Raw genomic sequence first — 57,533 nt, forward strand, 5'->3', positions numbered from 1 at the left:
ACCGATCCCGCCGTGATTGCCCACGTGCGCGACCGGGTGGAACATTACCTGTCACCGTCGATCATTGACCATGTTCAGGACGAACTCCAGCGCCTGCGCGCCACGCTTTAATGCCGGGCGATAGATTGACGCCTGCCAGTCCCATTGCTCTATTGAGAGGTTTGCGATGTTGAATCCCTGCCGTTTCTCCCTGATAGCCCCTCTGCTGGCACTGGCGCTGCCCGCCGTGGCAGCCCCCGACCCCGGCAACTGGCAAGATGTGTTAGCCGAGGCCGAGGGTCAAACCGTTTTCTGGAACGCCTGGGGCGGGGATTCGCGTACCAATCGCTATATCGACTGGGTGGCCGAGCAAATGCAGGCGCAGCACGACGTGGCGGTCGAACACGTCAAGCTGGATGACACCAGCAGTGCGGTGTCCCGGGTGCTGGCCGAGAAGCAGGCGGGCAACGACGACGAAGGCAGCATCGACCTGATCTGGATCAACGGCGAAAACTTTGCCGCGATGCGTGACAACGACCTGCTGTTTGGCCCTTTCGCCGAATCGCTGCCCAACTTTGCGCTAACCAACGCCGCCGAAAACCCCGAAGTGGTGACCGACTTCACCCTGCCCACTGAGGGCTTTGAATCGCCCTGGGGTAAGGCGCAGATCACCTTCTATTACGACGCTGCCCAGGTCGAAACGCCGCCTCAGGACATGCAGGCGCTGCTCGACTGGGCGCGCGCCAACCCCGGTCAATTCAGCTACCCGAAAATCCCCGACTTCACCGGCAGTACGTTTTTAAAGCAGGCATTGATCGAACTGACCGATCAGGATGAGGCGCTTTATCAGCCCGTTGAGGAGAGCGATTTCGAAGAGGTCACAGCGCCGCTATGGGCCTATCTGGATGCGCTGCACCCGCACCTGTGGCGCAGCGGGCGCACCTTCCCCGACTCAGGCCCCAACCTGCGTACGCTGATGAGCGATGGCGAGCTGAGCCTGGCATTTTCGTTCTACCCCACCGATGCCGCCGTGGCGGTAAGGGAATACGAACTGCCCGAGAGCGTGCGCAGCTATGTTCTGGACGGCGGCACGCTGGGTAACGTTCACTTCGTGGCGATTCCCTACAACTCGCCCCACAAGGCCGGCGCCATAGTACTGGCCAACTTTCTGATGTCGCCGGAAGCCCAGGCCCAAAAGCAGTCGCTCGCGATGTGGGGTGACCGCAGCGTGCTGGACATCGAGCAGCTCGACACCAAGGATCAGGCGCTGTTCGAACAGGGTGATCGCCATCCTTCCGAGCTACCGGCGGACGCCCTGTCCAACACGCTCCCCGAGCCGCATCCGAGTTGGATGACGGCGCTCCAGGATGCCTGGCTCGAGCGTTACGGCGTTAACTGAGCATGCTGGGGCTCGCGCCGGCGCTGCTTGTTACCCTGCTGGTACTCCCAGTGGGGGCCGGCCTGCTGATGGTGCTGCTGCCGGCGTTCGGCTACCTGCCTGCGCTGGGCGGCGACGCGGTCAGCCTGGCGCCCTGGCGAATGCTGTTCGGCCATCCCGGACTTGGCCGCTCGGTGGCGGTGAGCTATGCCAGCGGCCTGGTGAGCACCTTGCTGGCGCTTGCGATCGTCGTGCTGTTTCTGGCCGCCAGCCGCGGCACCTGGCTGGACCGGGGCATTCGTCGCCTGGTATCACCGCTGCTGGCGATCCCCCACGCGGCGGTGGCCTTTGGCCTGGCGTTCTTGATTGCGCCCTCGGGGCTTCTGGCACGTTGGGCATCGCCCGGTCTCACCGGTTGGGATCGCCCGCCCGACTGGCTCATCGTCAACGACCCGCTGGGGCTTGCGCTGATGGCCGGGCTGGTGCTCAAGGAGGTGCCGTTTCTGCTGCTCATGTGCCTGGCCGCGTTGCCTCAGCTGCGCCCCGAGCAACGCGTGACCCTGGCGCGCTCGCTGGGATATGCGCCGAGCATCGCCTGGTTGAAAGGCGTACTACCGGCACTATATCCGCTGATTCGCCTGCCGATTTACGCGGTGATTGCCTACGCCACCTCGGTGGTCGACATGGCCATGATTCTGGGCCCGACATTGCCGCCCACGCTGAGCGTGTCGATTCTGACCTGGTTCAATGACCCCGACCTGGAACGGCGTTTCATGGCCTCCGCCGGAGCCGTGCTGCAGCTTGGCGTGACGCTGGCAGCGCTGTTGACCTGGTGGCTGGGCGAGCAGTGTATCAAGCGACTCGGCTATCACTGGGTGGTCAACGGCGTGCGGCGGCGGGGTTCACTCGCCATCACGCTGGGCGGACGCGGGCTGCTGGGCATGACCACCCTGCTGGTGCTGAGCGCGTTGGCCGGGCTGACAGTGTTTTCGGTGGCCGGTTTCTGGCGTTTCCCGGATTCTTTGCCCGGCACGTTCACCTTGGATCATTGGCAGCGCGTTTTACCCAGCGTCACCACCCCGCTCATCAATACGCTCAGCGTAGGGCTCGCCGCAACGCTGATTGCCGCGGTGCTGGTCGTGGCCACGCTTGAAAACGCGGCGCGGCACCAGCTGCCGCCGCGGGCGGGCCAGTGGCTGCTGTATCTGCCGCTGATTATCCCTCAGGTGGCATTCCTGTTTGGTCTGGTGGTCGCGGCGGAAAGCCTCAACCTTCGCCCACAGTGGTCGCTGGTGATGGCGGCGCACTTGCTGTTTGTGGTGCCCTATCTTTACCTGTCGCTTTGCGAAGCGTATCGGCGGCTGGACCCGCGCTGGCTACAGGTCGCCCATTCGCTGGGAGCCTCCCCCTGGCGTGCCTTCTGGCAGATACGGCTGCCGCTGCTGCTGGCGCCGCTGCTGACCGCCTGCGCGGTCAGTCTTGCCCTGAGTATCGGCCAGTACCTCCCCACACTGTTGCTTGGCGGTGGCCGCGTGCCCACCATCACCACTGAAGCGGTGGCCATGGCCTCGGGCGGCAGCCGCCGCCTGATGGCGGTGCTGGCGCTGCTCCAGGCGCTACTGCCGTTCATCGGTTTTAGCCTGGCGCTGCTGATACCGCGTCTTATGTGGGCCAGACGGCGCAATATGCGAGGCGTTGCATGACGACTAACCCCACACTGCACATCAAGCAGGTTCAGATCTCGCTACACAGTGAACCGATGCTTGCGATCGACCGATCGATCGCCCCCGGCGAGGTATTGACCGTCATGGGGCCTTCGGGGTCGGGCAAATCCACGCTGCTGGCCTATCTCGCCGGGTTTCTGTCGCCTACCTTTAAGGCCCAGGGGCAGGTCTTTCTGGGCAAGATGCAACTCGATACGCTACCCGCCGAACAGCGCGGACTGGGGCTTTTGTTCCAGGACCCGCTGCTGTTTCCCCATTTAAGCGTGGCGGGCAACCTGCGGTTTGCGCTCCCCCGCCATGCGCGGCATAAACAATCCCAGATCCGTGAGGCCCTTGAACAGGTCGGCATGGCGGACTTTGAAACCCGGGACCCGGCTACGCTCTCCGGTGGCCAGCAGGCCCGCGTCGCCTTGATGCGTCTGCTGCTGTCGACGCCCAGAGCGGTGCTGCTGGACGAACCGTTTGCCAAGCTGGACACCGCGCTTCGCCAGGACATGCGCACGCTGGTCTTCAGCCAGCTGCGCGACGCTGGCCTGCCGGCGCTGCTGGTCACCCACGATCAGGCGGATGCCGAGGCGGCGGGAGGGCCGATCATTGAGCTTGGCTAGTCCACGGCCCCCGGCGACACTGAGCATTGTCATGCCGGTGCTCAACGAAGCCGCGGGCCTTGAAGCGACCCTTGAGGCGCTTCAGCCGCTGCGCGCCCAGGGCGCTGACGTCATCGTGGTGGATGGCGGCAGCATCGATGAGAGCGTGGCACTGGCGACCCCGCTGGCGGATAAGGTGATCAGCGGTGGGCCGGGCCGGGCGCGGCAAATGAACCTGGGCGCACAGCAGGCAAGTGCCCCGGCGCTGGTGTTCCTGCATGCCGACACCCGGTTACCCGACAATGCCGTGAGCCAGATCACCACGGCGCTGGCCCGCCACGCCTGGGGGCGATTCTCGATTGTGCTCACAGGCCGCAGTCGCTGGCTGCCGGTCATTGGCTTGATGATGAACCAGCGCTCAAGGCTCACCGGCATTGCTACCGGCGACCAGGCGATCTTCGTGCGTACCGCCACGTTTCGTTACCTCGGCGGGTTTGCCGACCAGCCGCTGATGGAAGACATCGAACTGACTACACGCCTCAAGAGGATGTCGCGCCCCGCCTGCCTGGCGGCGAAAGTGGTAAGCTCGGGAAGGCGTTGGGATCAACACGGCGCCTGGGCCACCATCCGCCTGATGTGGCGGCTGCGCTATCGCTACTGGCGCGGCGCGAGCCCGACTCAACTCGCCAAGGAGTACCGCGATGCCCGCTGAGCAGCCTCATTTACATTTGTTAGCCAAGGCCCCGCTGCCCGGGCAGGCGAAAACACGCCTGATGCCGCTGCTCGGCGCCGAGGGCGCCGCCGTGGCTCACGCCGAGCTGGTACGCCACTGTGTGGCCAATGCCTGCCGGGCGCTGCCCGCCGAGAGCATCACGCTGTGGACCGCTCTCGACCATGCCCACCCGCTGTTTGGCGAGCTTGGCGCCCATTTCGGTATCGCCATGCGTGCCCAGCCCGAGGGCGATCTGGGCGCGCGTATTCGCCACGCCCTGACGAGCACGCCGGGCCCTGGCATGGTCATGGGCAGCGACTGCCCAAGCGTTACCAACGACTTGATCATGACCTGCGCGCAACGCCTCGACAGCCACGAGGTCGTCCTGTTGCCCGCCGAAGACGGCGGCTATGGATTGATCGGCACCCGGCACGACTACCCCGGGCTGTTTGAGCTTATTCCCTGGGGTAGCGACCAGGTCATGGCCGCCACCCGTCAGCGTATTGAGGCGCTCGGCCTGCGTGCAAGCTATCCCGCAACGGTGTGGGACGTCGACCGCCCCGCCGACTGGCAGCGCTGGAAAGGCATTCTGGCGCCGGTGTAAGGAAACACGCCACCCGCCCACTGAACCGTACCCTTTAAATGGCTTTCGCTGGAGATGACCTTGAACCGACAACGCTTACTGATTGCCGCGCTACTCATCGTTGCTATCGGTGCTTTTTTCCTGAGTGGCGCCCACCAATGGTTCACGCTCGACACTCTGAAAGCCTACCAGAATGATTTCCAGGCGGCGTTCAGCCAGTCGCCCTGGCAGGTGGCGGGTATCTTCTTTGCCGTCTATGTAGCGATGACCGCGCTGTCGCTGCCCGGGGCCACCCTGCTCACCCTGCTCGGCGGTACCCTGTTCGGGCTGGGCTGGGGGCTTTTGATCATCTCCTTTGCCAGCACGATGGGCGCGACGCTGGCGTTTCTGCTGTCGCGCTTCCTGTTCCGCCGCCCCATCGAAAAGCGCTTTCCGCGCCAGTTTGCATCGGTCAACCGCGGCGTCGAGCGCGACGGCGCGCTGTATCTATTCACCATGCGGCTGGTGCCGGTGTTCCCGTTTTTCATGATCAACCTGGTCATGGGCCTGACGCGCATCAAGACCGTCACGTTTTACTGGGTAAGCCAGGTGGCCATGCTTCCCGGCACCGCCATCTACGTCAACGCTGGTGGCCAGTTGGGCGAGCTGGAAACGCTCAGCGGTATCCTGTCGCCGACGCTGATCGGCTCCTTCCTGCTGCTGGCCATTTTCCCCTGGATAGCCCGACGCCTCGTGCTGATAGTGCAAAAGCGCAAGGCCTACCAGGGCTTTGCCCGGCCCGAGCGCTTTGACTACGACATTCTGGTCATCGGCGGTGGCTCGGCCGGGCTGGTCACCAGCTATATCGCCAGTGCCGTCAATGCCAGGGTGGCGCTGGTCGAAAAGCATAAAATGGGCGGCGACTGCCTGAATACCGGCTGTGTGCCCTCCAAAGCCCTGATCCGCGCCGCCCGAGCGGCCCACGAGATTCGCACGGCCCCCCGCTTCGGCGTCACCGCCAGCGAACCGAAGATCGACTTCCAGCGCGTCATGGGTCACGTCCATCAGGCCATCCGCGATATCGAACCCCACGACAGCGTAGAGCGCTACCGCGGGTTGGGCGTCGAGGTCTATCAGGATCACGCCACGCTGACGTCGCCGTGGCACGTCCAGGTCGGCGACCAGAACCTGAGCGCCCGACATATCGTGCTGGCCACCGGGGCGCGACCCAAAGTCCCGGCGATTCCCGGCATCGAAAGCGCTCCCGTGCTGACTTCTGAAAACCTGTGGTCGCTGACCGAGCTCCCCAAACGTCTGGTGGTACTGGGCGGGGGCGCCATCGGCTGTGAACTGAGCCAGAGCTTTGCCCGTCTGGGCAGCCAGGTCACCCTGGTGGAAGGCATGCCCCAGCTGCTGGGTCGCGAGGACCTGGACGTCGGCGAGGCCGTCGAAACCACCCTGACCCGCGAAGGGGTGACGGTGATGACCGAGGCCAAGGCGTTTGAGGTGGTCAGCGATGACGCCGGGCATCAGCTGGTGGTCGAGCAGCACGGCGAGCGCACGACGCTGGCTTTTGATTATCTGCTGGTCAGTGTCGGCCGCCAGGCCAACATCGAAGGGCTGGGGCTCGAGGCCTTGGGCGTTACCACCAGCGCCGCCGGCACGCTGGAGCTCAACGAGCGACTGCAAACGCGCCTGCCTAACCTCTGGGCCTGCGGGGATCTCGCCGGGCCCTATCAGCTGACCCACGCAGCGGCCCATCAGGCCTGGCATGCGGCGGTGAACGCGCTGTTTGGCGAATTGAAGAGCTTTGCGGTGGACTACCGCTTCATGCCCGCGGTCACCTATGTCCAGCCGGAGGTCGCCCGGGTCGGCCTCAACGAGAAAGAGGCGATCGACAAGGGCATTGACTATGAAGTGACCCGCTACGCCATGAGCGAAAGCGACCGTGCGATTGCCGAGGGCGCCACCGAGGGCTTTATCAAGGTGCTCACCGTGCCGGGCAGGGACAAGATTCTCGGCGCGACCATCGTCGCGGAGAACGCCGGCGAATGGCTGGGCGAATTCACCCTGGCCATGAAACACGGCCTGGGCCTGAACAAGCTGCTGGGCACCATTCACCCTTACCCGACCCTTGGCGAGGCCGCCAAGGCCACGGCGGGCGTATGGAAAAACGCCCACAAACCCGAACGGGTGCTGGCACTATTAAAGCGCTACTTCACCTGGCGGCGCGGCTAATCGTAGCGGCTCCCTCAGGACGCGATCTATTTATTTTGAATAGGCTTTGGCAAAAGTTTCCATCACCTCGTGCACGATCTTGCGCTGTTCTGAGGGCAAACTACGATATAACGCCAACAACCGTCGTTCCTCGCTGCTGGAGGACACCTCCCAAACCGCCGACGGTTCGTTGATGGACGCTTGTCTCTCGCCCCCATAGCGAAGTTGATGAGGATCTATTGCCAGCCAGCTTGCCAATACCTGAAGCTTTTCCTGGCTGGGAATCGAATCACCGCGCAGCCAACGCCTGACCGCCTGATACGTAATCGGCTTCCCCCAATAGCGCAGGTTGAATTCACGCTCCAAAACAGAGGAGCGCACGTCATACCCGGCGCCTTGCATGGCATTTTTTAATCGCTCGGCGAACATCTGTTTTTCATTCATGCCGCCAATGTGAAGCGATTATTCAATAAAAGTTGAATAATGGTTAACCTTTTGGTTGAATCGTTACTTCAATACCCGTCCATCATTCCACCCAGACCAAGTCACGCCTTGGCTGTTGAAGCCGTGCTTGAGGAGTCATTCAGGATGAGTGGCATACCTTCCCCACCGGTTAATTCGCTTAATGGCCTGTGTAACGCACTGGGCCTTATCAGCCGTTCGAACACACCCGAGGCGCTTTTTGCGCGCCTTTCCAAAACGTTGTACAAACTGGTCGATAAGCAGCCCATTGCGCTTTATCGACGATCGCCGTCAGGAGAACTTCGTTTAACCTATTGCTACCCTGCAGACAGTGGCATAACGTCTTGCAGGCAACTGCTTGTCTTTTGCTCGATGGATGAATTACTGGCATCCGGCTGTCAGTATTATGTGCTGGAAGGCGAACACGGCGTATGGGGCTATATAGGGCATCCGTCTGCTCCGCCCAACGAGGCCTTGCACTGGATCAACATCGTTGTCGATATCGCCGCGCAGAGGCTGCGGCTGCTAAAAGCAGAGCATATGGCCCAGCGCCAGCAAGGTCTCAAAGCCCGCCGCCGCTTACTCTCTCATGACATAAAGCGGCTCACGTCCCTTGAAGACTGCTTACAGCGTCATGGTCATAGCTGGTGTGACATCTTTCAAGCTGATGGTATCGCGCTCGCTCACAAGGATAAGCTCTATTGCTTTGGAGAGAGCCCCGAGCGACACCTTGTCTTGCAGCAAATTGGACACCTGTATACACAAACTAACCTGGACAGCACACTGGAATTGGACGGTGATTGCCAGGGCGGGCTTGCGGCCCCGCTGAGCATGGCTGGCCATCAACTGGGTTGGCTGTTGATTTTCCGTAGGCAACCGGCTGTCAGTTTTACCGCCAGTGCGGCTCCAGACGTCCCGTTCAGTTTCTGGTTACCGGTTGAAGCCTCCATGGTGCTGGAGCTCGCCGATGACCTGGCGGTTGCGATTACGGCCCTGGAAGTGGTGCATGTCAACCGCCAACTGCGGAAAACCAATCAGCGACTGGAAAGCCTTGCCCACTCCGACCTGCTCACCCGCTGCTGGAATCGTTACTACACAGAACACGTTATCGAAACACTATGTGTATCCAACACCACCTGCGCGGTGTCGATGTTTGATATTGATGACTTCAAAGGTATCAATGATACCTATGGCCATGCCGTAGGTGACAACATTCTTCGTGAAGTCGCCGATTTGGCGACGCAAACCTTGCGCAGCAACGACCACCTGGGCCGATGGGGTGGCGAAGAGTTCATCGTGATCATTGCTGACGCAACACAAAACGAAGGCGTGTGCATCGCCAAGCGGCTCTGCCGATATATCGAACAACACGCCTTTTCCATTCCAGAGCCAGTGACCATCAGTGCGGGGCTAACCACCCTCCAACCGGGCGAATCTCCCCACTCATTATTAGAACGCGTGGATAAAGGCATGTATCTTGCCAAGGCAGCGGGTAAAAACCAGGTCATGATCTGCTAGCTTGCGGACAAAACGCTTTTCCCAAGCTATGGGTAGAGAAAAAATCGCATACGGCGGTCAGCAGTAGACAACCTTTTCCCGTTGATTCTGCTTTAATTTGCGTTCCCCCGCCGTCGTTTCGTTTTGCGCGATCCAGACCTGTTCATTACACACGCTTTTCAAGAGGCATTGGGATGCAGCATCTGTTACTGGTTGGCGCGGGCCATGCTCACGCCTTCGTACTGGAAGCCTTTGCCCGGCGCCCCGATGCTAACATTGCGATCACGGTGGTCAGCGACAGTCACCTGGCCGCGTATTCAGGCAGCGTCCCGGCCTGGCTGGCGGGAGAATGTACGCTGCGTGACACCCAGATCGACGTTGCTGCATTATGCCAGCGGGCAGGCGCTGTGCTCATCCAATCCTCAGCGATTTCACTGGATACCACGGCGCGCCATGTCACCCTGGCAAACGGCGACACGCTAAGCTTTGACGTGGCATCGCTCAACGTGGGGTCTACCCTGATGCTGCCCAAACGGCATGGCGCTAACCTCCCTCACTTACTCGCGATGCGCCCGCTGAGCTCACTGCATCACCGCTGGCAGGCGCTGCTCGATGATGTCGAGCAGCTTCCCCAAGGGGGCAGCCAGCGGCTGGTGAGCGTTGGCGGCGGCGCAGCGGGCTGCGAAACCTTGCTGAGCGTACTTGCCCAGCTGCGGTATCAGCGACCGGATATCAATTGGCAGGGGCACTTACTAAGCGCATCTGCCTCATTATTACCCGAGGCGGGGTACCTGCCCCGGCGATTAATCGCGCGGGCGTTAACGCGCGCCGGTATCCGGGTGCATCTACAAACCCGCGGGGTGGCGTTGGTGAACGGCGGTGTGTCGACCCAGGGAGGTGAATGCATCAGCGCCGATACGGTCTTGTGGGCTACCGGGGCGGTTGGCCACGGCTGGCTTTCTGACAGTCAACTGCCTTTGGATGCGCAGGGGTTTGTCCAGGTGGAGAAGACATTGGAAGTCATCGGCCAGCCGGGGATATTCGCGGCGGGCGACTGTGCGGCCTTTGACCCACCACTGCCCAATGCAGGGGTGTACGCCGTGCGCATGGGGCCACACCTGGCGGATAACCTACGCCGTGCCTGCCACGGCGAGCCGCTAACCGATTGGCAGCCCCCTAAACGAGTACTCGCGCTTATCGGCACCGGAAATGGCCGCGCCGTTGCCAGCCGAGATGCTTTTGGGGTATCAGGAAAGTGGGTATGGCAATGGAAAAGGCGGATTGATGGGCGCTTTATCGCCCGCTTCAACCCGCCATTTGAGGATTAACCAACTGATTTAGTTACTTTCTCTCCAACCGCCGAGCACGCGACTATCCGGTCCGAAAAACACCAGTCGGTCATGGTCGATCAAGTAACGGTAAGCGGTCTCCAGCATGTCCGTCACTCGCTGAGCGTCTTCCATGTTGGAGCACGCTTTACGCGTGGTGGCCAGTTCGCTGAATTCGATGCGCTGACCTTCGCCTAACGCCACCTGACCGGTGAAGCGATTGCAGCCATCATGGCCGCTAACGTTACCGTCACGCCCAATGCGGAAAAAAGGCGTTTCGGGCATCGAAAGACGCTCGCTGGTGCCCACTAGCAATAGGTTCCAGCGCTGCTCAACAACCGCCCCCGAAAGCGAGGTGCCACTCGGCCCCTCTTCCGGTGCAGGGCGTGGCCCCGGCGCGCTGCTACACGCGCTTAGCAGGAGCGCCGCCGAGGCGAGCCAGGGCACTAAACGCCAGTCTTTCATGGTCATGGTGAAGCTTCCTTGTTTCATGTTTACCAGCTACCGGTATTTTCCATCGATGCCCAGGGTTCCTGGGGCGACAGCGCATCGCCTTTTTGCAACAGCTCCACGGAGATGCCATCCGGCGATTTTACAAACGCCATGTGGCCATCGCGGGGCGGGCGGTTGATTGTAACGCCGTTGTCTTGAAGCTTCTGGCACAGTGCATAGATATCGTCCACGCGGTAGGCCAGGTGACCAAAGTTGCGCCCGCCGGTATATTCTTCGGGATCCCAGTTGTAGGTTAACTCCAGTTCCGGGGCGGTCAGACGCGTGGAACGCGCTTCATCAAACGGGGCGGCCAGGAAGACCAGCGTAAAGCGGCCTTTGTCGTTTTCTTTACGGCGTACTTCCTTAAGCCCGAGCAGGTCGCAATAGAAATGTAGCGATGCATCTAAATCGCTAACGCGCACCATGGTGTGAAGGTATTGCATGCTATCTCTCCTGTTTGTCATGTGACGATACTGACGTAATACGCCTGACTTGAAGTCATAATGCGCCCAGCTTAGCACTCCAACGGCGTTTATGCGGCAGGCTCTATGCATGCGTTTGTCACACTTTTTAGACAATAACCTTACATAAATATATTTTACTGACAGCCATGTGCAATTATCAGCTATTTAATCTGAATGGGGCATGCCCCTGGGAGATACCGTGGATTCAGTCACACAGGCCGCGCTGGGAGCTGCCGTAGGGGGAGTCGTATTGGGGCGTCGGCTAGGCCGTAAAGCGGTGTTAATTGGCGCACTGGTTGGCACCTTGCCGGATCTTGATGTGGTGATTGATTACGGCGACGCGGTGGCCAACGTCACCGAGCACCGCGGCTTTAGCCACTCGCTTTTCGTGCTCACTGGCTTAGCCGCTTTGTTAGCACTCTTAAGCGCGCGACTAGCACCTGCCAAGGATATTTCGATTGCCCAATGGGGAGCTTTCTTCGGGCTGATCCTGATCAGCCACCCACTGCTGGATGCCTTGACCGCTTATGGAACTCAACTGTTGTGGCCGTTGGAGTCTCCACCAATCGCTTGGCCACTGGTGTTCATTATTGACCCCTTTTACTCACTGCCGCTGCTGGCCTGCTTAACGGCCGCCCTACTCACCCGCCGGATAAGGCGTTGGTGTGGCTGGGGGCTTGCGATATCGAGTATGTACTTAGTGCTGGCCTTCGGCGCGAAGCTTACCGTTGAGCACAAACTGGCCCCTGCGCTAGCCGAACAGGGGTTAGATAATGCACCGCGACTGGTGCAGCCGACGCCATTCAATATCTTGCTTTGGCGAGCGACGGTGGTCGACGGCGACCGCTACTATGAAAGCTTAATAAGCGTGCTGGACAGCGGCGAAGTACCCAAGCTTGAGCCATTACGACGCGGAGCCGAGCTGGAAAGCACTGCGCTTGAGAGCATAGCGGGGCAACGGTTGGCGTGGTTCGCTGGGCCATTTTTACGCTTTGAAAGTCGTCAAATCGACGGGCAAACGACCCTGTTGGCAACCGATCTTCGGCTCGGATTTCCCGGGTTTCATCCTTTCAGCTTTAGCCTGGCCACACGCCAGAACGACGCCTGGGAGCCGTTGGGCATCTCCAATGAGATAGGCAGCCAGCGCGACGTTCAACTGGCAACGCTGTCGCGGTTAGCAGCACGTTCAGCAGGTGATCGTTCGGCCCTCTGCGCGACGACCTATATCGCCCTTCAATGGCGTACTGAGTCCTTAGCGACCACCTGCAAGCCGTGAGGCCACGGCTATGCCGACGGCGCGATACCCTGGCCACAGCCGCTGTATTGCTGTCCATCAAGGGTTAACGTCACTCTGGCGGGATACGGTTGGCCGCTCATGTCGTCAAAGCAGGCCCCGGCTTCGATGCGCACGCGGAAAAAGTCCTCGGCATCGGCATTCACCAACACCACTCGGCCAGCCTCGTTATCCATTACGCTGACCATATACGGCAGCGTTTCAACGTTGTCGCCATAGTCGGTAGACAAGGTGAGCTTAGGCGAATCGTGAGCCAGCGCCACCGTCCAGCCCGGCTCGTTGCCTTGTCCTCTGAACATCACGCCTGGATGATCCTGACGGGTTGAGGCGGCACGACTGGCAGCCAACTCACACTTGAGTTGCCCCCGTGGCGTTTCAACGATCGCCTGCTCACCCCGGTTCCAAAAGCTGATCTCGCCGTCCTGGTAGCGCGCGCCGCTGGCTACCACCGCCTGCGGCAGGCGCCAGGCGCCATGCAGCGACCAAAGCCGTAGCGTTTCGCCATCGACAGCGGTAATTAAATGCTGGCGCGCCGGACTACAGTGCCAGCCTTCAAACTGCTTCGACTGGCCGGAAAACAGCGCCGAGGGCAGCAAAGGTGCCTTGGTGTCCAGCGCGGGGTCTGCAGAACTGGCGGCCGAGCCCGAGGGGGATTGCAACGGGGCGCAGCCGCTTATCGCTACAAAAGCAGCGCCTAATACAAAAAATCTCACCGGGGTAGACATCATTGCGACATGCTCCTGGAATAGCAGATGGATAACTTATTGGCGTTTAAAGGCATGTAAATCTTGAGGGTCAAACCGTTCGACCTCGGCTGGCAGCCCCAATGCAGCACGTCGCTCGCTGACGTGCTGACGTTCGCTATTATCACTGGGTGGACGACCGTTAAACTCGGCTAGCTGTGCCATGCCCTGGTGATAAAACGCCAGGATATCCAGCGCTGTGCGATTATCTTCGCCCATGGCATGGCGAATCGCGGGGAGATGGCCGTTAATTCGTGAAAGATGCTGCTTCAGCTGCCACACGTAGCCGACCTCTTGCATCCAGGGCCGGTCGCGCAACGCCGCGAACATTGCACTGGTGGCCAATAGCCCCAGCACGCCGCCCAACACGTTTAACCACACCCCCTGGCCGAAGGTCGATGTCAGCAGCATGGCAAACAACAGGCCGAAAATCAGCAGCTGTGCCGCCATAATGAAGGTGATCATGCGCGCCTTACGGCGGTAGTTATCGGGGTCGTGCGACTCCAGGGTAAATACCATGGCCAACCTCGCAGGCAAGAAAAGGGGTAAATATGCCTATGATACGGGGCTGACCAGGGCACACAAGTCATTCGCTCGCGACAACGCTAGCGCAGACGTTCCGCAGCGGTCTTTAACAGGTGCTCGGTGGTGTCCCAACCGACGCAGGCGTCGGTGACCGAGACGCCGTAACGCAGGGCGCCGGGCTTTAGCGGCTGCTTGCCTTCGAACAGGTGACTTTCCAACATCAGCGCCACCAGATTGGCATCGCCTGCCTGGCGCTGGGCCAGTACATCGAGCATCACCTCACTTTGACGGCGGTGATCCTTGCGCGCGTTGGCGTGGCTGCAGTCGACCATCAGACGGGGATTCTGTCCCGCTTCGCGCAGCGTGTTGACCGCCGTGCGTACGTGGTGGGCTTGATAGTTCGGTTCGCCGTGGCCACCGCGCAGTACCACATGGGTATGCGGGTTGCCGGCCGTTTGCTGCATGACCGGGCGGCCTTCGCTGTCCAGCGCAAACCGCTGATGCGAATGCGCAGCCGCCTGCATGGCATCAACCGCCACCTGGACATCGCCGCTGGTGGCATTTTTGAACCCCACGGCGGCGGCCAGATCGCTGGCCAGCTCCCGGTGTAGCTGCGACTCGGTGGTGCGCGCGCCGATCGCTACCCAGCTCAGCGCGTCTTCCAGATAGGGGGCAAGCATCGGCTGGAGCAGTTCGGTCGCCACCGGCAAACCGCGACGCGCGATACCGTGCATTAACTCACGGGATAACGCTAAGCCCTGAGCCATATCGCCATGACCATCCAAGTGGGGATCATACGCCAGCCCTTTCCAGCCCACCGTGGTACGCGGTTTTTCGACATACACCCGCATAACCGGGAGGAGACGGTCGCTGACCTCTTCGCTCAGGGCTGCCAGACGGTCGGCGTAGTCGAGTGCGGCCTCTGGGTCGTGAACCGAGCAGGGACCGACCACGACGAATAAACGGTCATCCTGACCATTGAGAATGCGTTGAACCGCATGGCGCTGTTCGGCAATTTGCGCACCCAGTGCTTCGTCCAATGGAAGCTGACGGCGTAATTCAGCCGGGGTGGGCAGCGGCGTCGCCGCGGTCTCGTGAGAGGTGGAAATCGTGTTGAGCATTGCGCTGACAGGGGCATTCATGGGGTTATCTCTCCGTAATCGTGTGACATCGTTTGACCAACATGCCACCCGAGCAGGCACGGTCGGAGGTGGCCACTGGCACCGACCGCGCGTCGCTAAATCGCCAGCCGTTGTCCAGATAGCGGTTAACCATAGCGAGAGAGAATGCGCGATAAGTCATTTTCCAACTCCTTTGTTAATTGCCAGTGACGGCTTTATATACCTGTCATCAATACGTGTTGTTGCCGATAATCGGCCCCGATGCTCAGTGCCGGTTTGAACGTATGACTCGCCTAAAACGCAAGAAGCCCCGGTGGGGTTACCAACCGGGGCTTCTTTGCATTCGGCAGGCAACCCGTGGGGTGTGCCTGCAGGCGCGACGTTAGGCGTCGGCCATCGGCACACCGTCGCTAAACCAATAGCCATAACCGAAGACGCCATCTGCCATGATGGGCAGACGAGATGCAGTCAATGTTGTGTGTCGTAATGACATATCAGCGTCCTGGTTTGGGTTGGCTGCTAAACGGCGGCAGCGAATGATTTCTAACTATGTGTTTATCCTGCCTGTCTGCGCGTCTAATAGCAACCGCCTAACGCCATTAGCTCACAGCGCTATTTAGCTACGCGGCGCGTACGAAAACACATCGGAGAAAACACGATCCGCATTTAGGCCTTTGCGCTCGAGCACATCCATACAGGCGTAGACCATGCCCGGCGAACCGGAGATGTAAACATCCCACTCGCTGGGCGTCATCGCCGCCTTTTCAAGCGCCAGATCAATACGGCCCTGGTGGTGATTAATACGCTCACCCGGCGTCATCGGTTCGGTCAGCGGAAACTCGGTCACGGCTTGAAAGTCAATATTGGGATACCGCTGCGCCCATTCGCACGCTAAGCTTTCGGCATACAAGTCACGGTGCTCGCGTACCGCCCACCACAGCGAAATCTGCCGTTCAGGTTGATGCTTAAGCGAGGCTTCGATGATCGCTTTCATCTGCGAGAAGCCGGTACCTGCCGCGATCAGCCACAGCGGGCGCTCACTTTGCAAATCCAACACACAGTCGCCGCCGGGTAAACGCACGGTCAGTTGGTTGGCGACCTGAAGCAGCTCCCGCAGTCGCGCCGAGTTGTCACGCTCGGGCCAGTGCTGAATGTGCAGTTCAATAATGCCATCGCCCCGCTCGGCACTGGCGATCGAAAACGGCACCCAAGTGGCATCGTCGAGCTTTAGCTCCAGGTACTGCCCAGGGGCATGCTGCATGGCTTCGGCACGCCCTTCGAGGGTGACACCGAATACGTCGGGATTGAGGTCCTCAACGGCCGTAACTTGGCAAGTCAACATCCTTGCGCTCATGAAAGCCTCTATAGTTAAAAATCAAATTCAATCAGGGTGCTAGGTGTTGCTACCTTTCCGCGGGGGCGGCAGAGGAATATCGATCCCCAGGCTGTCCCAACGCGCATCGACCCGGGCTTTGACCTCTTCGTCCATGACAATGGGGGTTCCCCACTCGCGGTCGGTTTCGCCCGGCCACTTGTTGGTGGCGTCTAGGCCCATTTTCGACCCCAGCCCCGACACGGGAGATGCGAAATCGAGGTAATCAATCGGCGTGTTTTCTACCATGACGGTGTCGCGTGCGGGATCCATGCGCGTGGTAATCGCCCACATCACATCTTCCCAGTTGCGCGCGTCGACGTCGTCATCCAGCACGATGACAAACTTGGTGTACATAAACTGGCGCAGAAAACTCCACACGCCCATCATTACGCGTTTGGCGTGGCCGGGGTACTGCTTTTTCATGGTGACCACCGCCATGCGGTAGGAGCACCCCTCCGGCGGCAGGTAGAAATCAATAATTTCAGGAAACTGCTTGTGCAGAATAGGCACGAAGACTTCGTTCAGCGCTACGCCTAAAATAGCGGGCTCGTCCGGTGGACGGCCCGTATAGGTAGAGTGGTAAATCGCATCACGCCGCATGGTCATGCGTGTCACGGTAAACACCGGGAAGTGATCCACTTCGTTGTAATACCCGGTGTGGTCGCCATAGGGGCCTTCCGGCGCCATGTCGTCGGGGTAGATAAACCCTTCAAGGATGATTTCGCTTGAGGCGGGGACATCCAGCTCGGCATGGCCGCATTTGACCAGTTCGGTACGCGAGCCGCGTAATAGCCCGGCGAAGGCGTATTCGGAAAGCGTATCCGGCACGGGCGTCACCGCGCCCAAAATCGTCGCGGGATCTGCGCCCAGCGCGACCGCCACAGGGAACGGCTCGCCGGGGTGGGCCTTTTGAAACTCGAGAAAATCGAGCGCGCCGCCGCGATGCGATAGCCAGCGCATGATCAAGCGGTTCTTGGCAATTTTCTGCTGGCGGTAGATACCCAGGTTCTGGCGCTTTTTATGCGGCCCCTGAGTGATCACCAGCGGCCAGGTTACCAGCGGGGCAGCATCACCCGGCCAGCAGTGCTGGATGGGCAGTCGCCCGAGGTCGACCTCGTCACCTTCGAAGACTACTTCCTGAACCGGCGCGCGTTTGACGTACTTGGGGCCCATGCTGAGCACCTGTTTAAAGATCGGCAGCTTGGTCCAGGCATCTTTAAGCCCTTTTGGGGGATCAGGCTCTTTCAAAAACGCCAGTAGCTTGCCGACTTCGCGCAGCGCTTCTACCGAATCCTGCCCCATGCCCAGCGCCACCCGTTTTGGGGTACCAAACAAATTACCTAGCAGCGGCATGTCGTGGCCCTTGACGTTTTCAAACAGCAGCGCCGGGCCACCCGCACGCAGTGTGCGGTCGCAAATTTCGGTAATTTCCAGGTAGGGATCCACTTCAGCGGTAATTCGCTTCAGTTCGCCCTGGGCTTCAAGGGCGGTGATGAACTCGCGCAGATCATGATACTTCAATGCACACTCCCTGGCTGACAGCAGTGCCGCTAGGTCGGTTTTGCCGAATGCTAGCGGCGCTTCATCGCGTCAAAGAACTCCAGATTGGTCTTGGTATCTTTCAAGCGGTCAATCAGGAACTCGGTGGCAGCGGTATCCTCCATGGGATTTAATAGCTTGCGCAAAATCCACATGCGTTGCATCTCTTCTTCGGAGGCCAACAGATCTTCACGCCGCGTGCCGCTGCGGCGGATATTGATCGCCGGGAAGACGCGTTTTTCGGCTAGTTTGCGGTCAAGGTGCGCTTCCATATTACCGGTGCCCTTGAACTCCTCGAAAATGACTTCGTCCATTTTCGAGCCGGTATCCACCAGCGCTGTGGCAATAATGGTCAGGCTGCCGCCTTCTTCGATGTTACGCGCTGCACCGAAGAAGCGTTTGGGCTTCTCAAGCGCATGGGCGTCTACACCACCGGTGAGAACCTTACCGGAGCTAGGCACCACTGTGTTGTAAGCACGTGCTAAGCGGGTGATGGAATCGAGCAAAATCACCACGTCTTTTTTGTGCTCAACTAGCCGCTTGGCTTTTTCGATGACCATTTCAGCCACCTGCACGTGGCGGGCGGGTGGTTCATCAAACGTTGAGGCCACGACTTCACCGCGAACGGTGCGCGACATCTCGGTAACTTCCTCGGGGCGCTCGTCGATCAACAGAACGATCAGATGGCACTCGGGGTTATTACGCGTAATGGATGTCGCAATATTCTGCAGCATCAGCGTCTTACCCGCTTTCGGCGGTGACACTAGCAGGCCACGCTGACCTTTGCCGATGGGCGCCGTCAGGTCGATGATCCGCGAGGTCAGATCCTCGGTGGAACCATTGCCAATTTCCATCCGCATCCGGTCGTCCGGGAACAGCGGCGTCAGATTCTCAAAGAGAATCTTATGCTTGGCGTTTTCCGGGCGGTCAAAGTTGATCTGGCTAACCTTGAGCAGCGCGAAGTAGCGCTCACCTTCTTTCGGCGGACGGATTTTGCCCGAGATGGAGTCGCCTTTACGCAGGTTAAAGCGACGGATTTGTGAGGGCGAGACGTAAATATCGTCCGGCCCGGCGAGATAAGAGCTGTCGGCGCTGCGCAAAAAGCCAAAACCATCCTGAAGAATTTCCAGCACACCGTCGCCATAAATATCCTCACCGCTTTTGGCATGCTTTTTGAGGATGGCGAAGATGATGTCCTGCTTGCGCGAACGGGCCAAGTTATCGATACCCATTTCACGGGCGATATCGAGCAGCTCGGGAACGGTGTTTTGCTTGAGTTCAGTGAGATTCATCGGTGTGTTAGAAAGTTGCTCATGGAAGCTAGGCGCCAAGCGCCGGAATAAGACAGGAGGCGTACATTCCGCCGTGTGATGCGTTCAGATCCCGATAAGGCACGCGCTCAAATGAAAGGGCTAGGCTGAGAAGTATTAACCACATGATTAATGTGACTCAGTTCGAGGGTGCTAGTACTGGTGATTCTGGTCTGCACAGGAACGGCTAAACCAGCGGGCTATCTGACGACTTGGACTCTGGCTGACATCATCGGGCACGATACACAAAATACGTCACCGTGCAACGAGCGCTAACTTCAACGCTGGATAATGCCTGGGGCGACCTGGATAATAACCTGTGAAAAAGATGGGTTATTCAGGTCGGATCAAGCCAGTAGCTCGATGTTAGTCAACCCCTGCGCCAAACGCAAGCTTTTGGCAATTGACAATAAATGGACGTCACCTCAACCTTGGGGTAGCCAACACAAAGGATAGCTCATGCCCAAGGATATTTCGCTCCCCATTGACGCCCCTGCCACAGAGGCAGAAAGGGACGCACCGCAACGCTTAGCGGCCATTGACCTAGGGTCGAACAGCTTCCACTTATTGGTTGCCAACTACCACAATGAACGCCTTCAAGTTGTGGCTCGCCTGGGCGAAAAGGTTCAACTTGCCGCGGGTTTGGATGAAGACGGCCAGCTCAACGAAGCCGCCATTCAACGCGCCCTGGATTGTCTGGGCCGGTTTGCCCCCTTTTTGACCGGCATCACCCAGCAAAATTTGCGTATTGTGGGCACTAACGCCCTGCGTGATGCGCATAATAGCCAGGACTTCATCGAACGCGCTGAAGCGCAATTGGGCCACGCCATTGAGATCATTGCCGGTCGCGAAGAGGCCCGCCTTATTTATCTGGGCGCCGCCCACGCGCTGGCAGAGAGCGGTCGCCGTTTAATTGTCGATATCGGCGGCGGTTCCACCGAATTTATTATTGGCGAGGCCTTCGAGCCAAAAGCCCTGGAGAGCCTGCGCATGGGATGCGTCACCTTCCGCCAGCGCTTCTTCCCCGACGGCGAACTCAGCGAAAAACGCATGCGTCGCGCTGAATTAGCCGCCCTTTCGGAACTCGCCAATATCCAGCGCCCTTACCAGCGCCTGGGCTGGGATGACCCGGTGGGCTCCAGCGGCACGATCAAGGCTACCGCCAGCGTGCTTTATGCTTACGGCGATACGCCCCACGAGGGTGTGATCACGCGTGACGGCTTAAAGAAGCTGCGTGAACGCCTGCTGAAGTGCAAGAATCTGGATAAAGTAGAGCTCAACGGCCTCAAGTCCGACCGCGCCAAGGTTTTCCCCGCTGGGATTGCCATTCTTGGAGCGATTTTCGAAGCCTTCGACTTAACCCAGATGCGCTATGCCGACGGCGCCCTGCGCGAAGGCGTGCTCTACGATATGGCCGGGCGTAATACCGCGGAGGACTCGCGCTCGAAAAGCCTGGAATCGCTGCAGCGCACCTACGATGTCGATACCCGCCAGGGGCAAAATGTCGCTGATACCGGCGAGCGTTTGTTTCATCAGGTTCGCCATGAGTGGTCACTGAGCGCTGAGCAAGGGCGCTATTTGCAATGGGCCTGCCACGTGCATGAAATTGGCCTGGCGATTTCCCACAGCCAGTTCCACCGACACGGCGCTTATCTACTCGAGCATTCGGATCTTGCCGGATTTTCGCGCCCGGAACAGCGCTTGCTGGCGTTTTTAGCTCGCGCCCATCGGCGTAAATTTCCGCTCAAAGAATGGCAGGCGCTGCCTAAAGCACAGCAAGAGCAGAGTGCTAAACTGGCTCGCCTGCTGCGCCTGGCGGTGCTGCTGAACCATTCACGCCCGGAAAGCGCCCCGCCGCTCCCCGACATCACCGTTAAAGGCGATCAACTGACGATCACGCTGCCCGAAAGCGACGAGCCGACGCTTCTGAGCACCGACCTGGAGCAAGAACAAGCCTACATGGACGCAGCAGGGTTCAAGCTAAACATCGACGAGCAGCCCGTTACCCAAAGTTAACGCCTTCTGCCCGCCACAGCAGCGTGGCGGGCGGCTGAATGACGCCCACACACTCTTCCCCTTGCATCACCATAATGAGCCGTTCGCGCTGCCACGGGGGCAACAGCGTCTCCTGTAGCAGCCGCTTAACATCCCGCCGACCGCGTTTTGGCAAACGTATCGTTTCTCCTCCCTGTCGCCAGCGAAGGGTCACGGGCTCGGTGGTCTCTAGTGCCAGTTGCAGTGGGCCTAGCGGGGTTATCAGCCCGGGCTGGCCGTTCCAAGTGGCTTGCCAGGGCTCAAGCGCTTCTAATGGCGGCATGATATATAAACGCCCACGCCACACCCGTGCTTCGGCCCCCGGCCATGACACACGCACCTGGGCATCACGCCCGGCGAAGAATTGATCCAGCAGGGTATCAATACGTTGACGCGGCGGCGTAGGCAAATCCGCTTGCTGACACAACGTGCGTACTAGCAGGCGCTGACGGGGGCGGTCACGTAAGCCAAGCGCGGCCACATCGAGACTGCCGTCGCTATCTCGCAACGCCTGCAGTTCCTCGGCGGCATAGGCAACCAGCAGTTGGTCGGCCTCCCCCGCGTGCCGCGCACTTTGCGCCAGCGCACTAGCCGCCTTCGGCCAGCGTGCCTGAAGCTCGGGCAACACCCGGTGGCGTAGGCGGTTCCGATCCAACGCAACGTCTTGATTGGTTGGGTCGTCACACCAATCCAGGCGCATCACCTCGGCCGTTTCGGCCAATTGCTGACGGCTGACGGTCAGCCAGGGGCGCAACAGAGTAAGGCCCTGCCAATCGCGTCGGTAAGGCATGGCACCAAGCCCACGAATGCCACTACCGCGTAGCGCCGCCAGCAGCAGGGTTTCGGCTTGATCGTCTTGATGTTGGGCCAGCCACAGCGTATCGCCTTGGCTAATATGTTGGGCAAAGGCAGCATAGCGCGCCCGTCGGGCAGCCCCTTCAAGGCCGTCGCCTTGGTGTTCAACCGTTACCCGCGCCACCGTGAGCGGTACCGCAAGCGAAGCGCACAAGTCTCGACACTGTGTTTCAAATGTCTCGGCTGCTGGTTGTAGGGCATGGTTAACATGAAGCGCCTTGAGCGGCCGCCGAGCCTGCTGGCATACCTCCGCGGCCAGCACGAGTAACAGCGATGAGTCGAGCCCGCCGGAGACGGCCACCCAAATAGAGCGCCCCGGTGGGGTTTCCACCAGGGCGTCGTTGAGCAGACTTACTAGCAAATCAGGCTGCCGGTGCGCCATAGCTCATTAAGCGATCATAACGGCGCGCCAATAGCGCCTCAGTGTCCATCGTTTGTAGCCGATCAATACTCGCCACCAGCGCTTCTTTAACGCGCTCGGACGTCGAAACCGGATGGCGATGCGCGCCGCCGAGGGGCTCTTTGATCAACGAATCGACAAAACCAAGTTCTTTTAAACGCTCGGCGGTGATGCCCATGGCCTGGGCTGCTTCGGAGGCTTTCTCAGCACTCTTCCACAGAATAGACGCGCAGCCCTCCGGGGAAATCACCGAATAGGTCGAGTACTGCAACATTTGCAGCTCATCGCACACGCCAATGGCCAGTGCCCCGCCCGAACCGCCTTCACCCACCACGGTGGAGATGATCGGGGTTTTCAGGCGCGACATGACGGCCAAATTGTAGGCGATCGCTTCAGACTGACCGCGCTCCTCGGCGTCGATACCCGGATAAGCCCCCGGCGTGTCGATAAAGGTCAGCACCGGCATCTTAAAGCGCTCGGCCATTTCCATTAACCGACAGGCTTTACGGTAGCCTTCAGGGCGTGGCATGCCAAAGTTGCGGCGCACCTTCTCTTTAACATCACGGCCTTTTTGATGACCGATTACCATAACGGGCTGATCATCCAGACGCGCCACACCGCCTACCAAAGCGGCATCGTCGCCGAAGTGTCGGTCACCGTGAAGCTCGTCAAAATCGGTGAAGATGTGCTCAAGATAATCCAGCGTGTAGGGGCGCTGTGGGTGCCGAGACAGCTGAGACACCTGCCACGGCGTTAAATCCTTGAAGATCGACTCCGTTAGCTTACGGCTTTTTTCTTCCAGCCGGGCGATCTCGTCGGAAAGGTTGACTTGACTGTCGGAGCTGACCAAGCGCAGCTCCTCAATTTTTGCCTGAAGTTCGGCAATGGGCTGTTCAAAATCGAGATAATTAGGATTCATCGGCTCTGCCTGTAGAAAATAAGCCTTGTCGAAACGCGCATGTGATAGAGAGCATTATCGCACCCTGACCCTGCCACGCAAGGCACCACACGGAAAGCGCATCACTTGTAACGCAGCTGGACGCCCACCTGACCTTGCACATCGCGCAGGGTCAGCAATAAATCGTCGCTGGGCGCGACTTTCCATTCATTCGCAAGCTCTAGCCAGCCCACCGCGTCGGGGTGGCGATACTGCAAACGAACCGGCAGCCCCGCCTCGTCGCGGAACGGCGTGAGACTGGCGCGCAAGCTCTCGACCAGACGGCCGTTGAGTTGTTTTGCATCCAGCGCCAGCTCCACCGCCTGGCCAAACCGCATGCGTGCCGCGACCATGGGGGTTACGTCCTTGCCGCGCAGCTTTAAACCGCCGGAAAAGTCATCGTTGGAGACTTCGCCTTCGACAATCACCACTTCATCCGCGGCGATCTGACCGCGCAGCTGTTCAAATAACTCACCAAATAGCGATGTTTCGATGCGTCCGGTGCGGTCATCCAGGGTGATGAACGCCATGGTATCACCGCGCTTGGACTTCATCGTGCGCATGGCCACCACCAACCCCGCAACCCTTTGCGGATCACGAGAGGGTTTTAAATCGCTGATGCGCGTTGACACAAAGCGTTTTAATTCACGTTCGTACTCGTCAATCGGGTGGCCCGTTAAGTAAAGGCCCAGGGTATCTTTTTCACCGGACAAGCGTTCACGATCAGTCCACTCCCGGACATTACGATATTCAGCGTAGACATCAATTGCCTCTTCTTCTTCGGCAAATGCCTCGCCAAACATATCGATCATACCCAAGTTCTGATTGGCGTTATTTTGCGCAGCGGCCTTAAGTGCATCCTCCATGGCGGCCGCCAGCACTGCGCGGTTTGGGCCTAGGTTATCCAGCGCCCCGGAACGAATCAGCGCTTCCAGGGTGCGCTTGTTCATGCGTTTGGGATCAATGCGCTTGCAGAAATCGAAGAGATCGGTAAACGGGCCACCGGCTTCGCGAGCTTCAACGATCGCGCCAATCGGGCCTTCACCTACCCCGCGAATTGCGCCTAGCCCGTACACCACCCGGGCGTCGCTATCCACGGTGAACTTGTAGCCACCCACGTTGACATCCGGCGGGGTCACGGTGAGCTTGAGGCTACGACACTCTTCTATCAGCGGGACGACTTTATCCAGGTTATCCATTTCCGTGGACAACACCGCCGCCATGAAAGGCCCCGGATAATGGGCTTTGAGCCAGGCAGTCTGGTAAGACACCAATGCGTAGGCCGCGGAGTGCGATTTGTTAAAGCCGTAACCGGCGAATTTTTCCACCAGGTCAAAAATGTTCCCGGCGAGGTCTTTGTCGATACCGTTGGCCGCGCAGCCCTCCATGAAGCCAGCGCGTTGCTTGGCCATTTCTTCAGGTTTTTTCTTACCCATCGCCCGGCGCAGCATGTCCGCCTGACCCAGCGAATAACCGGCCATCACCTGAGCGATCTGCATAACCTGCTCTTGGTACAAAATGATGCCGTAGGTCGGCCCCAGCACCGGTTTCAACAGCTCGTGCTGGTAATCCGGGTGTGGATAAGATACTTCCGCGCGACCGTGCTTACGGTTGATAAAGTCATCGACCATGCCCGACTGCAGCGGACCGGGGCGGAACAGTGCCACCAGGGCGATCATGTCGTCGAGGGAGTCGGGCAGCAGGCGCTTGATCAACTCCTTCATGCCGCGGGATTCCAGCTGGAAGACCGCGGTGGTCTCGGCGCGCTTGAGCATCTCGAAGGTTTTGCCATCGTCGAGCGGAATGGCATCGATATTGAGCGGCCCCTGGCCGTTCACATCGCGCACCTTATCGACCATTTCCAGCGCCCAGTCGATAATCGTCAGCGTCCGCAGGCCCAAAAAGTCGAACTTCACCAGCCCGGCGTCTTCGATATCGTTTTTATCGAACTGCACCATCAAGCCTGAACCGTCTTCGTCGCATAACAGTGGCGAAAAGTCGGTGAGCTTGGTGGGCGCAATCACCACGCCGCCCGCGTGCTTACCGGTGCCACGGGTAGTGCCCTCCAGTTTGAGGGCCATTTCCCAGATTTCTTCGGCTTCTTCGTCGCTGTCGATAAACTCTTTCAGCGCCGTTTCTTGTTCAATGGCTTTGGCAAGCGTCATGCCCACTTCAAAGGGAATCAACTTGGAGAGCTTGTCGCCCAGCGAATAGGGCCTTCCCTGGGCGCGAGCAACATCGCGCACCACGGCTTTGGCGGCCATGGTGCCAAACGTGACGATCTGCGATACCGCGTTGCGGCCGTAGCGATCGGACACGTACTCAATTACCTTGTCGCGTTTTTCCATGCAGAAGTCGACGTCAAAGTCGGGCATGGAGACACGCTCAGGGTTAAGAAAGCGCTCAAACAGCAGGTCGTAACCAATTGGATCAAGGTCAGTGATTTTCTGCGCGTAGGCCACCAACGACCCCGCACCGGAGCCACGCCCCGGGCCTACCGGAACATCGTTATCCTTGGCCCACTGTATAAAGTCCATCACGATCAGAAAGTAGCCAGGAAAGCCCATCTGGATAATGATGTTCAACTCGAAGTCGAGCCGTTCCCGGTAGCGCTGGTCGATCTCGCGGTAAGCGTCGCTATCGCGAGGGTACTGGTCGGCAGGAAACAGGAAATCCAACCGCTCGGTTAAACCATCATGGGAAACCTTACGGAAGAACTCGTCCTGGGTCATGCCTTCGGGAATACCGAACTCGGGCAGGAAAATCTCGCCCAGGCGCACATCCACGCTGCAGCGCTCGGCAATCATAACGCTGTTTTCAAGCGCCTCGGGAATATCGGCGAACAGTTCGGCCATTTCGTCGGGGCTTTTTAGGTACTGTTCTTCAGTGTAGCGACGCTCGCGTCGCGGGTCGTCGAGCGCCTTACCTTCGCCAATCGCCACGCGCGTTTCATGGGCCCAATAGTCGTCGCGCTCTAAAAAACGCACGTCGTTGGTGGCCACGACAGGCGTATTCGACTCTAGCGCCAGCTTGACGCTGGCGTGAACGCAGGCCTCTTCCAAGGGGCGACCGGTGCGGATGAGCTCCAGGTAAAAGCGGTCAGGGAAGGCACTTTGCCACTCCTCTAACAACACCCGCGCTTCGCGCTCATGCTCGGAAAGCAGGTGGCGGCCAATCTCGCCTTCGCGCCCGCCCGAAAGCGCAATCAGGCCTTCACTTTGATCCATCACCCACTGCTTATCCAAAATGGCGCGGCCCTGACGCTGACCGTCAGTCCAGCCTTTGGAAATCAGCTCGGTCAGGTTGCGATAGCCGAGTTCGTTCATAGCCAGCAGCGTAATACGATACGGATGCGCGTCGTCGTGGGGATTATGCAGCCATAAGTCACTGCCGATAATCGGTTTCAACCCAGCGCCCTGGGCGGCTTTGTAAAACTTAACCAGCCCAAACAGATTCGCTTCATCAGTTAAGGCCAGCGCCGGCATCTCGCGCTCAGCGGTGGTACTGACCAGCGACTTGAGCTTCACTAAGCCATCAACCAGGGAATATTCACTGTGCAAACGTAAATGAACGAACGGAACCGTCATGGGACTCTCGGTAAAAAACGCTAAATAAATAGAAAGGCTACAGCAGTGCTAGCTGGCGCTGCACTGGCGCAAAGCTTCGTCGATGGTCGGCTAATGGCCCATGAACCGCAAGCGCCGATAAGTGCTCTTTGGTCGGGTAGCCCTTGTGGCGCGCAAAACCATACTCAGGATAGCGCATATCCAAGGCAACCATCTGGGCATCGCGGGCGACCTTGGCCAAAATAGACGCCGCGGCAATGGCGGGGTGACGGGCATCGCCTTTGACCACCGCCTGACCCGGCAGCGAGTGCCCCGGCAGTCGGTTACCGTCCACCAGCAAGTATTCTGCCGCCGGCACTAGCGCGTCAATCGCCCGTCGCATCGCTAAGTGCGTGGCATGATAAATATTAAACTGATCCACTTCGGCAGCACTCGCTTCTGCCACGGCAAAGGCCAACACCCGCTCACGAATCTGACTATCCAGCGCTTCACGTTTGCGCGCGGTCAGCTTTTTTGAATCCGTAAGACCTTCAATCGGTTTAGCAGGGTCAAGAATTACCGCGGCGGCCACTACGCTGCCGATCAGCGGCCCGCGCCCCACTTCGTCGACGCCGGCTAAACGGGCACCGCGGTAGTCTATCTGCAGCGGTGGGAAGTTAGTCGTCTTAATACCCATTGATGCCGTCGTCCTCTGCGGCTAACGGCTGACCCAGCGCAACGGCCTCAATCGCATCCGCCGCGCGGCGACTGGCATTGCGCTGGAGCGCGGCATGCATTGTGGCAAAACGGGCTTCTAGCGCGTGGCGCGCGGGCTCATCCACCAGTAGCGCGCTCAGTTGCTCAGCGATCGCCTCGGGGGAAGCGGCGTCTTGAATCAACTCGGGGACGATCGTTTGCTGAGCAATCAGATTGGGCAGCGATACCCACGAGGTCTTAACGAGGCGCTTGGCCAACCAATGGGTTAACGGGGCCATTTTATAAGCAACTACCATGGCCCGGTGACACAACATGGCCTCCAGCGCGGCCGTTCCCGACGCCAGCAGCACAGCATCGCTTGCCACCATCGCTTCGCGGGCCTGCCCGTCTAACAGCACAACCCGCTCATTAAGCGCCGGATAAGCGCCTAATAGCGAGTTAATTTCCTCGCGGCGCTGTGCGCTGGCGGCGGGAATAACCACCTGGAGGGTATCGTGCCGCAGGCAAAGCTGTTCTGCTGCGCTTAAAAAGGTCGGCCCAAGAAAGCGAATTTCATTACCCCGGGAACCGGGCAAAATCGCCAATACTGGTCTCTGCTCATCCAAGCCAAGTACCTGGCGGGTGTTCTGACGGTCATTGTCGAGGGGCATTTCATCGGCAAGCGGGTGGCCGACAAAAGCAACGGGCACCTGGTGACGACGATAAAAGTCCGCCTCAAAAGGCAGCAGCGTAAGCATGCCATCGACGGCTTTGGCAATTTTTTTCACGCGTCCTTGCCGCCATGCCCACACCGAGGGGCTGACGTAATGCGCCGTTTTAATGCCCGCCTCGCGAAGCTGTTTCTCCAGACCGATGTTAAAATCCGGGGCATCAATGCCAATCATGATATCGGGCTGCCAGGCTTGGGCTTCCTGACGTAGCGTGCGGCGTACCCCAATCAGTTCCGGCAGGTGCTTGACCACTTCCACCAGGCCCATTACCGAGAGCGTCTCGAGTGGGAAGCGGCTGTTTAGCCCCTGGGCTTCCATACGTGGGCCGCCGATGCCACGAAACTCAATGTCGGGATGGCGCGCGTTTAGTTCGCGCATCAGTCCGGCGCCGAGAATATCCCCGGAAAGCTCGCCTGCTACTAGGTATATGCGCTGAAGTCCCATGTAGAAGCCGCCGATTAGCGGGTGATGCCGCGAGTTGAACGCTCGATCGAATCAGCGAAGTGAGTCACTTCAGGTATTGGAAACTGACGACGCATTTCAGCCAGTGCCTGCTCGACCGTCAACCCTTGCCGATACACAAGCTTGTACGAAGCTGTCAGCGCGTTAATCGCTTCACGGCTAAAGCCTCGCCGCTTCAATCCCACGAGGTTGAGGCCACGTGCTTCAGCGGGGTTGCCATTGATCATCACGTAGGCTGGTGTGTCTTTGGTAATAATCGAACCACCGCCCGCCATGGCGTAATCGCCAAAGTGGCAGAACTGATGCACGGCCGCCAAGCCGCCCAGAATAGCAAAATTGCCTACGGTAACGTGGCCTGCCAACGTCACTTGGTTGGCTAAAATACAGTCGTCGCCAACCACACAGTCATGGCCTACGTGCACGTAGGCCATGAACAGGTTGCGCGAGCCGATCGTCGTTTCACCGCGGTCTTGTACCGTTCCACGATGCAGCGTTGCGCCTTCACGAATGACGTTGTCGTCACCCATTACCAAACGCGTCGGCTCGCCCGCGTACTTTTTATCCTGGCAATCCTCACCCACCGAGGCAAACTGGAAAATGCGCGTACGCTCGCCTAGCGTCGTGGGACCTTTGACAACCACGTGAGGGCCAATGACCGACCCTGCACCAATGGTGACATCAGGCCCAATCACGCTGAAGGGGCCTACCTCGACGTCATCGGCAAGCCGGGCGGCGGGATCGACAAGGGCAGTAGGATGTATCAAGCTACTTTCCTCTCAGCACAAATAATCTCTGCTTCGCAGGCCAGTTCGCCATCCACCGTTGCACGGCAGGCAAATTTCCAAATGCCCCGCTTACCGCGGATAACATCAGCCTGAAGCGTCAATTGATCGCCCGGCATCACAGGGCGCTTAAAACGCACTTTATCACTACCCACCAGGTAATATACATAGCCATCGGCGGGGAGCTTATTAACCGTTTTAAACCCAAGAATCCCGCAGGCTTGAGCCAACGCCTCAATCACCAGCACGCCCGGCATGATCGGATGATGGGGAAAATGACCGTTAAAAAACGGTTCATTAATACTGACATTTTTGTACGCAACGATGGATTCGCCCACAGTCAGCTGCGTTACCCGATCTACCAGCAAAAACGGGTAGCGGTGCGGCAAGTACTCGCGAATTTCGTTTATATCCATAACCATCGTAGCGACCTCTAAAGAAACATAATACCTGTCACATCAGGCAACCATCGGCACTAAAGCCGATTAAAAAAGCAGTGGATTATAACGCTATGCGGGTGAGCCTCAACCGACCCACTGTCATATTCACACAGTCACATCTGGCCGCGATGGTTTTTTTCCAAGCGAGACAACCGGTTAGCAATATCATCAAGCTGTTTAAAACGAACGGCATTTTTTCGCCACTGAGCGTTACTCATGGCCCCGGTGCCGGAAGAATAAACGCCGGGCTTATGAATAGAATTGGTCACCAGGCTCATGCCCGTGATCTGAACGCCATCGCAGATCGTGATATGGCCCGCTAGCCCTGCGCCGCCGCCGAGCATGCAGTGCTGCCCCACATGGGTAGAGCCCGCAATGCCCGAACAACCCGCCAGCGCACTGTGATCGCCGACCGTCACGTTATGGGCAATTTGCACCTGACTGTCGATTTTCACATCATTACCGATGACGGTGTCACCCAGCGCACCCCGATCAATATTGGAGCAGCTACCGACTTCCACATCATCGCCCAACACAACACCGCCTAATTGAGCGATTTTGTGCCAGCGGCTGCCGTCGTGGGCAAAACCAAACCCGTCCCCACCAATCACGCAGCCGCTTTGCAAAATAACCCGTTGGCCAATCACGACCCCATGACAGACGGTCACATTGGCATGTAAACGACTATGATCGCCCACCACGCTATCGGCGCCAATGACGCTTCCGGCTCCTACGACCACGTGCTCGCCGAGCACCACGCCCTCTTCAACCACTGCATTGGCCTGAATACTAACGCCTTCTCCCAACGAGGCACTTGCGGCGACCACAGCACTGGGATGGATACCTGGCACATCACGCGCGGGTAACGGATCGAAAAGCTGGGACAGTTGGGCGTAACCCAAATAGGGATTGTCTATCTCCAAGCGAGGTACCGGACAGCTTTCAGCGTGCTCCGGATGAAGCAGAACAGCCGCCGCTCGGGTCGCGACCAAGTCTTTCAGATAAGCACGATTGGCTAGAAAAGCCACTTGGTCAGACTGGGCTTCTTTAAGCGTCGCCAGCCCCCGTACGGGCTGCTTACCGTCGCCCTCGAAGGCAACGTTCAAATGGCGGGCAATATCCGCAAGCGTAAGGTCGTGAGAAGCGTGGGTCATGAGCGGCCAAGTAACCTTTGGCGCGGCAATACCGCACCAATCATTATGGGTATATTAATTGAGCGAGTTAAAAATTTGCGTCACTTCATCGGTCACATTGGGCAGATCCCTTGATGAATGCAGAACCCCCTGGGGCTCGACTAACACTTCGATACCGTGACGATCAATTACTTGCTCGACCGCTTGTTCAAGCTTGGACTCGGCACCTTGAAGAAACTGCTGCTCAGAACGCTGCTGCGCCTGGCCTATTTGCTGACGCAGCTGTTCGAAGCGACGCCCCTTTTGTTGTAGCTCGGCAATCATCGACTCACGCTCGGCTTCAGACATCATCTCGCCTTCATTCTGCAGGCGCTGCTGCAACCCCTGAAGTTCGTTGCTAAGGCTTTCAGCTTCACGCTGCTGGTCGCCAATCTCGCCTTCCAAGCGGCTAATGGATGATTGGGCGGATTCGCTATTCATCAATGCCGCACGCCAGTCAAGCACCGCGACTTCCTCCGCTTGTGCCTGTGCCGATAACACCATGGCACCCAACAGAAAAACGACCCCAGTGAGCTTACGCATGGTAGTAACTCCTTTTTTGTAAAACCAGCGCGCCGGACGGCACGCGTTAACACATTAGAATGACTGGCCCAGCGAGAACTGGAAGAACTGGGTATCATCCCCGCTCTCTTCGTTTAAGGGCTCAGCCACCGCAAAGGTCAGCGGGCCCACCGGTGTCAGCCAGGAGAGGCCCAGCCCGGCACTATAGCGAAGGTTGCCCAAGTCAACGCCGGAATCGCACCGCTGGCGGCTAGCGTCTTCGTCGAGCACGTCGTAGCAGGAGGTTAAGAATGTATTACCCGCATCTAAGAACAACGATGCCTGCAAAGAGTTCTGATTTTCTACAAACGGCAATGGGAAAAGCACAGCAGCGCTACCTTCAACGAGCACGTTACCGCCTAAAGTGCGGTCTCGACCGCCTTCACGCGAGGGAGTAGTACGCTGGCCCAGAGTATTCGACGTGAAACCACGAACCGAGCCCAAGCCCCCGGCATAGAAATTTTCATAAAAAGGATAAGGGTCGTTGCTGCCCAGCGAGTCGGCATAGCCGAGGTCGCCGGTAAATTTCAGTGACCACGCATCGCTCAACGCAAACAGTTGCTGCGCGCGAGCACTGAATTTGTAGTATTGCGTATCGCTGCCCGGCGCACCGGTTTCCACCGAGAGGCGCTGGTAATTACCCGATGTGGGCATGATGCCGCGGTTCAGATTATTGCGTGTCCAGTTGGCATTGAGCTTGAGGGCTTGTGCACTATCGCCCTCGTCCTGAACGTAACGGCGAATTTCCGAGGCGGTGTCAAAGTAGGTTTTCACCGTGAGATCTTCGGCGCTAGCGCCAAAGTTAAGCCGTGAAAGCTCGCTGATAGGATAACCGAAGTTAATCCCGGCGCCATACGCATCCGTGGAGTAGGTCGAGATATCAGAATCTTCGTAATCGGTTTCACGATAGAAGACATTATAGCCCCGAGAAATACCGTCCAGCGTCCAGTAGGGATCGGTAAAGCCAAAGTTAATGCTGGTAAAGGTGTCACTACGCTGAGCCCCGATATTGACGCGGTTACCGGTACCCAGGAAATTATTCTGCGAAAGCGATGCCCCGTAAATCACCCCGGCGCTCTGGGAGAACCCAATACTGGCCGAAATAGAGCCTGACGGCTGCTCTTCAACATTGTAAGTGACGTCCAGTTTATCGGGTTCACCGGGCACCTGCTCAGTGTCTACTTCAACTTGGCTGAAGAAGCCAAGCCGTTCCAGGCGTTGACGCGACTGGGTAATCGAATCCGTTGAGGCGGGTGCGCCTTCCATCTGGATCATTTCGCGACGCAGCACTTCATCGTCAGTCGTTGTGTTGCCGACAAACTCGATACGGCGCACGTAGGCACGCCGCCCAGGTTCGACGGCAATCACCAGATCGACCGTCTCACCGTCACTCGCCACTTCGGGGATACCGCGAACATCGGCGAAGGCAAAACCTTCAGCACCCAAGCGCTTACGTAGCGCTTCAGTGGAAGCATTGAGTTCCTGCCGAGAGAATATCTCACCGCGCTCGATAGTGAGCAGATCACGAGCCTGCTGCTCACCAATTTCCAGATCGCCGGTAAAACGCACGTCGCCCACCCGATACTGGCTGCCTTCATCGACATTCAAGGTAATGAAGATTTCCGATTTGTCAGCGCCAATGGATACCTGGGTGGAGGTCACTTCAAAATTGACGTAGCCGCGATCCAGGTAGTACGAACGCAAACGTTCGATGTCGCCAGCCAAGGCTTCGCGGGAATATTCGTCACTGGAGAACCAGCCAAACAAGAAACCCGGACGGTCTTCCAGTTCGAAGATGTCCAGCAGCGTTTCGTCGTCAAAAGCGTTATTACCGACGATGTTGATCTGGCGGATTTTGGCGACTTCGCCTTCGTTAATTTCAATGTCAACGCGCACCCGTCCTTCGTCGATTTCCTCGACGCTGGTCTCAATGCCTGCGCTGTAGCGACCCTGAGATTGATAAAGCCCCTCTAGCTCACGCTCCATTTCTTCGAGCGTGGAGAGCTGTAGCACCTGGCCTTCCGCGAGACCTGCCTGGGTCAAGCCCTCGCGCAAATCGTCATCTGAAATCTGATCGTTACCGCTGATGTTCAACTGGGCAATCGTGGGCCGCTCGACCACCTGGATGACGAGTACGTCGCCTTCCCGGGCCAGCGATACGTCTTCGAACAATCCGGTTTCGAAAAGTTGCCGCGCCGCTGCCGCCAACTCGCTTTCGCTCACTTGGTCGTTGGCACTCACAGGAAACGCATTAAAGACCGAGGCGGCGGAAACCCGCTGCAGTCCTTCCACACGAATGTCCGAAACATCAAAGGATTGTGCTTGGGCACCGCTGGCGCCTGCCAGCAAGAGTACCGCCATTCCAAAGGTCTTGATTTTCATGCAGTCATTTCGCTCGCGTTGGTCTGCCCATTTTACAAACGGGCACCATATACATTTGTGCAGGCAGATGACAAGGCATCCTAGGCACTACACGCGTCGTTACCAGAGGCGCATCAGATCAAAATACAAGGCCATGAGCATCAGGGTGCCGACCATGGCAAGTCCGATACGTAGGCCTATCGCTTGGGTTTTCTCGGAGACCGGCCGTCCGCGCACGATCTCCATGAAATAATAAAGCAGGTGACCACCGTCCAACACGGGGATAGGCAACAAGTTAAGCACCCCCAGGCTAATAGAAAGATACGCTAGAAAGCCAACAAATGCTTCCAGACCCGCCCGGGCAGTGTCACCGGAGATCTGAGCAATGGTAATCGGGCCGGACAAGTTAGATGGTGATATTAGCCCCACCAGCATTTTGCGAATCGCATCAACGGTCAACAGCGTCATGTCTGCCGTGCGCGATAGAGACTGACCGACGGCCTCAACAGGGCCATAGCGGATCTCGCGTTGATACTCATCTGGCCAGGTGACAGGCTCAGCGCCCGCACCAATGTAACCAATAGCAACACCAGTCTCCAGACTGTTGCGAGCAGGCGTTAACGTGGTGGTTTGTGGCTCGCCATTGCGTTCAAATTTAACCGATAACGCTTGGCCGGGGCTGCCCCGAATCACGTTGACAAAAGCCATCCAATCCGCGATGGGCTGCTCATCCACCGCAATGATGCGATCGCCCACCTGCAAGCCAGCTTCAGCGGCGGCTTCGCCATCAATCACCTGACCGAGCATCGCGGGCACATCAGGCTGCCAAGGGGTTATGCCCAGCGTTTGCAAGGGCTGGGGTGGATCCTGGCGGGTCAAATAATCGCGTAGCGGCAGCTCGTAAACTGATGCATTGCTCTGACCCTCTGGGCGAGCCTCGATGGTCAAATCGCCACTGAAGCCAATCATTGAGACAAGCTTTAGATTGATTGCCTCCCAGTTGCTGACAGACTCTCCCTGAATGGCCGTAATTTCGTCGCCATGGTTTAAACCCGCCTCTGCCGCCGGCGAATCGGGAAGGGTCTCACCGACCATCGGCGCAACGACGGTCGTCCCCGCAACGAACAACGCCCAGTACGCTACAATCGCGAGCAAGAAATTGGCGATTGGGCCGGCAGCCACGACTGCAATACGTTGCCAAACCGTTTTACGATTGAACGCTTGGTCTAGCTGCTCTTCCGGCACGGGGGCTTCGCGCTCGTCGAGCATCTTAACGTATCCCCCGAGAGGAATCGCGGCGATAGCAAACTCGGTTCCGTGGCGATCTACCCGCGACCAGAGCGGCTTACCAAACCCCACCGAGAAACGCAGCACTTTGACACCGCAGCGGCGTGCTACCCAAAAATGGCCGAATTCGTGGAAGGTGACCAACAGCCCCAACACCACAATAACCGCCAAAATATTCTGTATCAGGCCCACATGGCACTCCTCGATAGTCTACTCAGGGTTGCTGAGATTAAGCGGACCAACGTTTAAGCCACCCAGCAGCATGCTCGCGCGCGCGCTGGTCGGCCCATAAGATACTGTCGAGGCAGTCGGCGCGCCCCTCTAGCGGCGAGGATAACACCCCCTCGACCAATCGACCGATGTCTAAAAAACCCAGCCGATGATTCAAGAAGGCGTCAACCGCCACCTCATTGGCGGCATTCAAGACAACCGGGGCCAGGCCACCGAGGCGCATGGCCTCACGGGCAAGCGGCAGGCATGGAAACCGCGCTTCATCCGCTGTTTCAAAGTCCAGCCGAGCCACTTGAAATAAATCCAATGCCTCGACGCCCGCGTCGATGCGCTCAGGCCATGCCAACCCATACGCGATGGGCGTGCGCATATCAGGGTTACCCAACTGTGCGAGCACCGAACCATCCTGATAGGCGGCCATTGAGTGAATAACGCTCTGGGGATGCACGACGACTTGAATCTGGTCGGGGCGAGCATCAAACAGCCAGCAAGCCTCAATCAACTCTAAACCTTTGTTCATTAACGTGGCGCTATCCACCGAGATCTTACGCCCCATTGACCAGTTAGGGTGCGCACAGGCTTGGTCGGGCGTTACCTGGGCAATCGCTGACTCACTCCAGGTGCGAAAAGGCCCACCGGAAGCAGTGAGCAACAGCTGTGAGATACCATGGCGCGCCAAGCCGCCACGGTGCTCGACAGGCAGACACTGGTAGATCGCGTTATGTTCGGAATCAATCGGTAACAGCGTGGCGCCAGAGCGAGCGACCGCCTGCATAAATAGCGCGCCACTCATCACCAACGCCTCTTTATTGGCCAATAGCACACGTTTACCCGCCTCAGCCGCGGCTAAGGAAGGCAACAATCCTGCCGCGCCGACAATCGCCGCCATGACAATATCGACACTGGCGTCGCGAGCCACATCACACAGCGCCTCCGGCCCCACCATCACGTCGGTGGGCTGGTTCGCCCGGCCAAGTTCAGCACGCAGCCAACGGGCATCTGCTTCATGGTCGAGAACCGCAACCAGAGGACGAAACGTAATGCACTGAGCCAGCAAGGCTTCTTTCGATGTATGGGCGGTGAGCGCGTGGATTTGATAACGCTCAGGATGACGTGCGATGACATCAAGCGTGCTAGTGCCAATAGAGCCGGTCGAGCCCAACACCGTCACGCGCTGAATAGCTGACGCAGTCATAGGCTCAGCACCTGTAGAAAAAGCAGTGCAAAGAGAGGGATGGCCGCGGTTAAACTATCCATTCGATCCAGCACACCGCCGTGCCCCGGCAGCAACTGACTCGAGTCCTTAACGTCGCGGTAGCGTTTGAGCATGCTTTCCAGCAAGTCGCCCAAAACAGAAATCAGCGTCACCAGAAGCGTAATCACTACCAGCGCGATACCATCAGCCAGCCCCATGGATAGCCCAAAGGCAAAGCCCAGTGCCAGTAGCGCCGTTGCCACCATGCCGCCAAAGACGCCTTCCCACGTTTTGCCTGGACTAACGCTAGGCGCCAACTTGCGGTGACCCCACCGACGCCCAGCAAAGTAGGCGCCAATATCCGCCGACCACACCAGTAGCAGCACGAACAGTAACCATACGGCACCGGCGTCTCGCAGAATGTTAAAGCCTACCCAGCAGGGCAGCAGCACCCAAAGCCCCATCAGCAAGCGTCTGGGCGTTGTTTGCCATTGCGAGCCAAGAGATGGGTAGCGTGTCACCCAGATAAAATTCAGCAGCCAACCCGCCGCCGCCAGCCACAGCGGCCATGTAGCTAAGGCCATGTCGGCCAGCCACAGTAAAAGCATTAGCATAGCGCAGACTGCGACCAGCGCCGCGCGCTTAACGGGTTGGGCGACACCCGCCAAGTTGGTCCACTCCCAAGCGCCTAACAGCACCATCAGGGCCGTAAACAGAGCAAACCCTGCGCCTTGTAAACCGAACAGACCGATCAGCACCAGCGGAGCTAACCAAGCGGCGGTTATCACTCGCTGTTTAAGCACCTTGGGCCTCTAATTGTTCGTCGGTCATGCCAAAGCGTCGCTGCCGCTGACAAAAATCAGCCAACGCCTCGTCGAAAGCCTCGGCGTGGAAGTCAGGCCATAACAATGGCGAAAAGTGCAGTTCTGCGTAGGCTAATTGCCAGAGCATAAAGTTCGACAGTCGCTGTTCGCCGCTGGTGCGGATGCACAGATCGATCGGGGGAACATAAGCGCTGCTACTGCTGCTCATGGCTTGATCCATCTGCACTTCGTCGATGGCCGCCGCAGAAATGTTACCTGCAACGGCCTGCTCGGCGAGTCGCCGGGCTGCTTGTGCGATGTCCCACTGGCCGCCATAGTTCGCCGCAATTACCAAGTGCATGCCTGAATTACCAGCGGTTAGGGCTTCAGCACGCTGGATATGCTTTTGGATCGCGTGAGAAAAACCGCGTTGCTCGCCGATAATGGTTAAGCGAATATTGCGTTCGTGGAGCTTTTTTACCTCGCGTTTGAGCGCCATCAAAAAAAGCTCCATGAGCGCATTGACTTCCGCCGCCGGGCGCTTCCAATTCTCGCTTGAGAACGCGAACAGGCTAAGCGTTTCGACCCCCCGCTCAGCCGCACGTTGAATAACCGCCCTCACGGCTTCTACGCCGGCCCGGTGGCCTCGAGCCCCCGAAAGGCCGCGCGCACGTGCCCAGCGATTATTACCGTCCATAATAATCGCCACATGGGACGGCACCGGGTCATGCGCAACCTCGCGCGCGTTGGCGTCGTCAAACGGTTGTCCAGGGGGTTGCGGTGACGTCATGAATACTGGTACCAAAGATCAATCATAGAAAAGCCACTCAAAGATGGCTGAGCGGGCAGCTCAACTACCCGCGACGTGAATATCCGACCTTACACCTGCATCAAGTCCTGCTCTTTCGCGGCAAGGGCCTTGTCGATCTCGGCGATGTATTTATCGGTCAGCTTCTGAATGGCGTCTTCGCCTTCCCGCTGATCGTCTTCGGTAATGTCTTTATCTTTCAACAATGACTTGAAGTCACCGTTCGCATCACGACGTACGTTGCGTACGGCGACGCGGGCGTGCTCGGCTTCGCTGCGCGCCTGCTTGATATAACCTTTGCGCGTTTCTTCCGTCAGCATCGGCATCGGTACGCGAATCACAGCACCGGCGCTGGCCGGGTTCAAACCAAGGTCGGCCGTCATGATGGCTTTTTCGATTTTTTGCACCATGCTCTGTTCCCACGGCGAGATCGTCAGCGTTCGCGCATCTTCAACGTTCACCGACGCCACTTGGTTAAGCGGCACCTGCCCGCCGTAATATTCCACGGTCACCGCATCAAGGATGCTGGGATGGGCACGCCCGGTACGAATCTTATTAAAATTACTGTGCAATGCCTCGACGCTCTTTTTCATCCGAGACTCTGCATCTTTCTTAATGTCATTAATCACGTCGTTACCCTCTATCAATCAGCGTGCCTTCCTTGCCCCCAACTACTAAATTTAGCAGGGCGCCAGGCTTATTCATGTCAAACACCCGCACTGGCATATCATGGTCACGTACCAGGCAGATAGCGGTCAAATCCATGACGCCAAGCTTTTGATCAAGCGCATCATCGTAGGAAAGTTGTTCGTACTTGACGGCGTCAGGGTGTTTCACCGGATCTTTATTATAAACACCATCCACCTTGGTGGCTTTAATGACCACGTCAACGTCGACTTCGATACCCCGCAAACACGCGGCAGAATCGGTGGTGAAAAACGGGTTGCCGGTGCCGGCCGAAAACAGCACGACGTCTCCCGAGGTCAGATAGCGGATCGCCGTGCGGCGATCATAGTGCTCCACCACCCCACTCATGGGAATCGCCGACATCACCCGCGAACGAATATTGGAACGTTCTAGTGCATCACGCATGGCCAAGGCATTCATCACCGTAGCCAGCATCCCCATGTGATCACCGGTCACACGATCCATACCGGCTTCGTTGAGCGCCGCACCACGGAACAAATTGCCACCGCCGATGACAATCCCCACTTGAACGCCAATACCCACTAGCTGGCCAATCTCCAGCGCCATCCGATCCAGCACCTTGGGATCAATACCAAAGTCGTGCTCACCCATGAGCGCCTCGCCAGACAGCTTGAGCAGAATACGTTTGTATTTTGACTTCGAACCTTCGGGTTTCGATTTGCTAGACAGGGGGGTAAGCGACTCTTGAACATCGCGCGACATGGCAATTCTCCTAAGGCTGACCTGAGCGCCGGCAAGCGCCATCACCCCTTTTATTATACAGGGGCCGGATACGCGAAGGCGTGCGCTCGCGCGCACGCCAACTGACAACTGGAATATCTGACCTTAGTGACGGCCAGCCTGTTCCATAACTTCCTTCGCGAAGTCGACTTCTTCTTTCTCGATACCTTCGCCTACTTCAAAGCGGGTAAAGCCGACCACTTCACCACCGGCCGCTTTAACAAACTCAGCGACTGTCTGGTTGGGGTCTTTGACGAACGGCTGCTCGGTCAAGCTGTTTTCGGCCAGGTACTTTTTCAGACGACCCTGCACCATTTTTTCAGCGATTTGTTCCGGCTTGCCGGCCATGTCAGGCTGCGCCAGGATAATCGCTTTTTCAGCGTCCAGCTCTTCCTGAGGCATGTTTTCCGGATGTGCAACGGACGGATTGATCGCCGCTACGTGCATGGCAACGTCTTTCGCCACCTGAGCATCGCCACCGGTCAGCACGGTCAACACACCAATACGGCCACCGTGAACGTACTCACCGACCACGCCACCGTCGGCAGCCTCAACGACCACCGCGCGACGCACGCCGATGTTTTCGCCGATTTTCTGCACCAGCTGCTCGCGGGCGGTTTCCAGTTCACTGTCCATCACAGCGGCGACGTCTTCGCTTTTCGCGGCAAAGAACGCATCAGCGATTTTGTCAGCGAAAGCGATAAAGTTGTCATCGCGAGCGACGAAGTCGGTCTCGGAGTTGATTTCCACCATGACCCCGTAGCTGCCGTTATCAGCAACACGCGTCACGACGGCACCTTCCGCTGCGGTGCGGCCGGCTTTTTTCGCGGCTTTCAAGCCGGAGCTTTTACGCAGGTTTTCGATTGCAACTTCGATATCGCCATCCGTTTCGGTGAGTGCTTTTTTACACTCCATCATGCCCAAGCCGGTACGTTCGCGAAGTTCTTTAACCTGAGAGGCGCTAATAGCTGCCATGAGATTTCACCTCTGAAATGGTTCTAGCTGAGAGTTAAACGCCTTACAGAGCATAGCGACGGCACATGACCGAATTATCTCACTCTGTACGGCGTTGCCAACATCACTGTCGGCCTAAGGCTGCCCACTCCAAGCATTCACCCAAAGCGGGAAAAAGGGGGCCCAAGAAGCCCCCTCTAAAGTGATGCGGCACCTGCACGACACCGCATCGACCACCGATTTACTCGGTGGCGGCGCTGCTGTCGGCGTCAGCGGCTTCTTCAGTGTCAGTCACTTCGACGAACTCGTCGGGGCGACCTTCTTTAGAACGGCCACAGGCATCGGCAATCGCTTTTACGTAAATCTGGATAGCGCGGATGGAATCATCGTTGCCCGGAATTACGTAATCTACGCCATCGGGATTGGAGTTAGTATCCACCACGCCGATAACGGGAATGCCCAGCTTATTGGCTTCGTTGATCGCGATACGCTCGTGGTCAACGTCGACGACGAACAGTGCGTCCGGTAGGCCGCCCATGTTCTTGATACCACCCACGGAACGCTCAAGCTTGTCCTGCTCGCGCGTTGCCATCAAGACTTCTTTCTTGGTCAACTTCTCGAACGTGCCGTCTTCGTGCATCGCTTCAAGCTCGCGCAGGCGCTTGATGGACACGCGGATAGTCTTGAAGTTGGTCAGCATACCGCCCAACCAGCGATGATTGACGAACGGCTGGCTTACGCGGTTGGCTTCTTCCCTAATGATCTTGCTAGCGCTGCGCTTGGTGCCAACAAACAAAATCTTGTTGTTGGATGCCGCCATCTTCTCGACCACGTCGATCGCTTCGTTAAGCGCCGGCAGGGTGTGCTCGAGGTTGATGATGTGAATCTTGTTGCGCGCGCCGAAGATGAACTTGCTCATCTTCGGATTCCAGTACTTGGTCTGGTGACCGAAGTGAGCGCCTGCTTTCAGCAGGTCACGCATATTAACGTGAGACATGGTAAAACTCCTGAAACTCGGGTTAGGCCTCCACGCACCCCATGGATCCGACCATTGGCAGCGTAAAACGTTGCCAGCGGCACCCGGGACCATGTGCCGGTGCATGTGTGTTTTCAAGGCTTGGTGTTCAATATCGCGAAGGTTTTCAGACGCTAAGCGCCCAATACCAGCGATGCCTAATGACGCTTATATGCTTAATCAGCCCAGACAACCTCAAGATTGCACTGGATGACGATTGCAGGAAAGCGCGCGGCTTTATACCATAGATCATCGTTAAGATGAAGCCGTCATCCGTTCAGCGGGCCTTTTTTGCCGCTCAACCTGCCATTCTGAGTCAACATTGAGAATTCATGAACGTTCCCATTAAAACGCCTTCTGAAATCGACAAAATGCGCGACGCCGGACGCCAAGCCGCCAGCGTTATCGAGATGATCACCCCTCACGTTAAGGCGGGTGTCAGCACCGGCGAAATTGATCGCCTGTGCCATGAGTACATCGTCAACGAACTAGGCTCAACGCCAGCCCCGCTTAATTATCACGGTTTTCCCAAAGCGACCTGCACCTCGATTAACCACGTGGTGTGTCACGGGATTCCCGACGACGCCAAAAAGCTCAAAAACGGCGACATCATGAATTTGGATATCACCGTGCGAACAGCCGATGGCTACCACGGCGACTCCAGCGTGATGTTTGTGGTCGGCGAGACGATTCAAGGCGAGCGTCTGTGCCGCATTACCCAAGAATGTCTGTATAAAAGCATTGAGATGGTTAAGCCCGGCGTGCACCTTTCTGAACTTGCCCGGGCGATACAGAAGCACGCCGAAAGCAACGGCTATTCGGTGGTAAGGGACTTCTGCGGCCACGGTATCGGGGCCGAATTTCACGAAGACCCTCAGTTTCTGCATTACGACGGCTACGCCCCGGAGGCCGATATCAGCCTTGAAGCGGGCATGTGCTTCACCATCGAGCCCATGATCAACGTCGGCGGCTACAAGACCAAGGTGCTGCGCGATGGCTGGACGGCCATTACCAAAGACCGCAGCCTGTCAGCCCAGTGGGAACACACGCTGCTGGTCACCGACACCGGCGTTGAGGTGCTGACCGCACGCGGCGACGAAGACTTCAGTTTTCTTAATCGCTGATGCTACTTCACCACTACCGGTTTGAGCCGGACACTACGCTGTTTGATCTTGAGTTATTTCGCTCTGAGCTATCGGGATCACGCTCGCCCATCGCGCCTTTCAAAGCCGCACTGCGCGATATCCAGGCGCGTCTGGATGAACGATTTCGCGCCGGTGCGGATATTCGCGATTTGGTGCGCGGGCGTGCCTGGTACCTAGACCAGCTGTTGGCGATCGCCTGGGAAAAGCACGACTGGCCTGACGACGGCGTCGCCCTGGTCGCGGTGGGTGGCTACGGGCGCGGCGAGCTGCACCCGCACTCGGACATCGACCTGCTACTCCTGCTTGAGCACGACGACGACACCGCCTACCGCGAGCCGCTGACCGCCTTTATCACTTTTTTATGGGATATCGGCCTGGAAATCGGCCACAGCGTGCGCTCGCTCAACGACTGCGAGCGTGAAGCAGACGCCGATGTCACGGTGATCACCAACCTGCTCGAGTCCCGACTCATTGCCGGCCCCGAGCGACTGCGAGAGGCCATGCGCGAACGACTCAGCGCCGACCACATCTGGCCCGCCGACCGTTTCTTCGAGGCCAAATGGCAGGAACAGATTGCCCGCCATTACCGCTACAACAACTCTGAATACCACCTGGAACCAAACCTTAAAAGCTCACCCGGTGGGCTGCGTGACATCCAGATGATTGGCTGGGTCGCCAAGCGCCACTTCGGTACCGAGCAATACACCGACATTGTCGCCAACGGCTTTATGAACGACGCCGAACTGCGCATTTTAAGCCAGGGCCAAGCCTTTTTATGGCAGGTTCGCTACGCCCTGCACATGCTCACCGACCGCGCCGAAGACCGCCTGCTGTTTGACCACCAGCGCACTATCGCCGAGATGTTTGGCTTTCGCGACACGCCCGAGCGCCTAGCCGTTGAGCAGTTTATGAAGCGCTACTATCGGCATGTCACCGCCCTCGCCGGCCTTAACGACATGCTGCTGCAGCACTTCGACGAGGTCATTTTGCGCGGCAAAGAGGCGCTGGAAACGGTCAAACTCAACGAGCGCTTTGAAACCAAAGGTGGCTACATACAGGTGCGTTCGCGCAACCTGTTTAGCGAAAGGCCTGCGGCGATGCTCGAGCTATTTTTACTGATGGCCAAACATCCCGACATTGAGGGCGTGCGGGCCGACACCATTCGACTGATCCGTGACCATCGCCACCAAATTGACGACCATTACCGGGACGATCCGCGCCATCAACGGCTATTCATGGCCATTTTGCGCGCACCAGGCAACGTACCTCGTCAGCTACGACGTATGAACCGCTATGGCATCTTGGGCAAATACCTGCCCGAATTTGGGCGTGCGGTAGGCCTGATGCAGCACGATCTGTTTCATATCTACACCGTGGATGCCCACACCCTTCGATTGCTCAAGTTTTTACACGGCTTCCGCAAGCCCGAAGCGAAAGACGACTTTCCCGTCGCCGCCGCCTTGATGCAGCAGCTACCCAAGCTTGACTTGTTGTGGATAACCGGCCTGTTTCACGATGTTGGCAAAGGACGCGGCGGCGATCACTCGGAAATCGGCGCACGCGACGTTGAACATTTTTGCCAGCGGCATCATGTACCCACCCATGACACCAAGCTGGTCAGTTGGTTAGTTGAGCATCATCTGCTGATGTCAATGACCGCTCAAAAGCGCGACATCACCGACCCCGATGTAATCCGCGAATTCGCGACTGAGGTGCGAACCGAAACGCGCCTGGATTATCTTTACGTACTCACCGTGGCCGATATCAACGCGACCAACCCCACCCTGTGGAACGGTTGGCGAGCGTCGCTACTACGCCAGCTGCACTCCGAAACCAAGCGCGCTTTGCGCCGCGGCCTAAAAAATCCACCCGACCGCGACGACTGGGTGCGCGAAACGCGCTTGGAAGCCCGCTCGTTGCTGCAAACGATTGGCGTTGACGAGGCTGAAATTGACCAGCTATGGGAATCGCTCGGCGAAGACTACTTCTTGCAGTACGCGCCCAGCGAAATCGTCTGGCAAACCCAAGGGATCCTCGCCCACCAGCCCTCGTTGTTACCACTGGTACTGATTAGCGCGCCCACGGCCGATATGTCCGAAGGCGGCACCAAAGTGTTTATACACACGCGTTCGGTAGACGATTTGTTCGCCGCCACCGCCGCCGCCATGGAACAGCTGGGCCTCTCGATACACGACGCGCGCATCGCCACCTCAAACAACGACTGGACGCTGAACACCTTCATCGTGCTGGACAACCAAGGCCAACCGATTCGCGACCCAGCGCGCATTGAAGAGATGCGCCAACACCTGGTGGAAGAGCTGGATGACCCCGATGACTATCCCGATATCGTCACCCGGCATACGCCGCGCCAGCTCAAACACTTTCGGGTCGCTACCGAGGTATTGATTGAACAAGACCCCGCCAACGACCGCACGCTGCTGGAACTCAGCGCACCGGACAGGCCCGGGCTTCTGGCCCGCGTCGGGCGCATCTTCATGGAACAGGATATTGCGCTCTCCGCGGCGAAAATCGCCACCCTGGGCGAACGCGTGGAAGACGTGTTTTTTATCACCACCAAGGCCGGCGAACCGTTAACCGACCCCGACCGCCAACAACAGCTGCGCGAACGCTTAATTGAAGTATTAGGGGTTTAATCGCCTTATCGCCCCGGTGGATTTGAGCCAGCCCCGGGGCTTGCCTATAATCGTCGGCTACTTTTGCAACCCGACGCCTACAACAACGCCAGCACGGCGTTCTGGACACCCATGAACCCTGATCTTGACGCCCTGCACCCCTATCCGTTCGAAAAACTCGCCGCACTCAAAGCCGACCTCACTCCACCGTCGGCGCTGACGCACATCCCGCTGACCATTGGCGAGCCTCAGCACGCGCCATATTCAGCGGCACTAGCGGCGTTGGTCGCCCACCAGGCCGAGATGGGGCGCTACCCCGCTACCAACGGCCTACCCGCCCTGCGAGAAACGATCGCCAACTGGGCAAGCCAGCGCTTTGCACTGGCGGGGCTAGATAGCGAGCGCCAGGTGCTACCGGTTAACGGCACGCGGGAAGCCATTTTTGCCTTCGTACAGGCAGCGCTTGACCGGGCTCGCCCAGCAAAGGTTGCCGTGCCCAATCCGTTCTACCAGATTTATGAGGGAGCCACGCTGCTGGCCGGCGGCGAACCACTGTATCTGGATTGCACCGCCGACAACGGCTTTCGACCGGATTTTTCCGCGGTGAGCCCAGATACCTGGCGCGAAGTGCAAATCGTGTTTATCTGTTCACCTGGCAACCCAACCGGCGCAGTGACGCCATTGGAAGAATTCAAGCAACTCATTGCGCTGGCCGATGAGCACGACTTCATCATTGCCTCCGATGAGTGCTACTCCGAGCTCTACCTGGATGAGGCTACGCCACCCCCAGGGCTCTTGCAGGCCTGCGCCGCGCTTGGTCGTCACGATTACCGGCGCTGCATGGTGTTTCACTCGCTCTCCAAGCGCTCTAACCTGCCGGGACTGCGCTCGGGCTTTGTCGCCGGCGATGCGGATTTACTTACACCCTTCAAGCGCTACCGCACCTACCACGGCTGCGCCATGTCATTGCCGCTCCAACATGCCTCTATTGCGGCCTGGCAGGATGAAGGCCACGTGCACGCCAACCGCGAGGCTTACCGCGAAAAGTTCAGCGCGGTCACCGACGTTCTGGCCCCGGTGATGGATTTCCCCACACCCGAAGCCAGCTTTTATCTGTGGCCCGCCGTGCCCGGCGGCGATGATATTGACTTTACCCAGCGACTGTTTGTCGAACAACACGTTAGCGTACTGCCCGGCAGCTTGATGGGCCGCCCTGGGCGCGATGGACACAACCCAGGCAGCAGTCGGCTACGCTTAGCGTTAGTCGCCGAACTTGCCCCGACGCTGGAAGCTGCCGAACGTCTGCGCCAGCTCATTGAACGCGGTTAACACACTGAATTGACGTCATTCAGTCATTGCCAGGAGGTCATATATGCTAACGCTTTATATCATCAGCAACTGCGACACCTGCCGCAAAGCGCGGAACGCGCTTGACGATAAAGGCATCCCTTTTAAAACGTACGACCTACGTAAAGACGGCCTCTCAGCCCCACTGTTAGAACATATTCTCCACCGCGTACCGCTAGTGGAAGCGATCAACAAGCGCAGCAAAACCTGGCGCGAACTGTCGGACGAAGAGAAAGATTTTGACGCCAACTCGGGCCGCGAGCTGCTTTTAAAACACCCCACATTGTTAAAACGCCCTCTACTAGAAGTCGACGACGAAACGATGCTGGTCGGCTACCAAGATGGCGACTACGACAAACTCTAAACAACCTGATTCAACATTGACCTAAAGGAACGCAGTTATGCTGAGCTTTGCGCTTGGAATTGGCACTCAAAACACCCAGGGCGACTGGCTGGAAATCTACTATCCGGCACCGCTATTTCAGCCGGATGATGCGCTCGTCAAAGCGGCCAAAGAAGCGCTAGACGCCCCGGAAGGAACAGCCGCCATTAGCTTTCTACCGGAAGACTGCACACACCTCGCTAAAGCGCTGGAAGCCGCTGGCCACCCGGCCCAAGCGGAATTAGCAGAAGCTTTCGCCACCAGCCAACGCCCGTTAGTGGCGATGTTTCTGGATACCGACCAACCGCCGCAAACCGCGCCTGAGGTCTACCTCAAGCTTCACCTGCTTTCCCACCGTCTGGTAAAACCTCACGGACTTGATTTGACGGGTATGTTTGGTCTGCTACGCAACATCGCCTGGACCAACGAAGGCGCAATCGATATTGAAGAGCTACCCGCTCGTCGCCTCAAAGCCCGTCTGGCAGGCCGCGCCCTGTCGGTGGACTGCGTCGACAAATTCCCCAAGATGACCGACTACGTGGTTCCTCACGGCATCCGGATTGGCGACACCGCGCGCGTGCGCCTGGGAGCCTACCTCGGCGAAGGCACAACGGTGATGCACGAAGGTTTCGTTAACTTCAACGCGGGCGCTGAAGGCCCGGGCATGATCGAAGGGCGTATCTCAGCCGGTGTGATGGTCGGCAGAGGCTCCGACTTAGGCGGCGGCTGCTCGACCATGGGCACCCTCTCCGGCGGCGGCAATATTGTCATCAAAGTCGGCGAAGGCTGCTTGATCGGCGCCAACGCAGGCATCGGTATTCCACTGGGCGACCGCTGCACCGTCGAAGCGGGGCTGTACATCACGGCGGGTGCCAAAGTCACTCTATTGGATGACCAAGGCCAAGAGGTCAACACCGTCGCCGCCAGAGACTTGGCCGGCCAGGATGACCTGCTGCTGCGCCGCAACTCGCAAAACGGTCGCATTGAATGCCTGACCAATAAAAGCGCCGTTGCGTTGAATGAGGCGCTGCATGCCCATAACTGATCCGGAAGGTTTATCACCGACGCTGAAGCTTGCCTTTGATTTGCTCAGCCGCGCGTCGGTGACGCCGGACGACGAAGGTTGTCAGGATCTGATGATCGAGCGCTTAATTGCGCTCGGTTTCCATATCGAACGGCTGCCGTTTGGCGATGTAGACAACTTCTGGGCGGTACGCGGGCATCACGGACCGGTACTGGCCTTTGCTGGGCACACCGATGTGGTACCCAGCGGCCCTCACACCAACTGGGAATTTCCGCCCTTTACGCCCTGTATTAACGACGACGGCATGCTTTGCGGTCGCGGCGCCTCCGACATGAAAGGCAGCCTAGCCGCCATGCTGACCGCCGTTGAGCGTTTTGTCGCCGCCCACCCCGATCACCATGGCCGTATCGCGTTTTTGATCACCTCCGATGAAGAAGGCCCCGCCGTCGACGGCACCCGCGCAGTGGTTGAACACCTGCGCGAGCGCAATGAACGCCTCGATTACTGTATCGTCGGCGAGCCTTCTTCCACGACACGCCTTGGCGATGCGATTAAAAACGGTCGACGCGGCTCGCTGGGCGGCGTGCTACATGTGAAAGGCGTGCAAGGCCACGTGGCCTACCCGCACCTGGCACGCAATCCCATCCACCAAACCATGCCCGCGCTCGATGCGCTGGTCAACGAACACTGGGATACGGGCAACGATTTTTTCCCGGCCACCAGCTTCCAGGTCTCCAATGTCCGGGCAGGGACGGGCGCGACCAACGTGATTCCTGGCGAGGTGGAAGTGGTGTTCAACTTCCGCTTCTCCACGGAAGTGACCCACGAGGCACTCAAGGGGCGTACCGAAGCGATTCTGGATCGGTGCGGGCTCGAATATCACATCGACTGGACACTCAATGGCGAGCCATTTTTAACCGCCGAAGGGGAACTGGTCGACGCTGCAATTCGCGGCGTCGAAGCGGTGACCGGCGAGCGCCCTGAGCTGTCGACCAGCGGAGGCACCTCGGACGGTCGCTTCATTGCCACACTGGGCGCTCAGGTCGTCGAACTGGGCCCGCTCAACGACACTATCCACAAGGTCGATGAGCGCGTGCGTGCCAGCGACCTGGACGACTTAAGCCGGATCTACGAAGCCACGCTACAAGCGCTGCTCACGTCCGGCGAGGTGAGTGTATGATGGAGCGCTATCCTGATATTGAGATCTACCTCGCTAACGTATCCCATTCAGCGCTCAACGCCTGGCTGGCGACGGCGCTGGAAGCCCCGCCGCTAACCCCCGCGGGCAAGGGCAAATGGCGCACCCACGGCACCTATCAAGGCCACCGCATACCGGTACTCCTCGTGGAAAACGCCGCCGACGGATTTGCCAGCCTGTGGATTGATAGTGGCCATTGCCCCTGGCATACCGACCAGGAAGCCGCCCAATACGCGGCGGAAGCTCTGCAAACCGAAATTCGCTGCTCATTGGGCGGCTGGAACCCCGGCGACGACCCCGACCGTTTTTGGCAGGTGTTCCCCGGTGGGCGTGAAGGCGCAATAGAGTGGCCTGACTCGGGCCGCTAAGTATTAGCCCACGCCTTAAACGCACTTGACCCCGCCTAGGCGGGGTCAAGTAATCGTACTAGCCAGTAAAACGTCTGCCGTTGGTTACTCGATAATACTTACATCGTCGGCCTGCAAGCCACGCTCATTTTTAATCACGTGGTAACGCACAATCTGACCTTCCGCCAGCATGCGCGGGCCACGGCCACGAATCGCGCGGAAGTGGACAAAAACATCGTCGCCGTTGTCGCGGGTAATAAAGCCATAGCCTTTGTTGGTATTAAACCACTTCACTTCACCTTCTTCGCGACCATCGTTGGGATCAATGACATCTTCATCATCGGCCGCGTTCGGGGCTTGGGATTGACGCGGTGCAGGCTTGGCGCGTGCCGCCGAATCAGGCGACACCACCACGGGCGGCGCTAACGCGGCGGTCGCTAACGTAGCGATACACAGCACAATAAAACTTCCGAAAGCCACAGCTATATAGATGCCGCCGGCCCCAATAACGGCCAGTTCGGCCAGCCACTGCTCAGCCAGCGGCGCGTCGGTTAAATGAATAATCCCCGCCAGCAACAGTGGCGTGGGGGCGGCAAGTAAAATACTGATTAAGATACTGCGAAACACGACTTTTAGGTTCATGGATACAAAAAGCTCTCTTGTTGTATGGGTAACAGAAGAAGGACAATACTCAGTTCAGCGGGTCTTTTACGTCCCAATTCACCGAGCTACTACACAAGGTTGCAATGTTACCATGACATCTTCTTTATCGCCTGCCGAGCTTGTTCAACAGTTTGAATCTTTAGAGAGCCGCTTGGCTTATCAAGAACACTGGCTCGACACTCTTGATCAAGCGGTCGCCCAGCAAGAACGTCGATTAACAACCCTGGAGCAACTTAGTGCGCTGATGCGCGAGCGGCTGCGCGAACAGCACCAAGCGCTCCAATCAGGTAATGCGCCGGATGCCGCCCGCCCCGAAGACGACATCCCACCGCATTATTGAGACGCTCGCTACGCATTCACCCGCTACTGGCTCACCAGCTTAACAGGGTCAACACTTGTCAGACCAAAGGCATTAGCGACGGCGGGATAGGTCACTTGCCCCGCATGGACGTTGAGCCCCGGCAGGAAATGGGGGTCATCGCTAAGCGCCTGTTGCCAGCCTTTATCGGCCAGCGCCAGCACGAACGGCAGCGTGGCATTGGTAAGCCCTAGCGTAGAGGTACGTGCGACCGCGCCTGGCATATTCGCTACGCAGTAGTGGACGATACCGTCAACGATATAGGTCGGCTCAGCGTGGGTGGTGGGCTTGCTGGTTTCAAAACAGCCGCCTTGGTCGATCGCCACATCCACCAGTACGCTACCGGGCTGCATATCCGCCAGCATGGCACGGGTGATCAGTTTCGGCGCAGCAGCACCGGGGATCAGCACCGCCCCAATGATCATATCGGCCGTTTTAGCCGCTTCATCCAGCGCATCCGCCGTTGAGTAAACGGTCTTGATGCGGCCCTGATAGCGGTCATCGAGCACTTCCAGCCGAGCAATCGACTTGTCCAGAATGGTCACCTCTGCGCCGAGCCCTAACGCCATGCGCGCGGCATTTTCACCGACCACACCGCCACCGATCACGGTGACCTTACCTGGCGCCACGCCAGGCACACCCGGCAATAGCACGCCAGAGCCACCCTGCGCTTTTTCAAGACTGTGCGCACCTGCCTGCACGGCCATACGCCCTGCCACGGTGCTCATCGGCGCGAGCAGCGGCAGACCACCCTTCGCATCGGTAATCGTTTCGTAGGCAATGCAGGTCGCGCCGCTTTCCAGCAAACCCTTGGTTAACGTTTCTTCGGCGGCTAGATGAAGATAGGTAAACAAGGTGTGATCGGGCGTTAGCCGCGCAACTTCTTCGGCCTGGGGCTCTTTCACCTTAAGAATCAGCTCGGCGTTTTGCCACAGCGCCGCGACATCCGCGTCAATTCGCGCGCCGGCGGCTTCATAGTCGTGGTCGCTAAACCCAGCGCCCTCGCCAGCCCCCGCCTGAACGCTTACGTGATGACCACGCCCGGTTAGTTCCCGCGCGCCGGTAGGGGTCAAGGCCACCCGGTATTCATGATTTTTAATCTCTTTGGGGACTGCGATGCGCATGTGCGGCTCCTAATTATTTCGCTAGCAAATTGTCAGCGTTAAACTAATTACAGCACAGCTTTTGCGCCTCTCCATCCCCCGGAATACAAAACAAAAAAAACGCCGGTTAAGACGTTTCTTAGGAGAAAAATCTACCGAATGGCGGCTATTGGCAAAAAAATCATCGTTATTCTTCTACGATGGCATTGCCATATATCGTTCGATATTCATCGGGCAGGCGCTTGGGTCGACCGCTGGAAAGCGCCACGCAGGCAAACCAAGTGCGGGCGTTGAGCAGCATTTTGTCATCGTGCTTGCGCTGCAGTTGGAAGCGGCGCGTGATACTAAAGCGACCATCGCAGGCGACGATCCAGGTCGCGAGCTGCAGCGCATCGCCGGCATAAGCCGGCGCCAGGTAGTCCAGCTCGTGACGATGGACGACCATGGCACGGTCTAGCTCACGATAACGCTTAAGCGATAATCCCAGGGCTTCCGAATGCGCCCAGCTAATCTGCTCGATCCAGCGCAGATACTCGCTGTTATTGACGTGACGATAGGCATCGATCGCCTCATCCGTTACGTCAATGTCAGTCACAAAAGGATCGGGTAGCGCCCACTTCATTATCGAGACTCCTTCAGCAAGTTGCTGGCTGATGGGGAGCAGTCGTATTTCGACAACGCTAGTCGCGGAAAACCCTCACGCCCAGTGCCTTGAGATACGACGTTTCCGGGATAGCGGGATGAACCGGATGATCCGGCCCCTGGTGGCCCTGGAAAATGACTTGGCCGTGGCGATCCTGGTGACGAACCGCGCCACGCACGACGTCCATTAGACGCTCAGGCGCCAAGTGCATTGAGCAGGACGCCGTCATTAACAGGCCATCACGACCCAACAGACGCATCGCTTCACGGTTCAAACGGGCATAGGCGCGCTCGCCGTTGTTAATATCTTTACGCTTTTTAATAAAGGCGGGCGGGTCGAGAATCACCACGTCGAACTGCTCGCCGTCGGCTTTGAGCGCCGCCAGCGCCTCAAACGCATCCCCTTCACCAATGGCGACCTGCTCTTGCACGCCGTTCAACTCGGCGTTGCGGGCCACCTGTTCAAGCGCCGGGCCTGATCCATCGACGCACAACACCTCAGAGGCGCCACTGGCCGCTGCCTGTACGCCCCAGCCGCCGACGTAACTGAACACATCCAACACCCGCTTACCAGCGACCTGGCTATTGAGCCAAGCGCGGTTAACTCGATGGTCGAAGAACCAACCGGTCTTTTGACCGTCAATGACCGGCACAACGAAGCGTACGCCGTTCTCTTCAAGCAGCACTTCGTCGGGCAGGGTACCTTTGGCGACTTCCACCTGGGCTTCCAAGCCTTCCTGGCGACGCCCGCCGGTGTCGTTGCGAAAAACGATGGCGCTCGGCTTAAGAACTTTTTCCAATGCATCAACGATATCTTCGGCCAGCACCTGCATACCCGCGGTGTTCAACTGCACCACGACCACATCGCCAAATCGATCAATCACCAGACCCGGAAGTAGGTCGCCTTCACCGTGAATTAATCGGTAAAACGGCTGATCAAACAAACGCTGACGCAGCGCCAGCGCTTGGTTAAAGCGGTGCACAAATAGCGAACGATCGAGGCGCATTTCCGGGTCGCGGGACATCACCCGAGCACAAATCAGCGAATGCGGATTAACGTAGGCCACCCCAAGGGTTCTGCCATTAGACGCTTCAACCAAGGCGGTTTCACCCGCGGCGAAGTCTTTCAGCGGCGTCTCTTTGATGTCGACTTCGTTGGAATAAATCCACAGATGGCCCGCCTTCAAGCGACGATCGGCGTTTTTATTCAGGCGCAGGCGTTGAGTCACAACTTTCTCCAAAAGAGCATTGGCTCCAAAAAAACGTAGTTAAAACAGTCAATATGAGCGTGCGGGCGCTAGCGCTGACAGCCAGGGCAAAAGACACTGGCACGTTGGCCAAGGGTGATACGCCGCAACTCTCCCCCGCAGCGATGACACGGCTGACCGTGACGGCCATACACATTTAGCCGCTGAGCAAAATAGCCGGGTTCCCCTTGGCCGCTAACAAAATCGCGTAGCGTGGTACCGCCCTGGATAATAGCAGCGGCCAGCACCTCCTTCACGGCGGCGGCCAATTGCTCGTAGCGGGCCAACGAAATACGTCCCGCTGCTCGACGGGGATCAATGCCCGCCATAAACAGTGCTTCGGCGGCGTAGATATTTCCCGCGCCAACGACAATGCGGTTATCCATTAAAAAGGGTTTCACCGCGACGCGCTTATTACGGGACATGCTATATAGCCAGCGGCCATCAAAGGCGTCATCAAGAGGCTCAGGGCCCAAGTGCGCCAAGCGCCTGTCGGCATAGCCATCCCCCTCCTGCCAATCGACAAAGCCAAACCGACGCGGGTCGTGGTAGCGCAACACATAGCCGCTGGCCGTCACCACATCCACGTGGTCATGCTTTTTAGGCAAGTCGCCCACCTGAGCGATGCGCAAACTTCCCGACATGCCTAAATGCCATAGCAGCGTCGACTCCCCCGCTGTTGCTTCCAGGGGAATTTGCAGGTACTTGGCGCGTCGTTTCAATACGCCTACCCGCGCGCCCACCAGTCGCTCAGCGAAGTCGTCGGGCACCGGCACGCGCAGCCGCGGCTGACGCACCCGTACTTCGGTAATTTCCTGGCCTTCCAAATAAGGTGCAATACCCCGTCGGGTGGTTTCAACTTCGGGCAACTCGGGCATGATGAGAGCCTTTAATGACAGCGTGGTGACAGCCGCTTGCACCGCGTTGGCCGCATAGAACACCCATGCATGCAAAAACCCGGCTGAAGGCCGGGTTTTTAACAGGCGCTCGCCTGCGGTGAAAGCCAGTCATCGCAACGGCGATTACTTAATTTTGGCTTCCTTGTACATAACGTGCTTACGTACGACCGGGTCGAATTTCTTAAATTCGAACTTGTCCGGAGTGTTCCGCTTGTTCTTATCAGTGGTGTAGAAGTGGCCTGTACCGGCACTAGACACCATCTTGATCTTATCGCGCATGGTTTAACTCTCCCAAAAAAGCTGTATTAGATGGCGTCGCCGCGCTTACGGATATCAGCCAGAACCGTCTCAATGCCTTTCTTGTCGATGATACGCATGCCTTTGGAGGAAATGCGCAGCTTGACGAAGCGGCTTTCAGACTCAACCCAAAAACGATGGGTGTGCAGGTTCGGCAAGAAACGACGACGTGTCTTACGCTGGGAGTGAGAAACGTTATTACCAGTTACCGGACGCTTGCCGGTAACCTGACATACTTTGGACATGAGAGCCTCCAACTGCTTGGCCAGGATTTAATACCTGAGTGTTCAAAACTGTCGGGCAAACCGGAGCAGGGAGGGCGTCGACGCGGTTAACCGCCTAGCTGTACCCAAATCCGTTATTCAACCCAAGTTCAAAGGTGGCACTTTATACCAGAGCACGTGGCGATCAGCAAGAAAAACCGTCGCAAAAGCCCAAAAAAGCGGCTTTTGGTTCATTTTACTTAATAAATTAACTGACCACCTAGGTGGCTTGCTTACAGCCAGCCCCGCTCGGCAAATGACACCACGTCTCCGTCCCCCACCACGAAATGATCAAGCACCCGCACATCAAACAGTGCGAGCGCTTCTTTCAAGCGTTCAGTGATTCGTCGATCGGCATCGCTAGGCTCGGCCACACCCGAAGGGTGGTTGTGCGCCAGGATAACAGCACCAGCATTGTGCGCTAGGGCACGCTTGGCAACTTCGCGGGGATAAACGGATGCGCTATCTAGGGTACCGCGAAATAGGGATTCATAGCGAATAATTCGGTGCTGCGTATCCAAAAAAAGTACCGCAAATTCTTCATGGCCCAAATGACGCAGCTGGGTACTTAGGTAGTGACGCACTAATGCCGGAGACGTCAGCGCCTCACCTCGCGCGAGCTGGGTGGCCAAGTGGCGTTTTGAAAGCTCAAGTGTAGCCTGCAACTGGGCGAACTTGGCGCTCCCCAGCCCCCGCGCTTCGCAAAAGTGCGTTTGGTCGGCCTCCAGCAGCTGACGAAGGCCGCCAAAGCTTGTCAGCAGGTCCCGCGCGAGATCCACTGCTGACCGCCCCTGAACCCCTACGCGTAAAAAAATCGCCAGCAGCTCAGCGTCCGACAACGCCTGTGGCCCCAGATTTAATAGCTTCTCGCGTGGACGCTCGCCTTCCGGCCAGTGGTTAATACCCATCGCCGCCTCCCTGCGCGTTGTTTAGCCTTTCCCTTTACATGGATGCAGCATGCCAAATTGCGCGGACGAATGGTATGGTAAGCGTCCTAAAGAATGCTCAACGTGGGTCTTTTGCCATGACGTCTGTGACTTCGACAACGACGCTGCCTGCTAGCGGAAAACGCGTGCTTTTGGGCATCAGCGCGGGCATCGCGGCGTATAAAAGCGCGCTGATTGTGCGCCTGCTCAAACAAATCGGCTGTGACGTCCGCGTGGTGATGACCGACGGGGCTCAAGCGTTTATCACCCCGTTAACGCTGCAGGCACTTTCCGGCGAGCCCGTGCGCACGTCACTGCTCGACCCAGAAGCCGAGGCTGGCATGGGGCATATTGAGCTCGCCCGCTGGGCGGATGTCGTATTAATCGCGCCGGCAACAGCGGATCTCATGGCGCGCTTAGCCCAAGGCATGGCCGACGACCTACTCACCACGCTTTGCCTCGCCAGTGAAGCGCCCAAACTGATCGCCCCGGCCATGAATCAGGCCATGTGGCGCCATCCCGCCACCCAACGCAACGTACAGCAGCTAGCGGACGATGGCTGGCAGTTGGTTGGGCCCGCGGCAGGTGACCAAGCCTGCGGTGACGTTGGCCCAGGTCGAATGAGCGAGCCCGAGACGATTGTTGACGCGCTGATCAATCACTTTTCGCTTGCACCTTTCGCGCCACCCAGCGATTCGGCACTGCACGTGGTGATCACCGCCGGCCCGACCCGCGAAGCGCTCGACCCGGTGCGCTATTTGTCGAATCACAGCTCGGGCAAAATGGGCTACGCCCTAGCCGCAGCGGCGGCCGCCCAGGGCGCCAAGGTGACCTTGATCAGCGGGCCAGTGAGCCTCGCCACGCCGGTCGGCGTCACCCGTATTGACGTTGAATCCGCCGAGCAGATGCACCATGAAGCGCTACGGCTGGCCCCCCAGGCGGCACTGTTTATCGGCTGCGCCGCCGTCGCCGACTACCGTGCCGCCAGCGCCGCCGGGCACAAGATGAAAAAGACCGACGACAATGACACCCTGACGCTAACCCTGGTCAAAA

General features: G+C 58.1%; 56 protein-coding genes (2 of these 56 running past the window's edge). 20 read left to right on the forward strand and 36 right to left on the reverse strand.

Annotated elements, in window-relative coordinates; all coding sequences use genetic code 11:
- The 7 genes in view from BLR97_RS07600 to BLR97_RS07630 are tightly spaced (at most 60 nt apart) and all read left to right on the forward strand, a layout consistent with a single transcriptional unit that may run on beyond the window.
- Positions 1-111 carry the 3' portion of an aminoglycoside phosphotransferase family protein gene (locus tag BLR97_RS07600; RefSeq protein WP_089704389.1) on the forward strand. It extends 924 nt beyond the left edge of the window, so the window shows 111 of its 1,035 coding nt (coding positions 925-1,035); the start codon falls outside the window, past its left edge; the stop codon is at positions 109-111.
- A gap of 55 nt (positions 112-166) precedes the next feature.
- A complete protein-coding gene (locus BLR97_RS07605) occupies positions 167-1,378 on the forward strand; it encodes an ABC transporter substrate-binding protein (RefSeq protein WP_089704392.1) in 1,212 nt (403 codons plus the stop codon).
- A 2-nt stretch (positions 1,379-1,380) separates the two neighbouring features.
- Positions 1,381-3,060: an ABC transporter permease gene (locus BLR97_RS07610; RefSeq protein ID WP_089704397.1), complete on the forward strand. Its 1,680-nt coding sequence runs from the start codon at positions 1,381-1,383 to the stop codon at positions 3,058-3,060.
- Positions 3,057-3,689 carry an ATP-binding cassette domain-containing protein gene (locus BLR97_RS07615; RefSeq protein WP_089704400.1) on the forward strand — a complete coding sequence of 211 codons (633 nt, stop codon included), beginning with the start codon at positions 3,057-3,059 and terminating at the stop codon, positions 3,687-3,689. The genes BLR97_RS07610 and BLR97_RS07615 overlap by 4 nt, the downstream gene beginning before the upstream one ends.
- Complete coding sequence (locus BLR97_RS07620; RefSeq protein ID WP_244511256.1) at positions 3,676-4,380, forward strand: TIGR04283 family arsenosugar biosynthesis glycosyltransferase; 705 nt, start codon at positions 3,676-3,678, stop codon at positions 4,378-4,380. The genes BLR97_RS07615 and BLR97_RS07620 overlap by 14 nt, the downstream gene beginning before the upstream one ends.
- Positions 4,370-4,984: a TIGR04282 family arsenosugar biosynthesis glycosyltransferase gene (locus tag BLR97_RS07625; RefSeq protein WP_089704406.1), complete on the forward strand. Its 615-nt coding sequence runs from the start codon at positions 4,370-4,372 to the stop codon at positions 4,982-4,984. Before BLR97_RS07620 ends, BLR97_RS07625 begins: the two co-directional genes overlap by 11 nt.
- A 60-nt stretch (positions 4,985-5,044) precedes the next feature.
- Positions 5,045-7,180 carry an FAD-dependent oxidoreductase gene (locus BLR97_RS07630; RefSeq protein WP_089704771.1) on the forward strand — a complete coding sequence of 712 codons (2,136 nt, stop codon included), beginning with the start codon at positions 5,045-5,047 and terminating at the stop codon, positions 7,178-7,180.
- Positions 7,181-7,210: 30 nt separating this feature from the next.
- Here BLR97_RS07630 and BLR97_RS07635 read toward each other — a convergent pair whose 3' ends face one another.
- Complete coding sequence (locus BLR97_RS07635; RefSeq protein ID WP_244511257.1) at positions 7,211-7,588, reverse strand: transcriptional regulator; 378 nt, start codon at positions 7,586-7,588, stop codon at positions 7,211-7,213.
- A 159-nt stretch (positions 7,589-7,747) separates the two neighbouring features.
- On the opposite strand from BLR97_RS07635, the gene BLR97_RS07640 reads away from it, so the two are divergent.
- Complete coding sequence (locus BLR97_RS07640) at positions 7,748-9,139, forward strand: GGDEF domain-containing protein (RefSeq protein ID WP_089704412.1); 1,392 nt, start codon at positions 7,748-7,750, stop codon at positions 9,137-9,139.
- A 173-nt stretch (positions 9,140-9,312) separates the two neighbouring features.
- The gene (locus tag BLR97_RS07645) at positions 9,313-10,446 is read left to right on the forward strand and encodes an FAD-dependent oxidoreductase (RefSeq protein WP_089704415.1); all 1,134 of its coding nucleotides are present in this window, start codon (positions 9,313-9,315) and stop codon (positions 10,444-10,446) included.
- Positions 10,447-10,455: 9 nt separating this feature from the next.
- On the opposite strand, the gene BLR97_RS07650 is transcribed toward BLR97_RS07645, so the two are convergent.
- Both BLR97_RS07650 and BLR97_RS07655 read right to left on the reverse strand, forming a co-directional pair.
- Positions 10,456-10,917, reverse strand: a complete 462-nt coding sequence (locus BLR97_RS07650; protein ID WP_089704418.1) for an META domain-containing protein — start codon at positions 10,915-10,917, stop codon at positions 10,456-10,458.
- 23 nt (positions 10,918-10,940) lie between these two features.
- Positions 10,941-11,381 carry a VOC family protein gene (locus tag BLR97_RS07655; protein ID WP_089704422.1) on the reverse strand — a complete coding sequence of 147 codons (441 nt, stop codon included), beginning with the start codon at positions 11,379-11,381 and terminating at the stop codon, positions 10,941-10,943.
- 220 nt (positions 11,382-11,601) lie between these two features.
- Here BLR97_RS07655 and BLR97_RS07660 point away from each other — a divergent pair, with 220 nt between their 5' ends.
- Entirely contained in the window at positions 11,602-12,678 is a 1,077-nt protein-coding gene (locus tag BLR97_RS07660; protein ID WP_089704425.1) for a metal-dependent hydrolase, read from the forward strand.
- A gap of 8 nt (positions 12,679-12,686) precedes the next feature.
- Here the strand turns inward: BLR97_RS07660 and BLR97_RS07665 are convergent, their stop codons facing one another.
- The 7 genes from BLR97_RS07665 to rho form a co-directional block, all read right to left on the reverse strand.
- Positions 12,687-13,424 (reverse strand): MliC family protein, encoded by a 738-nt coding sequence (locus BLR97_RS07665; protein ID WP_089704428.1) that lies wholly within the window; start codon positions 13,422-13,424, stop codon positions 12,687-12,689.
- A 33-nt stretch (positions 13,425-13,457) separates the two neighbouring features.
- The gene (locus BLR97_RS07670; protein WP_089704431.1) at positions 13,458-13,958 is read right to left on the reverse strand and encodes a DUF3087 family protein; all 501 of its coding nucleotides are present in this window, start codon (positions 13,956-13,958) and stop codon (positions 13,458-13,460) included.
- A gap of 86 nt (positions 13,959-14,044) precedes the next feature.
- Positions 14,045-15,106: a 3-deoxy-7-phosphoheptulonate synthase gene (locus BLR97_RS07675; protein WP_089704434.1), complete on the reverse strand. Its 1,062-nt coding sequence runs from the start codon at positions 15,104-15,106 to the stop codon at positions 14,045-14,047.
- Positions 15,107-15,110: 4 nt separating this feature from the next.
- Entirely contained in the window at positions 15,111-15,266 is a 156-nt protein-coding gene (locus BLR97_RS19715) for a hypothetical protein (RefSeq protein ID WP_170832998.1), read from the reverse strand.
- A gap of 435 nt (positions 15,267-15,701) precedes the next feature.
- Complete coding sequence (locus BLR97_RS07680) at positions 15,702-16,439, reverse strand: NAD(P)H-flavin reductase (RefSeq protein WP_089704437.1); 738 nt, start codon at positions 16,437-16,439, stop codon at positions 15,702-15,704.
- A gap of 39 nt (positions 16,440-16,478) precedes the next feature.
- Entirely contained in the window at positions 16,479-17,981 is a 1,503-nt protein-coding gene (ubiD, locus tag BLR97_RS07685) for a 4-hydroxy-3-polyprenylbenzoate decarboxylase (protein WP_089704440.1), read from the reverse strand.
- Positions 17,982-18,031: 50 nt separating this feature from the next.
- A complete protein-coding gene (gene rho, locus BLR97_RS07690; RefSeq protein WP_089704443.1) occupies positions 18,032-19,291 on the reverse strand; it encodes a transcription termination factor Rho in 1,260 nt (419 codons plus the stop codon).
- 477 nt (positions 19,292-19,768) lie between these two features.
- On the opposite strand from rho, the gene ppx reads away from it, so the two are divergent.
- Positions 19,769-21,325 carry an exopolyphosphatase gene (gene ppx / locus BLR97_RS07695; RefSeq protein WP_089704446.1) on the forward strand — a complete coding sequence of 519 codons (1,557 nt, stop codon included), beginning with the start codon at positions 19,769-19,771 and terminating at the stop codon, positions 21,323-21,325.
- Here ppx and tilS read toward each other — a convergent pair.
- From tilS to rpsB, 18 genes are all read right to left on the reverse strand, one after another.
- A complete protein-coding gene (gene tilS / locus BLR97_RS07700; RefSeq protein WP_089704449.1) occupies positions 21,312-22,580 on the reverse strand; it encodes a tRNA lysidine(34) synthetase TilS in 1,269 nt (422 codons plus the stop codon). The genes ppx and tilS overlap by 14 nt on opposite strands.
- Entirely contained in the window at positions 22,561-23,517 is a 957-nt protein-coding gene (gene accA, locus BLR97_RS07705; protein WP_089704454.1) for an acetyl-CoA carboxylase carboxyl transferase subunit alpha, read from the reverse strand. The genes tilS and accA overlap by 20 nt, the downstream gene beginning before the upstream one ends.
- A 101-nt stretch (positions 23,518-23,618) precedes the next feature.
- On the reverse strand, positions 23,619-27,122 hold the full coding sequence (dnaE, locus tag BLR97_RS07710) for a DNA polymerase III subunit alpha (protein ID WP_089704456.1): 3,504 nt from the start codon (positions 27,120-27,122) through the stop codon (positions 23,619-23,621).
- A 37-nt stretch (positions 27,123-27,159) separates the two neighbouring features.
- The gene (gene rnhB, locus BLR97_RS07715; RefSeq protein ID WP_089704459.1) at positions 27,160-27,777 is read right to left on the reverse strand and encodes a ribonuclease HII; all 618 of its coding nucleotides are present in this window, start codon (positions 27,775-27,777) and stop codon (positions 27,160-27,162) included.
- Positions 27,767-28,951, reverse strand: coding sequence for a lipid-A-disaccharide synthase (gene lpxB / locus BLR97_RS07720; RefSeq protein WP_089704461.1), 1,185 nt, complete (start codon positions 28,949-28,951; stop codon positions 27,767-27,769). Before lpxB ends, rnhB begins: the two co-directional genes overlap by 11 nt.
- 14 nt (positions 28,952-28,965) lie before the next feature.
- Complete coding sequence (gene lpxA, locus BLR97_RS07725) at positions 28,966-29,733, reverse strand: acyl-ACP--UDP-N-acetylglucosamine O-acyltransferase (protein WP_089704463.1); 768 nt, start codon at positions 29,731-29,733, stop codon at positions 28,966-28,968.
- The gene (gene fabZ, locus BLR97_RS07730; RefSeq protein WP_089704466.1) at positions 29,730-30,173 is read right to left on the reverse strand and encodes a 3-hydroxyacyl-ACP dehydratase FabZ; all 444 of its coding nucleotides are present in this window, start codon (positions 30,171-30,173) and stop codon (positions 29,730-29,732) included. Before fabZ ends, lpxA begins: the two co-directional genes overlap by 4 nt.
- Positions 30,174-30,304: 131 nt before the next feature.
- Entirely contained in the window at positions 30,305-31,345 is a 1,041-nt protein-coding gene (gene lpxD / locus BLR97_RS07735) for a UDP-3-O-(3-hydroxymyristoyl)glucosamine N-acyltransferase (protein ID WP_089704467.1), read from the reverse strand.
- A gap of 54 nt (positions 31,346-31,399) precedes the next feature.
- Positions 31,400-31,906 (reverse strand): OmpH/Skp family outer membrane protein, encoded by a 507-nt coding sequence (locus tag BLR97_RS07740; RefSeq protein ID WP_089704470.1) that lies wholly within the window; start codon positions 31,904-31,906, stop codon positions 31,400-31,402.
- A 54-nt stretch (positions 31,907-31,960) separates the two neighbouring features.
- Positions 31,961-34,306 carry an outer membrane protein assembly factor BamA gene (gene bamA, locus BLR97_RS07745; protein ID WP_422821913.1) on the reverse strand — a complete coding sequence of 782 codons (2,346 nt, stop codon included), beginning with the start codon at positions 34,304-34,306 and terminating at the stop codon, positions 31,961-31,963.
- A 99-nt stretch (positions 34,307-34,405) separates the two neighbouring features.
- Entirely contained in the window at positions 34,406-35,764 is a 1,359-nt protein-coding gene (gene rseP, locus BLR97_RS07750; protein WP_089704473.1) for a sigma E protease regulator RseP, read from the reverse strand.
- A 37-nt stretch (positions 35,765-35,801) separates the two neighbouring features.
- Positions 35,802-36,998: a 1-deoxy-D-xylulose-5-phosphate reductoisomerase gene (ispC, locus tag BLR97_RS07755; protein ID WP_089704476.1), complete on the reverse strand. Its 1,197-nt coding sequence runs from the start codon at positions 36,996-36,998 to the stop codon at positions 35,802-35,804.
- Positions 36,995-37,801 carry a phosphatidate cytidylyltransferase gene (locus BLR97_RS07760; RefSeq protein WP_089704478.1) on the reverse strand — a complete coding sequence of 269 codons (807 nt, stop codon included), beginning with the start codon at positions 37,799-37,801 and terminating at the stop codon, positions 36,995-36,997. Before BLR97_RS07760 ends, ispC begins: the two co-directional genes overlap by 4 nt.
- On the reverse strand, positions 37,794-38,591 hold the full coding sequence (gene uppS, locus BLR97_RS07765; RefSeq protein WP_089704481.1) for a polyprenyl diphosphate synthase: 798 nt from the start codon (positions 38,589-38,591) through the stop codon (positions 37,794-37,796). The genes BLR97_RS07760 and uppS overlap by 8 nt, the downstream gene beginning before the upstream one ends.
- 89 nt (positions 38,592-38,680) lie before the next feature.
- A complete protein-coding gene (gene frr / locus BLR97_RS07770) occupies positions 38,681-39,238 on the reverse strand; it encodes a ribosome recycling factor (RefSeq protein ID WP_089704777.1) in 558 nt (185 codons plus the stop codon).
- Positions 39,239-39,242: 4 nt separating this feature from the next.
- Positions 39,243-40,019: a UMP kinase gene (gene pyrH / locus BLR97_RS07775; RefSeq protein WP_089704482.1), complete on the reverse strand. Its 777-nt coding sequence runs from the start codon at positions 40,017-40,019 to the stop codon at positions 39,243-39,245.
- Between the two features lie 123 nt (positions 40,020-40,142).
- Positions 40,143-41,012, reverse strand: coding sequence for a translation elongation factor Ts (gene tsf / locus BLR97_RS07780; protein WP_089704484.1), 870 nt, complete (start codon positions 41,010-41,012; stop codon positions 40,143-40,145).
- A gap of 220 nt (positions 41,013-41,232) precedes the next feature.
- Complete coding sequence (gene rpsB / locus BLR97_RS07785) at positions 41,233-41,988, reverse strand: 30S ribosomal protein S2 (RefSeq protein ID WP_089704486.1); 756 nt, start codon at positions 41,986-41,988, stop codon at positions 41,233-41,235.
- 350 nt (positions 41,989-42,338) lie between these two features.
- On the opposite strand from rpsB, the gene map reads away from it, so the two are divergent.
- The 7 genes from map (at position 42,339) to BLR97_RS07820 (ending at position 50,103) form a co-directional block, all read left to right on the forward strand.
- Complete coding sequence (gene map / locus BLR97_RS07790) at positions 42,339-43,130, forward strand: type I methionyl aminopeptidase (protein WP_089704488.1); 792 nt, start codon at positions 42,339-42,341, stop codon at positions 43,128-43,130.
- A complete protein-coding gene (locus BLR97_RS07795; RefSeq protein WP_089704491.1) occupies positions 43,130-45,805 on the forward strand; it encodes a [protein-PII] uridylyltransferase in 2,676 nt (891 codons plus the stop codon). Before map ends, BLR97_RS07795 begins: the two co-directional genes overlap by 1 nt.
- 111 nt (positions 45,806-45,916) lie before the next feature.
- Positions 45,917-47,113: a succinyldiaminopimelate transaminase gene (dapC, locus tag BLR97_RS07800; protein WP_089704496.1), complete on the forward strand. Its 1,197-nt coding sequence runs from the start codon at positions 45,917-45,919 to the stop codon at positions 47,111-47,113.
- Positions 47,114-47,156: 43 nt separating this feature from the next.
- Complete coding sequence (locus BLR97_RS07805) at positions 47,157-47,495, forward strand: Spx/MgsR family RNA polymerase-binding regulatory protein (RefSeq protein ID WP_089704499.1); 339 nt, start codon at positions 47,157-47,159, stop codon at positions 47,493-47,495.
- 37 nt (positions 47,496-47,532) lie between these two features.
- The gene (gene dapD, locus BLR97_RS07810; protein ID WP_089704502.1) at positions 47,533-48,558 is read left to right on the forward strand and encodes a 2,3,4,5-tetrahydropyridine-2,6-dicarboxylate N-succinyltransferase; all 1,026 of its coding nucleotides are present in this window, start codon (positions 47,533-47,535) and stop codon (positions 48,556-48,558) included.
- Positions 48,545-49,717: a succinyl-diaminopimelate desuccinylase gene (gene dapE, locus BLR97_RS07815; protein WP_089704506.1), complete on the forward strand. Its 1,173-nt coding sequence runs from the start codon at positions 48,545-48,547 to the stop codon at positions 49,715-49,717. Before dapD ends, dapE begins: the two co-directional genes overlap by 14 nt.
- A complete protein-coding gene (locus BLR97_RS07820; RefSeq protein WP_089704509.1) occupies positions 49,714-50,103 on the forward strand; it encodes a hypothetical protein in 390 nt (129 codons plus the stop codon). Before dapE ends, BLR97_RS07820 begins: the two co-directional genes overlap by 4 nt.
- Positions 50,104-50,187: 84 nt before the next feature.
- On the opposite strand, the gene BLR97_RS20085 is transcribed toward BLR97_RS07820, so the two are convergent.
- A complete protein-coding gene (locus tag BLR97_RS20085) occupies positions 50,188-50,724 on the reverse strand; it encodes a cold-shock protein (RefSeq protein WP_089704512.1) in 537 nt (178 codons plus the stop codon).
- 112 nt (positions 50,725-50,836) lie between these two features.
- Between BLR97_RS20085 and BLR97_RS07830 the strand changes: the two genes are divergently transcribed.
- On the forward strand, positions 50,837-51,085 hold the full coding sequence (locus tag BLR97_RS07830; RefSeq protein ID WP_089704515.1) for a SlyX family protein: 249 nt from the start codon (positions 50,837-50,839) through the stop codon (positions 51,083-51,085).
- A 23-nt stretch (positions 51,086-51,108) separates the two neighbouring features.
- Here BLR97_RS07830 and ald read toward each other — a convergent pair whose 3' ends face one another.
- From ald to radC, 7 genes are all read right to left on the reverse strand, one after another.
- A complete protein-coding gene (gene ald / locus BLR97_RS07835) occupies positions 51,109-52,227 on the reverse strand; it encodes an alanine dehydrogenase (RefSeq protein ID WP_089704518.1) in 1,119 nt (372 codons plus the stop codon).
- A gap of 166 nt (positions 52,228-52,393) precedes the next feature.
- Entirely contained in the window at positions 52,394-52,828 is a 435-nt protein-coding gene (locus tag BLR97_RS07840; protein WP_089704521.1) for an acyl-CoA thioesterase, read from the reverse strand.
- 58 nt (positions 52,829-52,886) lie between these two features.
- Positions 52,887-54,077 carry a class I SAM-dependent rRNA methyltransferase gene (locus BLR97_RS07845; RefSeq protein ID WP_089704524.1) on the reverse strand — a complete coding sequence of 397 codons (1,191 nt, stop codon included), beginning with the start codon at positions 54,075-54,077 and terminating at the stop codon, positions 52,887-52,889.
- A 68-nt stretch (positions 54,078-54,145) separates the two neighbouring features.
- Positions 54,146-54,973: a bifunctional DNA-formamidopyrimidine glycosylase/DNA-(apurinic or apyrimidinic site) lyase gene (mutM, locus tag BLR97_RS07850; RefSeq protein WP_089704527.1), complete on the reverse strand. Its 828-nt coding sequence runs from the start codon at positions 54,971-54,973 to the stop codon at positions 54,146-54,148.
- A 144-nt stretch (positions 54,974-55,117) separates the two neighbouring features.
- Positions 55,118-55,273, reverse strand: coding sequence for a 50S ribosomal protein L33 (gene rpmG, locus BLR97_RS07855; protein WP_089704530.1), 156 nt, complete (start codon positions 55,271-55,273; stop codon positions 55,118-55,120).
- Positions 55,274-55,299: 26 nt separating this feature from the next.
- Positions 55,300-55,536, reverse strand: a complete 237-nt coding sequence (gene rpmB / locus BLR97_RS07860) for a 50S ribosomal protein L28 (RefSeq protein WP_089704533.1) — start codon at positions 55,534-55,536, stop codon at positions 55,300-55,302.
- A gap of 251 nt (positions 55,537-55,787) precedes the next feature.
- Positions 55,788-56,462, reverse strand: coding sequence for a RadC family protein (gene radC, locus BLR97_RS07865; protein ID WP_089704536.1), 675 nt, complete (start codon positions 56,460-56,462; stop codon positions 55,788-55,790).
- A gap of 116 nt (positions 56,463-56,578) precedes the next feature.
- Here radC and coaBC point away from each other — a divergent pair, with 116 nt between their 5' ends.
- A protein-coding gene (gene coaBC, locus BLR97_RS07870; protein ID WP_089704539.1) for a bifunctional phosphopantothenoylcysteine decarboxylase/phosphopantothenate--cysteine ligase CoaBC crosses the window boundary here: on the forward strand, positions 56,579-57,533 show its 5' portion. Its footprint extends 323 nt past the window's final position; only the first 955 of its 1,278 coding nucleotides appear in the window; its start codon is at positions 56,579-56,581; its stop codon lies off the right edge, out of view.

Origin of the sequence: Vreelandella arcis (assembly GCF_900103865.1) — a bacterium.
Taxonomy (GTDB): domain Bacteria; phylum Pseudomonadota; class Gammaproteobacteria; order Pseudomonadales; family Halomonadaceae; genus Vreelandella; species Vreelandella arcis.

What these genes read in the sequence shown, in the direction of transcription:
- BLR97_RS07605 (WP_089704392.1), top strand. Translation starts at nt 167, where the DNA reads ATGTTGAATCCCTGCCGTTTCTCCCTGATAGCCCCTCTGCTGGCACTG.
- BLR97_RS07610 (WP_089704397.1), top strand. Translation starts at nt 1,381, where the DNA reads ATGCTGGGGCTCGCGCCGGCGCTGCTTGTTACCCTGCTGGTACTCCCA.
- BLR97_RS07615 (WP_089704400.1), top strand. Translation starts at nt 3,057, where the DNA reads ATGACGACTAACCCCACACTGCACATCAAGCAGGTTCAGATCTCGCTA.
- BLR97_RS07625 (WP_089704406.1), top strand. Translation starts at nt 4,370, where the DNA reads ATGCCCGCTGAGCAGCCTCATTTACATTTGTTAGCCAAGGCCCCGCTG.
- BLR97_RS07635 (WP_244511257.1), bottom strand. Translation starts at nt 7,588, where the DNA reads ATGTTCGCCGAGCGATTAAAAAATGCCATGCAAGGCGCCGGGTATGAC.
- BLR97_RS07640 (WP_089704412.1), top strand. Translation starts at nt 7,748, where the DNA reads ATGAGTGGCATACCTTCCCCACCGGTTAATTCGCTTAATGGCCTGTGT.
- BLR97_RS07645 (WP_089704415.1), top strand. Translation starts at nt 9,313, where the DNA reads ATGCAGCATCTGTTACTGGTTGGCGCGGGCCATGCTCACGCCTTCGTA.
- BLR97_RS07650 (WP_089704418.1), bottom strand. Translation starts at nt 10,917, where the DNA reads ATGACCATGAAAGACTGGCGTTTAGTGCCCTGGCTCGCCTCGGCGGCG.
- BLR97_RS07655 (WP_089704422.1), bottom strand. Translation starts at nt 11,381, where the DNA reads ATGCAATACCTTCACACCATGGTGCGCGTTAGCGATTTAGATGCATCG.
- BLR97_RS07665 (WP_089704428.1), bottom strand. Translation starts at nt 13,424, where the DNA reads ATGATGTCTACCCCGGTGAGATTTTTTGTATTAGGCGCTGCTTTTGTA.
- BLR97_RS07670 (WP_089704431.1), bottom strand. Translation starts at nt 13,958, where the DNA reads ATGGTATTTACCCTGGAGTCGCACGACCCCGATAACTACCGCCGTAAG.
- BLR97_RS07675 (WP_089704434.1), bottom strand. Translation starts at nt 15,106, where the DNA reads ATGAATGCCCCTGTCAGCGCAATGCTCAACACGATTTCCACCTCTCAC.
- BLR97_RS19715 (WP_170832998.1), bottom strand. Translation starts at nt 15,266, where the DNA reads ATGACTTATCGCGCATTCTCTCTCGCTATGGTTAACCGCTATCTGGAC.
- BLR97_RS07680 (WP_089704437.1), bottom strand. Translation starts at nt 16,439, where the DNA reads ATGAGCGCAAGGATGTTGACTTGCCAAGTTACGGCCGTTGAGGACCTC.
- rho (WP_089704443.1), bottom strand. Translation starts at nt 19,291, where the DNA reads ATGAATCTCACTGAACTCAAGCAAAACACCGTTCCCGAGCTGCTCGAT.
- ppx (WP_089704446.1), top strand. Translation starts at nt 19,769, where the DNA reads ATGCCCAAGGATATTTCGCTCCCCATTGACGCCCCTGCCACAGAGGCA.
- tilS (WP_089704449.1), bottom strand. Translation starts at nt 22,580, where the DNA reads ATGGCGCACCGGCAGCCTGATTTGCTAGTAAGTCTGCTCAACGACGCC.
- accA (WP_089704454.1), bottom strand. Translation starts at nt 23,517, where the DNA reads ATGAATCCTAATTATCTCGATTTTGAACAGCCCATTGCCGAACTTCAG.
- dnaE (WP_089704456.1), bottom strand. Translation starts at nt 27,122, where the DNA reads ATGACGGTTCCGTTCGTTCATTTACGTTTGCACAGTGAATATTCCCTG.
- rnhB (WP_089704459.1), bottom strand. Translation starts at nt 27,777, where the DNA reads ATGGGTATTAAGACGACTAACTTCCCACCGCTGCAGATAGACTACCGC.
- lpxB (WP_089704461.1), bottom strand. Translation starts at nt 28,951, where the DNA reads ATGGGACTTCAGCGCATATACCTAGTAGCAGGCGAGCTTTCCGGGGAT.
- fabZ (WP_089704466.1), bottom strand. Translation starts at nt 30,173, where the DNA reads ATGGTTATGGATATAAACGAAATTCGCGAGTACTTGCCGCACCGCTAC.
- lpxD (WP_089704467.1), bottom strand. Translation starts at nt 31,345, where the DNA reads ATGACCCACGCTTCTCACGACCTTACGCTTGCGGATATTGCCCGCCAT.
- BLR97_RS07740 (WP_089704470.1), bottom strand. Translation starts at nt 31,906, where the DNA reads ATGCGTAAGCTCACTGGGGTCGTTTTTCTGTTGGGTGCCATGGTGTTA.
- bamA (WP_422821913.1), bottom strand. Translation starts at nt 34,306, where the DNA reads ATGAAAATCAAGACCTTTGGAATGGCGGTACTCTTGCTGGCAGGCGCC.
- ispC (WP_089704476.1), bottom strand. Translation starts at nt 36,998, where the DNA reads ATGACTGCGTCAGCTATTCAGCGCGTGACGGTGTTGGGCTCGACCGGC.
- uppS (WP_089704481.1), bottom strand. Translation starts at nt 38,591, where the DNA reads ATGACGTCACCGCAACCCCCTGGACAACCGTTTGACGACGCCAACGCG.
- pyrH (WP_089704482.1), bottom strand. Translation starts at nt 40,019, where the DNA reads ATGTCGCGCGATGTTCAAGAGTCGCTTACCCCCCTGTCTAGCAAATCG.
- tsf (WP_089704484.1), bottom strand. Translation starts at nt 41,012, where the DNA reads ATGGCAGCTATTAGCGCCTCTCAGGTTAAAGAACTTCGCGAACGTACC.
- rpsB (WP_089704486.1), bottom strand. Translation starts at nt 41,988, where the DNA reads ATGTCTCACGTTAATATGCGTGACCTGCTGAAAGCAGGCGCTCACTTC.
- map (WP_089704488.1), top strand. Translation starts at nt 42,339, where the DNA reads ATGAACGTTCCCATTAAAACGCCTTCTGAAATCGACAAAATGCGCGAC.
- BLR97_RS07795 (WP_089704491.1), top strand. Translation starts at nt 43,130, where the DNA reads ATGCTACTTCACCACTACCGGTTTGAGCCGGACACTACGCTGTTTGAT.
- dapC (WP_089704496.1), top strand. Translation starts at nt 45,917, where the DNA reads ATGAACCCTGATCTTGACGCCCTGCACCCCTATCCGTTCGAAAAACTC.
- BLR97_RS07805 (WP_089704499.1), top strand. Translation starts at nt 47,157, where the DNA reads ATGCTAACGCTTTATATCATCAGCAACTGCGACACCTGCCGCAAAGCG.
- dapD (WP_089704502.1), top strand. Translation starts at nt 47,533, where the DNA reads ATGCTGAGCTTTGCGCTTGGAATTGGCACTCAAAACACCCAGGGCGAC.
- dapE (WP_089704506.1), top strand. Translation starts at nt 48,545, where the DNA reads ATGCCCATAACTGATCCGGAAGGTTTATCACCGACGCTGAAGCTTGCC.
- BLR97_RS07820 (WP_089704509.1), top strand. Translation starts at nt 49,714, where the DNA reads ATGATGGAGCGCTATCCTGATATTGAGATCTACCTCGCTAACGTATCC.
- BLR97_RS20085 (WP_089704512.1), bottom strand. Translation starts at nt 50,724, where the DNA reads ATGAACCTAAAAGTCGTGTTTCGCAGTATCTTAATCAGTATTTTACTT.
- BLR97_RS07830 (WP_089704515.1), top strand. Translation starts at nt 50,837, where the DNA reads ATGACATCTTCTTTATCGCCTGCCGAGCTTGTTCAACAGTTTGAATCT.
- ald (WP_089704518.1), bottom strand. Translation starts at nt 52,227, where the DNA reads ATGCGCATCGCAGTCCCCAAAGAGATTAAAAATCATGAATACCGGGTG.
- BLR97_RS07840 (WP_089704521.1), bottom strand. Translation starts at nt 52,828, where the DNA reads ATGAAGTGGGCGCTACCCGATCCTTTTGTGACTGACATTGACGTAACG.
- mutM (WP_089704527.1), bottom strand. Translation starts at nt 54,973, where the DNA reads ATGCCCGAGTTGCCCGAAGTTGAAACCACCCGACGGGGTATTGCACCT.
- rpmG (WP_089704530.1), bottom strand. Translation starts at nt 55,273, where the DNA reads ATGCGCGATAAGATCAAGATGGTGTCTAGTGCCGGTACAGGCCACTTC.
- rpmB (WP_089704533.1), bottom strand. Translation starts at nt 55,536, where the DNA reads ATGTCCAAAGTATGTCAGGTTACCGGCAAGCGTCCGGTAACTGGTAAT.
- radC (WP_089704536.1), bottom strand. Translation starts at nt 56,462, where the DNA reads ATGGGTATTAACCACTGGCCGGAAGGCGAGCGTCCACGCGAGAAGCTA.